Source organism: Micromonospora sp. NPDC049679, assembly GCF_040659735.1.
Lineage (GTDB): Bacteria > Actinomycetota > Actinomycetes > Mycobacteriales > Micromonosporaceae > Micromonospora_I.
In genome coordinates this window covers 1-56,039 of the sequence record NZ_JBFANZ010000019.1, presented here as the reverse complement: position 1 = coordinate 56,039, position 56,039 = coordinate 1, and the positions used below count along the sequence as shown (strand labels likewise).

Annotated in this window: 54 protein-coding genes, 1 tRNA gene and 1 pseudogene (1 of these 56 running past the window's edge); 29 read left to right on the top strand and 27 right to left on the bottom strand. The window is 70.2% G+C overall.

Annotated features, from left to right (window positions below):
* The 3 genes from AB0J06_RS14795 to AB0J06_RS14785 form a co-directional block, all read right to left on the bottom strand.
* Positions 1-595, bottom strand: partial view of a DUF4178 domain-containing protein gene (locus AB0J06_RS14795; protein ID WP_357428564.1) — the 5' portion only. Its footprint begins 62 nt before the window's first position; the window shows 595 of its 657 coding nt (coding positions 1-595); it begins with the start codon at positions 593-595; its stop codon lies beyond the left edge, outside the window.
* 201 nt (positions 596-796) lie between these two features.
* Entirely contained in the window at positions 797-3,388 is a 2,592-nt protein-coding gene (clpB, locus tag AB0J06_RS14790; protein WP_357428562.1) for an ATP-dependent chaperone ClpB, read from the bottom strand.
* Positions 3,389-3,471: 83 nt separating this feature from the next.
* Positions 3,472-4,572, bottom strand: coding sequence for a hypothetical protein (locus tag AB0J06_RS14785; RefSeq protein WP_357428560.1), 1,101 nt, complete (start codon positions 4,570-4,572; stop codon positions 3,472-3,474).
* A gap of 65 nt (positions 4,573-4,637) precedes the next feature.
* Between AB0J06_RS14785 and AB0J06_RS14780 the strand changes: the two genes are divergently transcribed.
* The 3 genes from AB0J06_RS14780 (at position 4,638) to AB0J06_RS14770 (ending at position 6,973) form a co-directional block, all read left to right on the top strand.
* Complete coding sequence (locus AB0J06_RS14780; protein WP_357428558.1) at positions 4,638-5,138, top strand: cation:proton antiporter regulatory subunit; 501 nt, start codon at positions 4,638-4,640, stop codon at positions 5,136-5,138.
* Positions 5,139-5,142: 4 nt separating this feature from the next.
* Positions 5,143-6,375 carry a cation:proton antiporter gene (locus AB0J06_RS14775; protein ID WP_357428556.1) on the top strand — a complete coding sequence of 411 codons (1,233 nt, stop codon included), beginning with the start codon at positions 5,143-5,145 and terminating at the stop codon, positions 6,373-6,375.
* A 166-nt stretch (positions 6,376-6,541) separates the two neighbouring features.
* Positions 6,542-6,973: a hypothetical protein gene (locus tag AB0J06_RS14770; protein WP_357428554.1), complete on the top strand. Its 432-nt coding sequence runs from the start codon at positions 6,542-6,544 to the stop codon at positions 6,971-6,973.
* Positions 6,974-7,060: 87 nt separating this feature from the next.
* Here AB0J06_RS14770 and AB0J06_RS14765 read toward each other — a convergent pair whose 3' ends face one another.
* The 5 genes from AB0J06_RS14765 to dnaK all read right to left on the bottom strand — a co-directional run bounded on the left by AB0J06_RS14765 (position 7,061) and on the right by dnaK (position 11,800).
* The gene (locus tag AB0J06_RS14765) at positions 7,061-7,264 is read right to left on the bottom strand and encodes a hypothetical protein (RefSeq protein ID WP_357428552.1); all 204 of its coding nucleotides are present in this window, start codon (positions 7,262-7,264) and stop codon (positions 7,061-7,063) included.
* A 137-nt stretch (positions 7,265-7,401) separates the two neighbouring features.
* A complete protein-coding gene (locus AB0J06_RS14760; RefSeq protein WP_357428550.1) occupies positions 7,402-7,833 on the bottom strand; it encodes a helix-turn-helix transcriptional regulator in 432 nt (143 codons plus the stop codon).
* Positions 7,834-7,838: 5 nt separating this feature from the next.
* A complete protein-coding gene (gene dnaJ / locus AB0J06_RS14755; RefSeq protein ID WP_357428548.1) occupies positions 7,839-9,053 on the bottom strand; it encodes a molecular chaperone DnaJ in 1,215 nt (404 codons plus the stop codon).
* Positions 9,054-9,159: 106 nt separating this feature from the next.
* Positions 9,160-9,888, bottom strand: a complete 729-nt coding sequence (gene grpE / locus AB0J06_RS14750) for a nucleotide exchange factor GrpE (RefSeq protein ID WP_357428546.1) — start codon at positions 9,886-9,888, stop codon at positions 9,160-9,162.
* 37 nt (positions 9,889-9,925) lie between these two features.
* A complete protein-coding gene (gene dnaK / locus AB0J06_RS14745) occupies positions 9,926-11,800 on the bottom strand; it encodes a molecular chaperone DnaK (protein ID WP_357428544.1) in 1,875 nt (624 codons plus the stop codon).
* Positions 11,801-12,346: 546 nt separating this feature from the next.
* Between dnaK and AB0J06_RS14740 the strand changes: the two genes are divergently transcribed.
* The 4 genes from AB0J06_RS14740 to AB0J06_RS14725 are packed head-to-tail and all read left to right on the top strand — an operon-like array spanning position 12,347 to position 17,227.
* Positions 12,347-14,110, top strand: coding sequence for a GTPase domain-containing protein (locus tag AB0J06_RS14740; RefSeq protein WP_357428695.1), 1,764 nt, complete (start codon positions 12,347-12,349; stop codon positions 14,108-14,110).
* A gap of 37 nt (positions 14,111-14,147) precedes the next feature.
* Positions 14,148-15,839, top strand: a complete 1,692-nt coding sequence (locus tag AB0J06_RS14735) for a GTPase (protein ID WP_357428542.1) — start codon at positions 14,148-14,150, stop codon at positions 15,837-15,839.
* Positions 15,836-15,991, top strand: a complete 156-nt coding sequence (locus tag AB0J06_RS14730; RefSeq protein WP_357428540.1) for a hypothetical protein — start codon at positions 15,836-15,838, stop codon at positions 15,989-15,991. Before AB0J06_RS14735 ends, AB0J06_RS14730 begins: the two co-directional genes overlap by 4 nt.
* 9 nt (positions 15,992-16,000) lie before the next feature.
* Positions 16,001-17,227, top strand: a complete 1,227-nt coding sequence (locus tag AB0J06_RS14725) for a hypothetical protein (RefSeq protein WP_357428538.1) — start codon at positions 16,001-16,003, stop codon at positions 17,225-17,227.
* 40 nt (positions 17,228-17,267) lie between these two features.
* On the opposite strand, the gene AB0J06_RS14720 is transcribed toward AB0J06_RS14725, so the two are convergent.
* Entirely contained in the window at positions 17,268-17,717 is a 450-nt protein-coding gene (locus tag AB0J06_RS14720; RefSeq protein WP_357428536.1) for a VOC family protein, read from the bottom strand.
* Between the two features lie 84 nt (positions 17,718-17,801).
* Positions 17,802-19,292 carry a M28 family metallopeptidase gene (locus tag AB0J06_RS14715; RefSeq protein WP_357428534.1) on the bottom strand — a complete coding sequence of 497 codons (1,491 nt, stop codon included), beginning with the start codon at positions 19,290-19,292 and terminating at the stop codon, positions 17,802-17,804.
* 347 nt (positions 19,293-19,639) lie between these two features.
* On the opposite strand from AB0J06_RS14715, the gene AB0J06_RS14710 reads away from it, so the two are divergent.
* The 7 genes from AB0J06_RS14710 to AB0J06_RS14680 all read left to right on the top strand — a co-directional run bounded on the left by AB0J06_RS14710 (position 19,640) and on the right by AB0J06_RS14680 (position 29,836).
* Positions 19,640-20,425: a hypothetical protein gene (locus tag AB0J06_RS14710; protein WP_357428532.1), complete on the top strand. Its 786-nt coding sequence runs from the start codon at positions 19,640-19,642 to the stop codon at positions 20,423-20,425.
* A gap of 621 nt (positions 20,426-21,046) precedes the next feature.
* Positions 21,047-22,231, top strand: a complete 1,185-nt coding sequence (pdhA, locus tag AB0J06_RS14705) for a pyruvate dehydrogenase (acetyl-transferring) E1 component subunit alpha (protein WP_357428530.1) — start codon at positions 21,047-21,049, stop codon at positions 22,229-22,231.
* Entirely contained in the window at positions 22,231-23,220 is a 990-nt protein-coding gene (locus AB0J06_RS14700; protein ID WP_357428528.1) for an alpha-ketoacid dehydrogenase subunit beta, read from the top strand. Before pdhA ends, AB0J06_RS14700 begins: the two co-directional genes overlap by 1 nt.
* Before the next feature lie 5 nt (positions 23,221-23,225).
* The gene (locus tag AB0J06_RS14695) at positions 23,226-24,668 is read left to right on the top strand and encodes a dihydrolipoamide acetyltransferase family protein (protein WP_357428526.1); all 1,443 of its coding nucleotides are present in this window, start codon (positions 23,226-23,228) and stop codon (positions 24,666-24,668) included.
* A gap of 249 nt (positions 24,669-24,917) precedes the next feature.
* A complete protein-coding gene (locus AB0J06_RS14690) occupies positions 24,918-25,058 on the top strand; it encodes a hypothetical protein (RefSeq protein WP_357428524.1) in 141 nt (46 codons plus the stop codon).
* Between the two features lie 390 nt (positions 25,059-25,448).
* Positions 25,449-27,953, top strand: a complete 2,505-nt coding sequence (locus tag AB0J06_RS14685) for a hypothetical protein (protein ID WP_357428522.1) — start codon at positions 25,449-25,451, stop codon at positions 27,951-27,953.
* 47 nt (positions 27,954-28,000) lie between these two features.
* Positions 28,001-29,836, top strand: coding sequence for an NHL domain-containing thioredoxin family protein (locus tag AB0J06_RS14680; RefSeq protein WP_357428693.1), 1,836 nt, complete (start codon positions 28,001-28,003; stop codon positions 29,834-29,836).
* Positions 29,837-30,000: 164 nt separating this feature from the next.
* On the opposite strand, the gene AB0J06_RS14675 is transcribed toward AB0J06_RS14680, so the two are convergent.
* Positions 30,001-30,750, bottom strand: coding sequence for a 5-oxoprolinase subunit PxpA (locus AB0J06_RS14675; protein ID WP_357428520.1), 750 nt, complete (start codon positions 30,748-30,750; stop codon positions 30,001-30,003).
* Between the two features lie 124 nt (positions 30,751-30,874).
* Between AB0J06_RS14675 and AB0J06_RS14670 the strand changes: the two genes are divergently transcribed.
* On the top strand, positions 30,875-31,552 hold the full coding sequence (locus AB0J06_RS14670; protein ID WP_357428518.1) for a hemolysin III family protein: 678 nt from the start codon (positions 30,875-30,877) through the stop codon (positions 31,550-31,552).
* Positions 31,553-31,640: 88 nt separating this feature from the next.
* Here AB0J06_RS14670 and AB0J06_RS14665 read toward each other — a convergent pair whose 3' ends face one another.
* On the bottom strand, positions 31,641-31,919 hold the full coding sequence (locus tag AB0J06_RS14665) for a DUF6458 family protein (RefSeq protein WP_357428516.1): 279 nt from the start codon (positions 31,917-31,919) through the stop codon (positions 31,641-31,643).
* 115 nt (positions 31,920-32,034) lie between these two features.
* On the opposite strand from AB0J06_RS14665, the gene AB0J06_RS14660 reads away from it, so the two are divergent.
* Positions 32,035-32,619, top strand: a complete 585-nt coding sequence (locus tag AB0J06_RS14660; RefSeq protein ID WP_357428514.1) for a histidine phosphatase family protein — start codon at positions 32,035-32,037, stop codon at positions 32,617-32,619.
* A 146-nt stretch (positions 32,620-32,765) separates the two neighbouring features.
* Here the strand turns inward: AB0J06_RS14660 and AB0J06_RS14655 are convergent, their stop codons facing one another.
* The 4 genes from AB0J06_RS14655 to AB0J06_RS14640 all read right to left on the bottom strand — a co-directional run bounded on the left by AB0J06_RS14655 (position 32,766) and on the right by AB0J06_RS14640 (position 37,331).
* Positions 32,766-33,026 (bottom strand): DUF6458 family protein, encoded by a 261-nt coding sequence (locus AB0J06_RS14655; protein ID WP_357428512.1) that lies wholly within the window; start codon positions 33,024-33,026, stop codon positions 32,766-32,768.
* Positions 33,027-33,191: 165 nt separating this feature from the next.
* Entirely contained in the window at positions 33,192-35,048 is a 1,857-nt protein-coding gene (locus tag AB0J06_RS14650) for an acyl-CoA dehydrogenase (protein WP_357428510.1), read from the bottom strand.
* Positions 35,049-35,396: 348 nt separating this feature from the next.
* A complete protein-coding gene (locus tag AB0J06_RS14645; RefSeq protein WP_357428508.1) occupies positions 35,397-36,524 on the bottom strand; it encodes a PP2C family protein-serine/threonine phosphatase in 1,128 nt (375 codons plus the stop codon).
* A 150-nt stretch (positions 36,525-36,674) separates the two neighbouring features.
* The gene (locus tag AB0J06_RS14640) at positions 36,675-37,331 is read right to left on the bottom strand and encodes a septal ring lytic transglycosylase RlpA family protein (RefSeq protein WP_357428506.1); all 657 of its coding nucleotides are present in this window, start codon (positions 37,329-37,331) and stop codon (positions 36,675-36,677) included.
* 141 nt (positions 37,332-37,472) lie between these two features.
* On the opposite strand from AB0J06_RS14640, the gene AB0J06_RS14635 reads away from it, so the two are divergent.
* Positions 37,473-38,063: a phosphoribosyltransferase family protein gene (locus tag AB0J06_RS14635; RefSeq protein ID WP_357428504.1), complete on the top strand. Its 591-nt coding sequence runs from the start codon at positions 37,473-37,475 to the stop codon at positions 38,061-38,063.
* An 85-nt stretch (positions 38,064-38,148) separates the two neighbouring features.
* On the opposite strand, the gene AB0J06_RS14630 is transcribed toward AB0J06_RS14635, so the two are convergent.
* Positions 38,149-38,688: an alpha/beta hydrolase gene (locus AB0J06_RS14630; RefSeq protein WP_357428502.1), complete on the bottom strand. Its 540-nt coding sequence runs from the start codon at positions 38,686-38,688 to the stop codon at positions 38,149-38,151.
* Between the two features lie 153 nt (positions 38,689-38,841).
* Positions 38,842-39,081 carry a winged helix-turn-helix domain-containing protein gene (locus AB0J06_RS14625; protein ID WP_357428500.1) on the bottom strand — a complete coding sequence of 80 codons (240 nt, stop codon included), beginning with the start codon at positions 39,079-39,081 and terminating at the stop codon, positions 38,842-38,844.
* Between the two features lie 318 nt (positions 39,082-39,399).
* On the opposite strand from AB0J06_RS14625, the gene AB0J06_RS14620 reads away from it, so the two are divergent.
* Both AB0J06_RS14620 and AB0J06_RS14615 read left to right on the top strand, forming a co-directional pair.
* Positions 39,400-39,843: a DivIVA domain-containing protein gene (locus tag AB0J06_RS14620; protein ID WP_357428498.1), complete on the top strand. Its 444-nt coding sequence runs from the start codon at positions 39,400-39,402 to the stop codon at positions 39,841-39,843.
* Complete coding sequence (locus tag AB0J06_RS14615) at positions 39,836-40,075, top strand: hypothetical protein (RefSeq protein ID WP_357428496.1); 240 nt, start codon at positions 39,836-39,838, stop codon at positions 40,073-40,075. Before AB0J06_RS14620 ends, AB0J06_RS14615 begins: the two co-directional genes overlap by 8 nt.
* A gap of 43 nt (positions 40,076-40,118) precedes the next feature.
* Here AB0J06_RS14615 and AB0J06_RS14610 read toward each other — a convergent pair whose 3' ends face one another.
* A complete protein-coding gene (locus AB0J06_RS14610) occupies positions 40,119-40,730 on the bottom strand; it encodes a DUF402 domain-containing protein (protein WP_357428494.1) in 612 nt (203 codons plus the stop codon).
* Positions 40,731-40,780: 50 nt separating this feature from the next.
* On the opposite strand from AB0J06_RS14610, the gene AB0J06_RS14605 reads away from it, so the two are divergent.
* Complete coding sequence (locus AB0J06_RS14605) at positions 40,781-41,638, top strand: methyltransferase domain-containing protein (RefSeq protein ID WP_357428492.1); 858 nt, start codon at positions 40,781-40,783, stop codon at positions 41,636-41,638.
* Positions 41,639-42,157: 519 nt separating this feature from the next.
* Positions 42,158-42,889: an alpha/beta hydrolase gene (locus tag AB0J06_RS14600; RefSeq protein ID WP_357428490.1), complete on the top strand. Its 732-nt coding sequence runs from the start codon at positions 42,158-42,160 to the stop codon at positions 42,887-42,889.
* A gap of 435 nt (positions 42,890-43,324) precedes the next feature.
* Here AB0J06_RS14600 and AB0J06_RS14595 read toward each other — a convergent pair whose 3' ends face one another.
* The gene (locus AB0J06_RS14595) at positions 43,325-43,900 is read right to left on the bottom strand and encodes a TetR/AcrR family transcriptional regulator (protein WP_357428488.1); all 576 of its coding nucleotides are present in this window, start codon (positions 43,898-43,900) and stop codon (positions 43,325-43,327) included.
* A 16-nt stretch (positions 43,901-43,916) separates the two neighbouring features.
* On the opposite strand from AB0J06_RS14595, the gene AB0J06_RS14590 reads away from it, so the two are divergent.
* The gene (locus tag AB0J06_RS14590; RefSeq protein ID WP_357428486.1) at positions 43,917-45,389 is read left to right on the top strand and encodes a hypothetical protein; all 1,473 of its coding nucleotides are present in this window, start codon (positions 43,917-43,919) and stop codon (positions 45,387-45,389) included.
* Positions 45,390-45,631: 242 nt separating this feature from the next.
* Positions 45,632-46,255, top strand: a complete 624-nt coding sequence (locus AB0J06_RS14585; protein ID WP_357428484.1) for a poly-gamma-glutamate hydrolase family protein — start codon at positions 45,632-45,634, stop codon at positions 46,253-46,255.
* A gap of 625 nt (positions 46,256-46,880) precedes the next feature.
* On the opposite strand, the gene AB0J06_RS14580 is transcribed toward AB0J06_RS14585, so the two are convergent.
* Positions 46,881-47,291, bottom strand: coding sequence for a hypothetical protein (locus tag AB0J06_RS14580; RefSeq protein WP_357428482.1), 411 nt, complete (start codon positions 47,289-47,291; stop codon positions 46,881-46,883).
* Positions 47,292-47,434: 143 nt separating this feature from the next.
* Between AB0J06_RS14580 and AB0J06_RS14575 the strand changes: the two genes are divergently transcribed.
* The 3 genes from AB0J06_RS14575 to AB0J06_RS14565 all read left to right on the top strand — a co-directional run bounded on the left by AB0J06_RS14575 (position 47,435) and on the right by AB0J06_RS14565 (position 49,132).
* On the top strand, positions 47,435-48,076 hold the full coding sequence (locus AB0J06_RS14575) for a DUF4291 domain-containing protein (RefSeq protein WP_357428480.1): 642 nt from the start codon (positions 47,435-47,437) through the stop codon (positions 48,074-48,076).
* Positions 48,077-48,238: 162 nt separating this feature from the next.
* Positions 48,239-48,715, top strand: coding sequence for a barstar family protein (locus AB0J06_RS14570; RefSeq protein WP_357428478.1), 477 nt, complete (start codon positions 48,239-48,241; stop codon positions 48,713-48,715).
* Positions 48,716-48,820: 105 nt separating this feature from the next.
* Positions 48,821-49,132: a hypothetical protein gene (locus tag AB0J06_RS14565; RefSeq protein WP_357428476.1), complete on the top strand. Its 312-nt coding sequence runs from the start codon at positions 48,821-48,823 to the stop codon at positions 49,130-49,132.
* A 28-nt stretch (positions 49,133-49,160) separates the two neighbouring features.
* Here AB0J06_RS14565 and AB0J06_RS14560 read toward each other — a convergent pair whose 3' ends face one another.
* Together AB0J06_RS14560 and AB0J06_RS14555 are read right to left on the bottom strand one after the other, a co-directional pair.
* Positions 49,161-49,649, bottom strand: a complete 489-nt coding sequence (locus tag AB0J06_RS14560; protein ID WP_357428691.1) for a nucleoside deaminase — start codon at positions 49,647-49,649, stop codon at positions 49,161-49,163.
* Between the two features lie 678 nt (positions 49,650-50,327).
* Positions 50,328-51,503: an acyltransferase gene (locus AB0J06_RS14555; protein ID WP_357428689.1), complete on the bottom strand. Its 1,176-nt coding sequence runs from the start codon at positions 51,501-51,503 to the stop codon at positions 50,328-50,330.
* Between the two features lie 485 nt (positions 51,504-51,988).
* Between AB0J06_RS14555 and AB0J06_RS14550 the strand changes: the two are divergent.
* Positions 51,989-52,036: pseudogene (locus AB0J06_RS14550) on the top strand (hypothetical protein); the annotation flags it as partial.
* A 267-nt stretch (positions 52,037-52,303) separates the two neighbouring features.
* Here the strand turns inward: AB0J06_RS14550 and AB0J06_RS14545 are convergent.
* Together AB0J06_RS14545 and AB0J06_RS14540 are read right to left on the bottom strand one after the other, a co-directional pair.
* On the bottom strand, positions 52,304-52,528 hold the full coding sequence (locus tag AB0J06_RS14545) for a hypothetical protein (RefSeq protein ID WP_357428474.1): 225 nt from the start codon (positions 52,526-52,528) through the stop codon (positions 52,304-52,306).
* Between the two features lie 160 nt (positions 52,529-52,688).
* Positions 52,689-52,762, bottom strand: a tRNA-Gly gene (locus AB0J06_RS14540).
* Positions 52,763-53,064: 302 nt separating this feature from the next.
* On the opposite strand from AB0J06_RS14540, the gene AB0J06_RS14535 reads away from it, so the two are divergent.
* Positions 53,065-54,045 (top strand): zinc metalloprotease, encoded by a 981-nt coding sequence (locus tag AB0J06_RS14535; protein ID WP_357428472.1) that lies wholly within the window; start codon positions 53,065-53,067, stop codon positions 54,043-54,045.
* Here the strand turns inward: AB0J06_RS14535 and AB0J06_RS14530 are convergent.
* Complete coding sequence (locus AB0J06_RS14530) at positions 54,030-54,638, bottom strand: pyridoxamine 5'-phosphate oxidase family protein (RefSeq protein ID WP_357428470.1); 609 nt, start codon at positions 54,636-54,638, stop codon at positions 54,030-54,032. The genes AB0J06_RS14535 and AB0J06_RS14530 overlap by 16 nt on opposite strands.
* A gap of 95 nt (positions 54,639-54,733) precedes the next feature.
* On the opposite strand from AB0J06_RS14530, the gene dcd reads away from it, so the two are divergent.
* Complete coding sequence (gene dcd / locus AB0J06_RS14525; RefSeq protein ID WP_357428468.1) at positions 54,734-55,312, top strand: dCTP deaminase; 579 nt, start codon at positions 54,734-54,736, stop codon at positions 55,310-55,312.
* A gap of 118 nt (positions 55,313-55,430) precedes the next feature.
* Here the strand turns inward: dcd and AB0J06_RS14520 are convergent.
* The coding region (locus tag AB0J06_RS14520) for a C40 family peptidase (RefSeq protein WP_357428466.1) at positions 55,431-56,039 on the bottom strand (609 nt) is incomplete at its 5' end.

The window sequence follows — 56,039 nt, the reverse complement described above, 5'->3', positions numbered from 1 at the left end:
GCAGAGGGTCACCGCGACCGACCTCCCAGCGCGCGTCCTTGCCGTAGGACTCGAACGACAGCAGGGCCCCGTCCGGGGACGTGTAGTCGTGGTAGCGCACCGTGCCGGTCGGGTTGAGGCCGGTGGTGCCGGTCGAGGTGTAGCGGGCCCGCCCCGACTCGTCGCTGTTGTAGCGCCGGCCGTCGAAGTCGACCGTCGCCGGCCCGGGCGTCACCGTCGCGCTCGGCACCTCGGTCCAGAGCGCCAATTCCAGATCCGGGTCCTCCTCGACGGAGAGCCACACCTTCCGACCCTGCGCGTCGTCGAGCAGGTGCTCCGCCCAACCCCAGTCGCCCTCGCTGAACCGCAGGGTGCCACGCACCCCGTACGAGGTACCCCGGATCTCCACGATGTCGCCGGGCGCGATCCGGCGCGGGTCTCCGCGGAGCGCGTCGGCGTCGTCGTCGGCGGCGCGGAACGGGTCGACGTGGGTGGGCGGCGCGGCGGGTGCGGTCCTGCGGCGCGCGGTCCGGACCGCGATGATCGCGACCACCACGCCGACGACCGCGACGAGGCACCCGACGCCCGTGATCAGGAACGCGATGGTTCCGTTCATTGGCCCAACCCTCCCCAGCAGCGGTTTCGTTGGCGACGGTAACAACCGCCGGCACATCGTGAACCGCAAGGTCAACTGGGTGACGGGCCGCTCACACCGGGCGACGGGCCGCCGGGCTGCGGGGCGTCGGGACGCCGTGATGTCTGAAGAAAATGGGGACGTACCGGGAGTCGCACCTCGCGACCCCCGGCCACGAAACCGTCAGGCCGCCGTCACCGTCAGCCCGTCCTTGCTGTCCGCGAGGTCCACCAGCACGGTGTCCCCGTCGCGCACCTCCCCGGCGAGAAGCGCCTTCGCCAGCCGATCACCGATCGCCGACTGCACCAGCCGGCGCAACGGCCGCGCGCCGTAGATCGGGTCGTACCCGTGCTCGCCCAGCCAGCTCCGCGCCGCCTCGGTGACCTCCAGGGTGAGCCGCCGCTCCGCGAGCCGGCGCCGCATCCGATCCAGCTGGATGTCCACGATCGCGCGCAACTCCTCACCGGTCAGCATCGCGAAGACCACGATGTCGTCGAGGCGGTTGAGGAACTCCGGCTTGAAATGCGACCGGACCACGGCGAGCACCGCGTCGCGCCGCTGCTCCTCCGAGAGCGTGAGATCGGAGATCACCGGCGACCCGAGATTCGAGGTGAGGATCAGGATCGCGTTGCGGAAGTCCACCGTGCGGCCCTGGCCGTCGGTGAGCCGGCCGTCGTCGAGCACCTGCAGCAGCACGTCGAAGACGTCCGGGTGCGCCTTCTCGACCTCGTCGAGAAGCACCACGGAGTACGGCCGGCGGCGCACCGCCTCGGTGAGCTGACCGCCCTCCTCGTACCCGACGTAGCCGGGCGGAGCGCCGAGTAGCCGGGCCACCGAGTGCTTTTCGCCGTACTCGCTCATGTCGATGCGGACCATGGCCCGCTCGTCGTCGAAGAGGAACTCGGCGAGCGCCTTGCCCAGCTCGGTCTTGCCGACGCCGGTCGGGCCGAGGAAGAGGAAGCTGCCGGTCGGGCGGTCCGGGTCGGCGATGCCGGTGCGGGCCCGCCGTACCGCGTCGGAGACGGCGCCGACCGCCTCGGCCTGCCCGATCACCCGCGACGCCAGCGAGGACTCCATCCGCAGCAGCTTGGCGGTCTCCCCCTCCATCAGCCGGCCGGCGGGGATGCCGGTCCAGGAGGCGACAACCGCCGCGATGTCGTCGGCCCCGACCTCCTCCTTCAGCATCGCCCCGTCGGCCTGCAGGCCGGCGAGCTCCTCCTCGGCCCGCGCCAGATCGCTCTTCAGCTGCGGGATCCGTCCGTAGCGCAGCTCGGCGGCGCGTTCCAGCTCTCCGTCGCGCTCGGCCCGCTCCGCCTCGCCGCCGAGGCGTTCCAGCTCCTCCTTGGCGGTCGAGATCCTGGTGATGTGGCCCTTCTCCAGCCGCCACCGGTCGGAGAGCGCGGCGAGCTGCTCGCGCTTGTCGGCCAGCTCCCGGCGCAGCCGCGTCAGCCGCTCGGCCGAAGCCGGGTCCGGCTCCTTGGCCAGCGCCATCTCCTCGATCTCCAGGCGGCGCACCGCCCGCTCGATCTCGTCTACCTCGACCGGACGCGAGTCGATCTCCATCCGCAGCCGCGACGCCGACTCGTCGACGAGGTCGATGGCCTTGTCCGGCAGGAAGCGGTCGGTGATGTAGCGATCGGAGAGGCCGGCGGCGGCGACCAGCGCGGCGTCGGTGATCCGTACGCCGTGGTGCACCTCGTAGCGCTCCTTGAGGCCACGGAGGATGCCGATGGTGTCCTCGACGGTCGGCTCGCCGACCAGCACCGGCTGGAAGCGCCGCTCCAGCGCCGGGTCCTTCTCGATGTGCGCCCGGTATTCGTCCAGCGTGGTCGCGCCGACCATGCGCAGCTCACCGCGGGCCAGCATCGGCTTGAGCATGTTGCCGGCGTCCATCGACCCCTCGCCCTTGCCGGCGCCGACGACGGTGTGCAACTCGTCGAGGAACGTGATGACCTGCCCGTCGGAGTTCTTGATCTCCTCCAGGACCGACTTGAGCCGCTCCTCGAACTGGCCGCGGAACTGCGCCCCGGCGACCATCGCGCCGAGGTCGAGCGAGACCAGCTTCTTGTCGCGCAGCGACTCCGGCACGTCACCGGCCACGATGCGCTGGGCCAGCCCCTCGACGATCGCGGTCTTGCCGACACCGGGCTCACCGATCAGGACCGGGTTGTTCTTCGTGCGCCGGGAGAGCACCTGGATGACGCGGCGGATCTCGGAATCCCGGCCGATCACCGGGTCGATCTTGCCGGCGCGGGCGCTCGCGGTCAGGTCGACGCCGTACTTCTCCAGCGCCTGGTAGGTCTGTTCGGGATCGGCGGTGGTGACCCGCCGGTCGCCGCCGCGTACGGCGGGGAAGGCGGCGACCAGGTTCTCCTCCGTCGCGCCCGCGCTCTTCAGCGCCTGCGCCACCGCGCCACCGACCTGCGCGAGACCGGCGAGCAGGTGCTCGGTGGAGGTGTACTCGTCGCCGAGCGGGCGGGCGATCTGCTCGGCCGCCCCGATCGCGTTGGCGAACTCGCGGGACAGACTCGGCTCGGCCACGCTCGACCCGCGTGCGCTCGGCAGCCCCTCGACGGCGTGGACGGCGCTGCGCCGGATATCGGCCGGGTTGGCGCCGACCGCGCGCAGCAGCCCGGCGGCGGTGGAACCGCCGGTGTCCAGTAGCGAGAGCAGCAGGTGCCAGGCCTCGACGGTGGCGTGCCCGCGCTGTTTCGCCATGGCGACGGCACCGGTGATGACTTCACGACTCTTGGTTGTCAAACGTTCCGCGTTCATGGGCTCCCCTGATCGGCGTGTCCACTGGTGACGACACAACCAGACTTGAGCGTATTCCACTCAACTCTACGAGGTGACGGGCGTCACGTCCGATCCAACACGAGCTTGATCCACCGCCAGTCGCCGAAGAGGCCCGAACCGAGCCACGCCGTCCCGTCCGAGCCCCCGGCCAAGAGCGTCCCGTCCGGCAGGAGCCGCAGGTTGGTGTCGCGTATCGGCCAGTTCACGTCGTTGTAGACACCAGCGCCGTCGCCGACCGACACCATCCCGCTCCCACTCGGGCCGGTCACCGCCAACAGCCCTGCGCCCAGGGGGACCACCGAAGTGAGCCGTCGCGGATGGCGCCGCACGTCCACCTTCTCCCAGCGGTCCTCCCGCGCCCGCCACAGCTGCGGGAACACCGTCGGATCATCCGGGCCGTAACCGATCAGCCAGGCGTCGCCGCGCCCGACCGCCAGCTGCACCCTGGACAGCTCACCCTCCGGCTCCGACACCACCGTGGCCCGCCAGGTTCTGCCCTCGTCGTGCGACCACGACGCCTCCACCCGGCCCTTCGCGACTCCAGCCACGTACAGCCGGCCCTGGTCATACGCCACCGACGTGGGGTTGACCAGCCGCCGCTGCGCCGGAACCGGGCGGAAGCGGTCCCCGACCCACTCACCTATCTGCGGGGGACTGTCGCCGTCGCAGCAGAGCTGGAACCGGCCGTTGAGCGCACGCACCGCCGCCGGCTGCTGCTGCGCCCGTACCGGCTCGTGCCGGAACGTCCGGCCCGCGTCCGCGGAGACGTACCAGCCATGCGGCTCGGCCAACAACGCGAGAGTCCCCGCACCGGCGTACAGCTGGTGGTCCTTCGCGAGCGGTTCGGGATGCCGCAGTCGCTGCCAGGAGCGCCCACCGTCGGCCGTGGTGAGCAGGATCGCGCTGCAGTCCAGCGCCGGCACGGACACCGCATCGGGGTTGCCGCAGTGGATGAACTGGGCGTAACCCCGTACGGCGTCGGTGAACTCCACGATCGACCGCTCATAGTGCCGTGGCACGGGCACGCGGACCTGCCGTACCTCGGCCGGGGTGGGACGGGCCGACGGCGACGGCGGCGCGGCGCTCGGCGGCGGACGCCGAACGTCACCGATGGAGCATCCGGCGGCGAGCATCACCGCCAACGCGGGTACGAAGGGTCGCATTCGCATCAGGCACCCCCGGACGCGCTTCACTCCATCGACGATGGTGGACACGGTAGCGTGATCACGTGCGAGTACGCGTGGAACAGACGACTCTGCCGGGGATCGGCGTCCGCCACGACCTGATCACCGAGTCGGGGCGTCGGCTCGGGGTCGTATCTCATCGGAACGGCCGCCGCGACCTCGTGCTCTATGACGACGACGACCCGGACGCGTGCACGGCGGACATCCCGCTCACGGACGACGAGGCCGAGGCGCTCGCCGACATCCTCGGCGCGTCGTTGATGCTGGGGCAGCTCGCGGGTCTGCGTCAGCAGGCGGCCGGCCTCCTCACCGAGCAGGTGCCGATCTCGGCCGGCTCCCCCTTCGTCGGCCGCTCGCTCGGCGACACGAAGGCGCGCACCCGCACCAGCGCCTCCATCGTCGCGGTGCTGCGCGACCGTGAGGTCATCGCATCCCCCGGCCCGGCGTTCCGTTTCGAAACGGGTGACGTGGTGGTGGTGGTCGGCACCCGGCGCGGTCTCGACGGCGTGACGGCGATCTTCGCCGACGGCGATCCGGACAGCTGAGCGGATGCACCACCCGACAGAGCTGCTCATCGAGGTCGGCGCGCTTCTCCTGCTGCTCGGGCTGCTCGGCCGCCTCAGCCGGCGGGTCGGGCTGTCACCGATCCCGCTCTACCTGCTCGCCGGTCTCGCGTTCGGACACGGCGGGCTGCTGCCCCTGCCGGCCAGCGAGGAGTTCTTCGCGGTCGGCGCCGAGATCGGCGTGGTCCTGCTCCTGGTCATGCTCGGCCTCGAATACTCCGCGAGCGAGCTGGTCGGCAATCTCCGGTCGGCCGCGCCGGCGGGGTTGATCGACGGACTGCTCAACGCACTGCCCGGGGCGGCGTTCGCGCTGATTCTCGGCTGGGGCTGGCTGACCGCCGTCGTCCTCGGCGGCATCACCTGGGTCTCCTCTTCCGGAGTGATCGCCAAGGTCCTCGCCGACCTCGGTCGGCTCGGTAACCGGGAGACTCCGGTCATCCTCTCCGTGCTGGTGATCGAGGACCTGGCGATGGCCCTCTACCTGCCATTGGTCACCGCGTTGCTCGCCGGCACGGGGCTGATCGGCGGCGGCGTCGCGCTGGTGGTCGCGGTCTGCGCCGTGATGCTGGTGCTCGTGGTCGCGATCCGATACGGGCACGCGATCTCCGCGATGATCTCGGTCCGCGACCCGGAGGCGCTCCTTCTCGCCGTGCTCGGGCTGACCCTGCTGGTGGCCGGCGTCGCCGCCCACCTGAAGGTGTCGGCGGCGGTCGGCGCCTTCCTGGTCGGCATCGCGCTCTCCGGTCCGGTCGCGCACCACGCCACCGAGCTGCTCTCCCCGCTGCGGGACCTGTTCGCGGCGGCCTTCTTCGTCTTCTTCGGGCTCGCCACCGATCCGCGCGACATCCCGCCGGTGCTGCTGCCGGCGCTGGGGCTGGCCATCGTCACGATGGCCACCAAGGTGCTCACCGGCTACGTCGCGGCGCGCCGGGTGGGGATCGCCCTCCCGGGACGACTCCGGGCCGGGCTCGGTCTGATGCCCCGGGGCGAGTTCTCCATCGTCATCGCGGGGCTCGCGGCGGGCACCTCCGGCATCGCGCCCCAGCTGGCCCCGCTCGCGACCGCGTACGTGCTGATCACCGTGGTGACCGGTCCGGCGCTGGCGCGCCTCCCCGACTTCCCCTGGTTCAAGCGGCTGTTGAAGCGTCGGGCGGCGGCCCGACGCACGCCGGCGGCGCAGACGGCGCAGACGGCGCAGACGGCGCAGACGGCGGACTAGGCACGGATATACCGACCGTTGGGATCGGGACACCTGCGGCGTTGATGAATAAGACGGTTGGCTCTTTCGCGTTTCGGTCACGGCGCGCTACCGTGTCGCGGCAGCAGCTAGTGGGGGTGCCCGGGCCGTCCCAGGTCCGACAGGCACGAGCGGAAGGTCGTTCCGGGTGAGCTTGCAGCAATCGGCGTTCCGCGGTTTCGCCAATCCCGTGGATCCGACCGCGGACGAACTGCGGGCATGGGCGTTCCAGCCCGACTCGGTGCCCCTGCAGTCGATGCCGAAGGACTGGGATCTGCTGGTCTCGGGTGACCGGCTGATCGGGACGCTCTTCGATCTGGCGATGGACCGGTCCTGTCCGGCGCGCCGGTTCGCGCTGCACTGTCTCTACATCTACGCGGCGGACGGCATCCGCACCAACTTCAAGGCCCACCCGCGCCGTCGGCTGCGCAAGCTGGTCGAGCAGGCGCAGGAGCTGGGCGACGAGCTGATGGTCACCTGGGCGCACAACACGCTCGCTCTGATGGCCAAGCCGCAACTCTTCGACTATCACGACTGGTGCGAGGGGGGCCTGGTGCGCAAGGCGCGCCGCCTCTCCTGAACGGTCGCGCTGTCGCGCACACGAAGAACGGGCCGGGACCCCCCGTGGGTCCCGGCCCGTCGCCTCGATCGTCGCCGTGAACCGGCGTCACGTGGCCGGCGGCTCGCGGCGTCTCTTGTCGAGCTGTCCCCGGCCGACGTCCAGCCCTCTGTCGAGGTGGTCGGGGTAGGTGCCGACGTCGGTCTCGTCGACATCGTCGCCTGCGGCGTCGCTGTCGCCCTTCGTCCGATCGGCACCGACCTTGTCGGCCGCCTTGTTCGCCATGTTCTTGATCGATTCAGCGATACCCATCGGGTCTCCCCTCAGCGCCGCTCGACGTCCGGAATGTTCCGTCCGAACCACAGGTGACGTTAGCCCACCTTTGCGGTTCCTGATCGCGAAACGACCGACAAGATTTCCGCAGGTCGGCACGCGCGCCGAACCACCCCCTACGGACGGGTCGGCCGCCAGACCACGAGCGCGTTCGAGACCCGTCCGGTCGGGACAAGATCACGGCGGGGGAAGGGCGCCATCGCCTCAAGCTCGGCCATCCGCTGGTAGGCCGCGGCCAACTCGGTCTCCAGCTGGACCATCCGCTGCTGGAGCTCGACCACCGCCTGCTCCAGGTCGATGATCCGCTTGATGCCGGCCAGGTTGACCCCGTCGTCCTGACTGAGCCGCTGCACCTCGCGCAGCAGCGCGACGTCGCGCACGCTGTAGCGGCGCCCGCCACCGGTCGCCCGGCCGGCCTGGACCAGGCCCATCCGGTCGTACTGGCGCAGCGTCTGCGGGTGCATGCCCGCCATCCGCGCAGCCACCGAGATGATCAGGACCTTGGCGTCGGAGGCGGCTTCAATCGAGATCGTGACTTCCCCGTCCACCAGGCTCACCTCCTCGCCGGGTCGTCGAAGCGGCGCACCCGGGCATCCAGTTTCTCCCGAGGAGCCGGTGGGGTCTCAAGGGCCAGCTTCTCCAACGCCGCCCGCGCCTCGTCGGAGAGGTTCTCGGGGACCGTCACCTCGACGGTGACCAGCAGGTCGCCCGCCTGCCCGTCGCGCCGCGTGACGCCCTTGCCGCGGGCCCGCAGCGTGCGGCCGCTCGGCGTGCCCGGCGGCACCCGCAGGGTCACCGCGCCGTCCATGGTGGGGACCCGCAGATCGGTGCCGAACACCGCCTCGGCGAACGTGATCGGCACGGTCAGCGTCAGGTCGTCGCCGGACCGGCCGAAGAGGTCGTCGTTGCGCACCTTCACCAGCACGTACAGGTCGCCGGCCGGACCGCCGCGCTCCCCCGGCTCGCCCCGCCCGCTCAGCCGGATCCGTTGGCCGTCCGCGACCCCCGCGGGGAAGCGGACGTTGAGCGTACGGTTCTTCGTCACCCCGCCGGTGCCGAGGCACTCGGGGCACTTCTCCTCGACGACCGTCCCCACGCCCTGGCATTCGCGGCACGGCTCCGAGAAGCTGAACGACCCCTGGTTGCGGGTGACCAGGCCGGAGCCGCGGCATTGCGGGCAGGTGCGCGGTTGCGTCCCCGGCTTGGCCCCGTTGCCGTGACAGGTGTCGCAGACGCCCGGCGCGCGCAGGGTCAGCGGGATCGTGGTGCCGCGTACGGCGTCGGCGAAGTCGAGCACGACCTCCGCCTCCACGTCGCGTCCCCGCGCCGCGCCACGCGCGCGGGGGCCTGCCCCGCCGCCCGAGAAAATGGAGCTGAACAGGTCGGAGAAGCCCGCGCCGCCGAACCGCCGATCCCCCGCGCCACCGGCGCCCCCCGCGCCGGCGCCCTGGAAACCGCCGAACAGGTCGGTCGGGTCGAAGCCGCCTCCTCCCGCACCTCCAGTGCGCGCGCCGCGGCGGAAGGCGCCGGAGCCGAAGAGCGTGCGCATCTCGTCGTATTCTTTGCGCTTCCGCTCGTCCGCGAGGACGTTGTATGCCTCGGAGACCGCCTTGAACCGCTCCTCCGACGCCGGGTTGTCGGGATTGTGGTCGGGATGCAACTCGCGGGCGAGCTTGCGGTAGGCCTTTTTGATCTCATCGGCGGAGGCGGACTTGGCCACCCCGAGCACGGCGTAGAAGTCCTTTTCCAGCCAATCCTTGGAACTCACCGGGTCCACCTCCTCTGGTGTGCGACATCGATGAACAGATCGTCCTGCCGATCAGGGAGTTGACGGGGCAGGCCCGTCAACTCCCCGATCGGCGTGGCGCGTTGGGTCACTCCGGGTCGGCGACGGCGACCAGTGCCGGTCGCAGCAGCCGGTCGCCCAGTTGGTAGCCGCGGCGCATCACATCGATGCACGTCGGCTCGCTCACCTCACCCGAGGTGAGGTGGGCGACGGCCTCGTGCCGGGTCGGATCGAACGGGTCGCCCTTCTCACCGAACGCGCTCAACCCGAACTTGCCGAGCGCCGCGGTGAGCTGCTCGGCCACCGTGCCGAACGGCCCGACCAGGTCGCCGTGCTCCCGCGCCCGGTCCAGGTCGTCCAGGATCGGCAGCAGGGCGCCGAGCACCGTGGCGGTGGTCTGTTCGGCCGCCACCCCCCGGTCCCGGTCCACCCGCTTGCGGTAGTTGGCGTATTCGGCCGACACCCGCTGCAGGTCCCGGGTGCGCTCGTCGAGCTCACCGCGGAGCGCCTCCAACTCGGCGCCGAGCGGCCCCGTACCCCCGCCGGACGGCGCGGCTTCGGCCGCCTCCGTCTGCTGGCCGGTGCCGTTCCGCTCCGCCTCGGCGGCGACGCTCCCCTCGGTGGCCGATCCCGTTTCCGGAGCCGGCTCCTTGGCGTGTTTGCCCGCCCGGCCCGTGCCGCCCGACGGGTCGATCTTTCGCTTGTCGCGGATGACGACGCGCTCGGCGTCCTGGCCGTGGCCCGGACCGTCCGGCGCGGAGCCACCCGACGTCGAACCGGTGGTCTCCGGGTCGGCGCTTTGTGGCTTTTGCGTCATGCGGCTACCTCGCTCCGTTCAACGTTGGGACGACGGGTCACTTCTTGTCGTCCTCGTCGACGATCTCGGCGTCCACCACGTCGTCGGCGCCACCGCGACCCGCACCGCCGGGCGCACCCGCACCCGCACCCGCACCGGCACCCGCGCCGGCGTCGGCACCTGCGTCGCCCTGCTCGGCCTGCTGCGCGTAGAGCAGCGAACCGGCCTGCTGCGAGACCTGTGCCAGCTTCTCGTGCGCCGACTTGATCGCCTCGATGTCGGTGCCCCCGAGCGCGCCGCGCAGCTCGCCGAGCGCGTCGTTGATCTGGTCACGCGACTCCGCCGGAAGCTTGTCGCCGCTCTCGGCCAGGAACTTCTCGGTCTGCCACTGCAGCTGCTCGGCGAGGTTGCGGGTCTCCGCGTCCTCGCGCCGACGCTTGTCCTCGTCGGCGTGGTCCTGCGCGTCGCGCATCATCCGCTCGATGTCGTCCTTCGGCAGCGCGGAGCCACCGGTGATCGTCATCGACTGCTCCTTGCCCGTGCCGAGGTCCTTCGCGCCGACGTGCACGATGCCGTTGGCGTCGATGTCGAAGGTGACCTCGATCTGCGGCACGCCACGCGGCGCCGGCGGCAGCCCGGTCAGCTCGAAGGTGCCGAGCTTCTTGTTGTACGACGCGATCTCGCGCTCACCCTGGAAGACCTGGATCAGCACCGACGGCTGGTTGTCGTCCGCCGTGGTGAAGACCTCGGAGCGCTTGGTCGGGATCGTGGTGTTGCGCTCGATCAGCTTCGTGAAGATGCCACCCTTGGTCTCGATGCCCAGGCTCAGCGGGGTCACGTCGAGCAGCAGGACGTCCTTGACCTCGCCCTTGAGCACACCGGCCTGCAGGGCGGCGCCGACCGCGACGACCTCGTCCGGGTTGACGCCCTTGTTGGCCTCCCGCCCGGTCAACTGCTTGACCAGGTCCGACACCGCCGGCATCCGGGTCGATCCGCCGACCAGGATGACGTGGTCGACGTCGGCGACCTTGATCCCGGCGTCCTTGATCGCCTGCTCGAACGGGCCCTTGCAGCGGTCGAGCAGGTCCTGCGACATCCGCTGGAACTCGGCCCGCGTCAGGGTCATGTCGAGGTGCAGCGGGCCCGCCGCGCCGGCCGTGATGTACGGCAGGTTGATGCTGGTGGTGGTGGCCGCCGACAGCTCGATCTTCGCCTTCTCGGCCGCCTCGCGGAGGCGCTGCATGGCCATCTTGTCCTGCGCCAGGTCGATGCCGTGCTCGCCACGGAACGTCTTGACCAGGTGGTCCATGATCCGCTGGTCCCAGTCGTCGCCACCGAGGTGGTTGTCGCCACTGGTGGACTTGACCTCGATAACGCCCTCGGCCAGCTCCAGCAGCGAAACGTCGAACGTGCCGCCACCCAGGTCGAAGACGAGAACCGTCTGCTCCTTGGAGCCCTTGTCCAGCCCGTACGCGAGCGCGGCCGCGGTCGGCTCGTTGACGATGCGGAGCACGTTGAAGCCGGCGATCTCACCGGCCTCCTTCGTGGCCTGCCGCTGCGAGTCGTTGAAGTACGCCGGCACGGTGATCACGGCGTCGGTGATCGGCTCGCCCAGGTAGGCCTCGGAGTCACGCTTGAGCTTCATCAGCACCCGCGCGGAGATCTCCTGCGGGGTGTACTTCTTGCCGTCGATGTCGATCGACCAGTTGGTGCCGACCTCCCGCTTGACCGACCGGATGGTCCGGTCCGGGTTGGTCACCGCCTGCCGCTTGGCGACCTCGCCGACGAGCACCTCGCCATTGCGGGCGAACGCGACGATCGAAGGCGTCGTCCGCGAGCCCTCCGCGTTTGCGATGACGGTGGGCTCACCGCCTTCGAGAACGCTGACGCAGGAGTTCGTCGTGCCGAGGTCGATGCCGACCGCACGTGCCATGTTCGCTTCCTCGCTTCGTTCAAGAGCAGGTGCCGGGCACCGCCCGCAGCACACCCACCACAAGTTGAGTGGACCGGGCTCAATAGTGCCACGATGATCCGTGACGTCAAGTCAGGTTGAGTCGAGTACGCGCAACTTCGACCGGATGGCGGGTCGGCACGAGCCGCTGTTCCGGTTGTCGGCGTGGCATAGATCGGGCACGCTTTAGCAGTGACCACGCACGGCGAGCCCGCCGCAGACCCCGGCCGGGCCGCCGTCGTCCCGGATCCCCCCGACGACGGCGGCGCACCCGCTCCGGCCGCTCCGGCCACCGACGGCGACGGCGGCGCGCCCGCTCCGGCCGGCGACGGCGGCGCCGCTCCGCGCAGCGGCGGGGACGGAGACGGGCCCGTCCACGAGCCGGAGAGCAGCGACACCGACCCGACACCGGCCGCGCGGGCCGGGTCGGACGCGCGGACGGCCACGCCCACACCGACCGAGCGCCCGTCGACGCGGCAGCCCGAGGAGACAACCCCCACGGAGCCGCCCCAGCCCGGCCCCGACGACGTGCTGTCCGGGCTGCCGGCCGCGCTCACCCGACTGCGTACGACGGTGGCCGCCACGGCGTACCCGTTGGTCCTGCCCTCCGCCGACGACGCGCGGCGGGTCGCGCACGGCCTCGTCGCGCAACTCGACGACTATCTGCTCCCACGCCTCGACCGGCTCGACGCCCCCCTGCTCGTGGTGGTCGGTGGCTCGACCGGGGCAGGCAAGTCAACGCTGGTCAACAGCCTGGTACGGGCGCGGGTGAGCGCCGCGGGCGTGCTCCGCCCCACCACCCGCTCACCCGTCCTGGTGTGCAACCCCGCCGACTCCGGATGGTTCCGGCAGGGCGAACTCCTGCCCGGCCTGACCCGCGCCGCCGATCCCACCGACGAGCCCGACACCCTGCAACTCGTCTCGGCCCCCGCACTCACCGAAGGGCTGGCCTTCCTCGACGCGCCCGACATCGACTCGGTGGTCGACGCCAACCGGGCGCTCGCCGCGCAGCTTCTCGCCGCCGCCGACCTGTGGCTCTTCGTCACCACGGCGGCGCGGTACGCCGACGCCGTGCCCTGGGAGCTGCTGCGCACCGCGCGCGACCGGGGCACCGTGATCGCCCTCGTGCTCGACCGGGTCCCGCCGGACGCCGCCGACGAGATCTCCACGCACCTGTCCGAGATGCTCGCCGCGCACGACCTGGCGGCCGCACCGCTCTTCGTGCTGCCGGAGACCGAGGTCGACGGTCAGGGCCTGCTCCCGGAGCCGGTCACGGCGGAGCTGCGCGACTGGTTCGACCGGCTCGCCGCGGACGCGGGCGCCCGCGCCGCCGTGGTCCGGCAGACCCTCGACGGTGCGCTCGCCGCGCTCGCGCCGGCGGTCGCGGGGCTGGCGACCGCCGCCGACGACCAGGCCGCGGCGGCGACGACCCTGACCGACCGGGTACGCGGCGCGTACCGCGGCGCCCGACGCGGCGTCGAGCAGGCGATGCAGGACGGCCGGCTGCTGCGTGGCGAGGTGCTCGCGCGGTGGCAGGAGTTCGTCGGCACCGGCGAGCTGTTCCGGACGCTGGAGGCACGGATCGGCCGACTGCGTGATCGCGTCGTCGCCGCGGTGACCGGCCGGCCGGCACCCGAGCGGCAGCTCCAGTCCGCCATCGAGTCGCAGCTGGTGACGCTGCTGCGAGAGGCGGCGGCCGAGGCGGCCGAGAACGCGCACACGGGTTGGCAGGCCCACCCCGCGGGCGCCGCACTACTCGACCCGAGCCTGGCCCGGCCGAGCGACGACCTGCCGGAACGGGCCGAGCGGCTGGTCCGCGACTGGCAGCGTGACGTGCTCGAACTGGTCCGCGCCGAGGGCGGTGACCGGCGGTTCGTCGCGCGCTCCGCCGCGTACGCGGTCAACGCGACCGGTCTCGCGGTCATGATCGCCGTGTTCACCTCGACCGCGTTCATCCCGACCGGGCTCGAGGTGGCGGCGGCCGGAGGCACCACGGTCGCGGCGCAGAAGGTGCTTGAGGCGATCTTCGGCGACCAGGCGATCCGCAATCTGGCCAACAAGTCCCGCGAAGGGCTGATCACGCGCGTCAACGCGCTGCTCGACGAGGAGGCGGCGCGCTACACGGCGCGGATCGAGGCGGTGGGCGTCGCGCCCGCCGACGACGGGGACACGGCGGTGCAGGCCGGTCCCGGCGACGGTCTGCGGGTGGCGGCGGCCGAGGTCGAAGCGGCCCGGGCGGAGGCGCACCTCACCGACGGCACGCGCCTGGCGCTGCCGGGAGCATCGTCGTGACCGCGCGGGTCATCCGGGACACCGGCAGGGTCGCGTCATGACGGGGATCGTCGGAAGGGTGCGTGACGCCCTGCGCGGAGAGCGACCGGTCAGCCCCGACACGCTGATATCGCGCCTGGAGGCGGTGGAGCGGTTCCTGCGGGTGGTCGACGGGCACCTGCCGGAGGAGCGGCTCGTGCCGGCGCGCACCCTCGTCGAGCGGGCCGCGGCACGGCTGGCGCTCTCCCGCGACCACACCGTGGTCGCGCTCGCCGGCAGCACCGGCAGCGGCAAGTCGAGCCTGTTCAACGCGCTGGCCCGGCTGGAACTCTCCCCGGTCGGGGTTCGGCGACCCACCACCGGTGTGGCACATGCCTGCGTGTGGGGCCCCCTGGAGGGAGCCAACAAGCTGCTCGACTGGGTCGGCGTGCTTCCCCGGCAGCGGTACGTACGCGAGAGCGCGCTCGACGGAGACGACGAGGCCGCGCTGCACGGACTGGTCCTGCTCGACCTCCCCGACTTCGATTCCGTGGAGCGCGCCCATCGGCTGGAGGTCGACCGGCTCCTCGGCCTGGTGGACCTGGTCGTCTGGGTGGTCGACCCGCAGAAGTACGCCGACCGGGTGATCCACACCAGTTATCTCCGTGCGTTCCACCGGCACCGTGACGTGACCGTCGTCGTGCTCAACCAGGCCGACCGGCTGCCCCCGGCCGAGCTTCCCCGCGTCCTCGACGATCTGCGTCGACTGCTCACCGGCGATCAACTCGACGGGGTCCCGGTGCTGGCCACCTCGGCGGTCGATCAGACGGCGACCACCAACCTGCGCGCGTTGCTCGAACGCACCGTCACCGAGCGGCAGGCCGCGCTGCGCCGGCTCGCCGGCGACGTCGACGCCGTCGTCGCGGGCGTCGCCGACCTGGTCGGGCCGCCCGTTGCGGAGGACGGCGTGGACCGGGGCGCGGCGCAGCAGCTCAGCGATGCCCTCGCGGCGGCCGCCGGCGTACCGGTCGTCGCCGAGGCCACGGAACGCGCGTACCGGCACCGCGCCGGCGCGTCGACCGGCTGGCCGCTGGTGCGCGGGTGGCGGCGACTGCGGCCGGACCCGCTGCGCCGGCTGCACCTGCCCGAGCTCAACCGGGCCGGGGACGACACCGACCCGGCGCGGCCGATCGCCGCGACGTCCGTGCCGGGTCCGACGGCGGCACAGCGCTCCGCCGTCGCTCTCGCCGTACGGGGCGTCGCCGAGCAGGCCAGCGCCGGACTCCCCGCGTCCTGGCCGAACGCGGTCGCCGGGGCTGCCCGGTCCCGCCTCGACGACCTGCCCGACGCGCTCGACGGGGCGGTGGCGGCCACGGATCTCGGCGTCGATCGGAAACCCGTCTGGTGGCGGCTGGTCGGCGGGCTGCAGTGGCTCGTCACCCTCGCCGCGTTCGCGGGCCTCGGCTGGCTTCTGGTCGGCTACGGCGTACGGGTGCTGGGGCTGCCCTCGCTGGAGTACCCGATGGTGGGGCAGGTGCCGATGCCGACGCTGCTGCTGATCGGCGGACTGCTGCTCGGCCTCCTGATCGCCGGGCTCGTCCGGCCGGTGATCGGCTGGGCCGCGCGCCGGGCCCGACGCCGCGCCGAAACACGGCTCCGGGCAGCGGTGACCGAGATCGCCCGGAACTGCGTCGTCGCCCCGGTCCGGGCGGTGCTGCGCTCGTACGCCGAGGCGCGCGACGCCCTGACCGCCGCGACGTCGCAGCGGTGAGCGTTCGTCACCTCGCCGGACATCTGATCTTCCATTCGGGCGATCACGGCGGGTTGACCGGCATCGACCTCGTGGCGGCCCTCACCAGCCTGTCGCTCGGGGTGCTCCCCCCTGGCGCGCTGTTGATGCTCAACCGACGCCGATCGGCGTAGGGTCAATCCATGGCGACGCCTCAGACCCCCTATGACGCGGTGCTCCAGGCCGCCCGCGACGTCACCAAGCTCGACTGCGCGCTCGACGCCGAGATGCTCGGAGCGGCACTGTTGGGCAGCGTCTACGCGATCGCGGAGCAGGACCGCGCCGGCGCCATCCGGGACTTCGTCGGAGGGTTCCTCGCGGCGACCGGACGACGGCGCACCGCGGCGGCCACGACGATCCGCAACGTCTTCGCCACCCTCGTGCCCGATGCCGAGGGCGCCGCGGCGGTGAAGCCGGGCGCGCAGGCGCCGTCCTGGTCCGGACAGCTCGGCAAGGTGCGGTTGACCGGCAGCTACGCCTACGGCGATGTTTACGGCGACCAGACCTCCTACCTGGCCACCTTCGCGTACGACGACAGCGAGGCGGGCGGTCCCGAACACGCCGTCGTCGCCCTGATCGATCACAACATCGGCATCGCCAAGGACGTCTTCGTGGGCGGGTCGGCCGAGCGGATCCTCGGGCAGGTGCGCGAGATGTGCGCCACCGACGAGCTGACCTGGTTCCGGGAGGAGGACCCGGGGCGGCTGCGCGCCGAGGTCGCCCGCCACCTCAGCATCACCGACGAGCTCGGCGATCTGCCGGGAGAGGGCTCGCTCGCCACCGACCGTGCGCTGGCCGGCGTCCGCCTCGCGCTGCTGCCGGCGCCCGCCCCGATCGTCCTGGAGGGCGAGCCGGAGCCGCTGTCGGACCAGGAGCGGACGACGCTCGTACGCGCGTTCCTCGCCTCTCCGTCGGCGGCCCGCTTCGGGCTCCACGACGTCGGCGAGGCCGACCTGCCGTCGTTGCACTTCTGCCTCAGTCTGGTGCTCGACCACTCGGCGAGCCTGCCCGACCCGGATCCGATGCGCTGGAGCCCGGCCGTGGCGGGGCTCTTCCTGCTCGACTGGGTGCACCGGCGCGCGGTCCTCGACATGGACGATGCCGCGATGCTGCCCCGCGTGGTGCGTGGGTGGGCCGCCTACGCGAGCCAGCGGCGTGGCCTGCCGGAGCAGGCGGCCGAGCAGACAGACACCGCGATCGAGGAGATGGTCCCCGAGTTCGTCCGGCTCTACACGACCGGTGAGCGGCGCAGCCCCGCCACCGCCGCGGTGGCGCAACTCATCGCCGACGGGGTGGACCCGAACGACCCGGCGGCGTTGGACGCCTGGATCGAGGCCAACCGCCAGCGCCTCTCGGACGAGCCGACCTGACCGGGCGCAGCTGACCGGGGCGAGTGACCGGGGACGGGCGTCAGGCCACGCAGAACTCGTTGCCCTCCGGGTCGGCCATCGTCACCCACGTCCGGGGACCGAGCCGGCCGTCCCAGAGGGTGCGTGCGCCGAGCCGGCTCAGTCGCTCGATCACCTCGGCCCGCTGCTCCTCGCCGACGTGGAGGTCGAGGTGGACGCGGTTCTTCGCCGTCTTCGCCTCGGTCACCGCCTGGAAGAGCACCCGCCCCTCCTGCCCCATCCCCGAGTATTCGTCGACGGGGGCGGCGGGGTCGCGGATGGCTGATGCGGCTCGCCACCTCAGTCGCCCGTCCATCGTGGTGACGTCGGCGTCGCCGACCACACCGCCGTCGAGCAGGTCGCGGATCATCGTGGAGTGGTCCTCGACCACGTAGCCGAGCGCCTCGGCCCAGAACGCGGCGAGCCGGTGCGGATCCTCGGCGTCGAACGCGAGCTTGTACTTCACAGCCATACCGGCACGCTAACCGTGCCCTGCGACAGTTTTCCGAGTACCGGGAGGCGACGCACGCGCCGCCTCCCGGTACCGGACTGCTGGTCAGCTCTCCAGTTCGTGGCTGTGGTCGTGCAGACCGCCGCCGCCCTGGGCGGGCGCGGTGGAGCCGCTGGCCGGACCGTTGGTCGGGGTCGTCACGCTGCGGGTGTCGAAGGCGTACGTGATGACGGCGTGCGCGACCGCGTCCGACATCTCCTCGATGGCCTGCCTGCTGATGTTGTCGATGGTGTCGCACGCCTGGTGGTAACAGGGGTCGTAGGCCACCCCGGCGGTGCCGCCGTAGGCAGCCGCCTCCTCGGCGGTCTTGACGCCCTCGGCCCCCGTGAAGAGGCCACCGGACGGGATGTCGACGCCGGCCGCGATGAAGGGTCCGTAGTCGCTGCGACCCGAGAACGGCGTCTCGGCGGACTTCAGCCCCTGCGAGGCGAAGTAGTTGTGGAAGAGCGCCTCGATCGCGCCCGAGCCCGCCGGACCGGGAGCGGAACCGGTGCCGGGCGGGAAGGCCGAGTTGTCACCGTCGTAGACGAAGCGCACGTAGTTGGGCGAGCCGACCATGTCGAAGTTGAGGTAGAGCGCGATCTTGTCGCGCTCCGCCTGCGGCAGGTTGGCGATGTAGTACGTGGAGCCGACGAGGCTGGCCTCCTCCGCGCCCCACAGCACGAAGCGGACCTTGTTCTTCGGCAGCGTCCAGCGCATCTTCTCGGCGATCTCCAGCAGTGCCCCACTGCCGCTGCCGTTGTCGTTGATGCCCGGCCCCTCGGCGACGGAGTCGAGGTGCGCACCGGCCATCACGACGTTGTTGGGGTTGCCCCACCGTGATTCGGCGAAGATGTTCTCGGTCCTGGCCATCCCGCGGAAGGTGTCGGCCTGCACCCGCAGGCTCAGACCGCCCGCCACCTGTGCGACCAGTTCCTGGCCGAGCGCCTGCGTGACGCCGACCGCGGCGATGTCGCGGGTGAAGGTGTTGCCGAGCGTGCCGTTGAGGTCCCCCGTGGTGTTGTTGTAGATCACGACGGCGGCGGCGCCCGCGTCCGCGGCGTTGCCGGCCTTCTGCCCGAAGGGACAGGAACCGCGGCTGATGACGACGACCGTGCCGGCGTTCGCCGCACCGAAGTCCGTCGGCGCGCATCCCAGGCCGTCACCGGTCGGCACGGTCGCCCGGGCGGTGACATCACCGCTGCCCGAGTAGCTCATGACCCGGTTGGGCAGGTCGGCGGCGGGTGCCGGGGAGACCCGCTGCAGCACCGACGGCGCCTTGGGGATGAAGGTCTGGAACTCGAACGGTTGCCGGGTCACGCGGTAGCCGGCACGGCGGAACACCTTTTCGGCGTAGTCCACCGACTGGTCGTATCCCGGGCTGCCGGAAACCCGCGTTCCCCCGTTCCGGTCGGCGATCTTCTGCAGTTCCTTCAGATGTCCGATAACGCCGTTGGCGGTCACCGCCTTGCGCAGCGCCCGGGAGCCGATGTCCCGGGGATGTGCCTGCGCGGGCGGCTGTGCCACCACGACCGCCACGGTTACCGCGGTCGCCATGGCCAGTAGACCTCGGCCCGACGTGCCAATGGATAGAGCCACGCTGCCCTCCCGTTCAAGTCGTCCGGGGTCTCCGGACCTTGATCGACGTCGGTCAGCATAGTCACCGGTCGCTGCCGCGTGAACGGGGAAAACGGCGGTCATGCCGGGGGCCGAACGCATCGAAGGACCCGCCCGTGGGGCTCTTGCCGGGCAGGCACCGTCCACGTCGGACGTCACGGCTCGGGCGGCGGCGGGACGCCGGGCGTCAGCGCCGGGCGTCAGCGCCGGGCGTCAGCGCCGGGCGTCAGCGCCGGGCGTGGCGGTGGCCGCCGTGGCGGCGGTGTTCGTACTGACGGTGCGTCGACTTGCGCTTCGCCGCCGGGTGCCGCTTGGCGGTCACCTGCGGCTTACGCGACGCGTTCACCTGGGCCTTGCGCGACGCGTTCACCTGGGCCTTACGCGACGCGTTCACCTGGGCCTTGCGCGACGCGTTCACCTGGGCCTTACGCGACGCGTTCACCTGCGGCTTACGCGACTTCGCCGGCGCCGGTGCGGTCCGCGTTGAACGCGCCGGCTTGGCCCGCTGCGGCGCCTTCTCGGAGCGACCGGAGGCGCCGCTCGGAGAAGCCGACCGGCTCGGCCGCCAGGGCGCGGACGGCACGGCGGGCGGACGTGAGAGCGACGGTGACGAACACGGCGGCGGTATGGTCGGCCGGCAGCGCCCGGAACCTCGACCGCACCCGTGGTCCGACTCGTCGGACGACGCGCCGGAGGGCCGCGGGCCCGGCCGGCCCGACTCCTGCGGTCGCTCCGCCGACCGCGCGCCGGCCCCGTCCGTCCACTGCTGCGCCGTCCCGACGGATGTCGCCTCGCCGGGGCGCTGCGCCGACAAGGGCGGTCGGGGTGCGGACGCCGTACGCCAGCGGCTCGAAGCCAGGGCGGCGATCGGGTCTCCGCCCCGCCCGCCGAACGGGGGCGGGAGCACCGACGGCGGCAGCGGTACGACGACCGGGCCGTCCGACGGCTGCGGAATGAACGGTGTCGCGCCGCCGGGCAGGGCGGTGTCGCTGATGGTCGACGATCCGGCGCTGATCGCGGCCAGCACCGGCAGAGAGGTCATGACCACGAGCACGGAGACGATGAACGCGTAGCGACGGGTCGGGCCGGCCAGGCCATCGTCGGCGCGGTGCGCGCCGGCCGTCTGCCAGTAAGACCCGTGGCCGCCGTCGGATTCCCGGTGACGGGCCGATGTCGAGGCTAAGGGATCGTCCCCGTGGTCCGGCACGGTTGGAACTCCTCGTCGTCACGCAACATCCACCGGAAGGGCGCGAGCAAGTCGGCCCATCCGACTGTTGCAGGTCCGACCAACAGAGTGACGTAGTAACGCACAGTTGGCTAGTCATAAACAGCGTGTCATCGCGACAAGTTTCTGTCGCCCTCTGATCATACCAACTCAAATAGGTACATGTGCCGCAAAGACGGCAACGATTCCGACGGTGATCGAGGCCGCACTGTGGGCGGGCTCACCTCCTCTGCGAATATGGACCTGACGGCAACGCAGCCGTGGCCTCCCGCTTCACCAGCGGAAGCCGCGGGGCGGGGTCGGTGCTCCCGGACCGGATTCCGCCAGAACCCGGTCCACGCCGCGCGGCAACCCCCACCCGGGCTAGGCGTGGCAGAAGAGAGCCCGGTCCGGCACAAGCCGGCGGGCGCGGAGAGTTGCGTGGTCGGGACACCCCCGGGGCCGACGCACACATGACAGGGAGAGACGGATGGCGAAGGGCGACCGCGGGACCACCACCCGCGGCAGGCAGACCACAGCCCGGCCACGGCGGTCGGGAGCGGCGGGCGCCGCCGAGCCGGAACTGGTTCAGTTACTCACCCCGGACGGCGAGCGGGTCGAGAAGGTGACCGGCCCCGACGGGACCGAATACACCGTCGACTTCACGGACGAGGAATACCGCGGCCTCTACCGTGACCTCGTCATGGTGCGGAAACTGGACGCCGAGGCGACCGCGCTGCAGCGCCAGGGAGAACTGGGCATCTGGGCCAGCCTGCTCGGGCAGGAGGCCGCCCAGGTCGGTTCCGGCCGCGCCCTGCGCACGCAGGACATGGCGTTCCCCACCTACCGCGAGCACGGCGTGCTCTACTGCCGTGGCATCGACCCGATCATGCCGTTGGGTCTCTTCCGCGGGGTCGACCAGGGTGGCTGGGACCCCAACGAGTTCAAGTTCGGCACCTACACGATCGTGATCGGTGCCCAGACGCTGCACGCGACCGGCTACGCCATGGGCATCACGATGGACGGCAAGACCGGCGGCGACGACGGCGAGGCGGTCATCGCCTACTTCGGCGACGGCGCCACCTCACAGGGCGATGTCAACGAGGCCTTCGTCTGGGCCGGCGTCTTCAACGCCCCGATGGTTTTCTTCTGCCAGAACAACCAGTACGCCATCTCCGAGCCGCTGGAGCGGCAGACCCGCATCCCGCTCTACCGGCGCGCGGACGGGTTCGGCTTCCCGGGGATCCGGGTCGACGGCAACGACGTCCTCGCCACGTACGCGGTCACCCGCGCCGCGCTCGACAACGCGCGGCACGGTCAGGGCCCGACCCTGATCGAGGCCTACACCTACCGGATGGGCGCACACACCACATCGGACGACCCGACCCGCTACCGCATCGCCAGCGAGGTGGAGGCGTGGCAGGCCAAGGACCCGATCGCCCGAGTGCGGGCATTCGTGGAGAAGCAGCAGATCGCGGACGCGGACTTCTTCGCCGAGATCGACGAGGAGGCCCGGCGGGAGGCGGTGCGCCTGCGCGAACGCGTGCTGGCCATGCCCGACCCGGAGCCGGTGACGCTCTTCGACCACGTGTACGCCAACGGGTCGCCGCTGCTCGACTCGCAGCGCGAGCAGTTCAGCCGTTACATGGAGTCGTTCGAGGGGAGCGCCCACTGATGGCCACCGAGACTCTCACCCTGGGCAAGGCCCTCAACACCGGCCTGCGCCGCGCGCTCGAGAACGACCCCAAGGTCATCATCATGGGCGAGGACGTCGGCAAGCTCGGCGGCGTCTTCCGGATCACCGACGGACTGCAGAAGGACTTCGGCGACAACCGGATCATCGACACCCCGCTGGCGGAGTCCGGCATCATCGGCACGGCGGTCGGCCTCGCCATCCGCGGCTACCGGCCGATCTGCGAGATCCAGTTCGACGGCTTCGTCTACCCCGCGTACGACCAGATCGTGTCGCAGGTGGCGAAGATGCACTACCGCTCGCAGGGCAAGGTGAAGCTGCCGATCGTCATCCGGATCCCGTTCGGCGGCGGTATCGGCGCGGTCGAGCACCACTCCGAATCCCCTGAGGCCTACTTCGCGCACACCGCGGGGCTGAAGGTCGTTTCCTGCGCCTCGCCGCAGGACGCCTACACGATGATCCAGCAGGCGGTCGCGTCCGACGATCCGATCGTGTTCATGGAGCCGAAGCGGCGCTACTGGGAAAAGGGCGAAGTCGATCTCGACGCCCCGCTCACGTCGGCGTACCCCCTGCACAGCTCCCGGGTGGTCCGGCCCGGCCGGGACGTGACCGTGCTGGCGTACGGGCCGATGGTGCGCACCACGCTCGACGCCGCGACCGCCGCGGCCGAGGACGGACGCGAGCTGGAGGTCATCGACCTGCGCTCGCTCTCCCCGCTCGACCTCGGTGTGGTCTACGAGTCGGTGCGCCGCACCGGGCGCTGCGTCGTGGTGCACGAGGCGCCGTCCAATCTGGGCATGGGCTCGGAGGTGGCTGCCCGGGTGACCGAGGAGTGCTTCTACTCCCTCGAGTCCCCCGTGCTGCGGGTGACCGGCTTCGACACCCCGTACCCGGCGGCGCGCGTCGAGGAGGAGTACCTGCCGGACCTGGACCGGGTGCTGGACGCCGTCGACCGTTCGTTCGGGTGGTGACCGCGATGTCGCGGATCAAGGAGTTCAACCTGCCCGACCTCGGGGAGGGGCTCACCGAGGGCGAGATTCTCGCCTGGCTGGTGAAGGTGGGCGACACGATCGAGCTCAATCAGCCGATCGTCGAGGTCGAGACCGCGAAGGCGGCGGTGGAGATCCCGGCGAAGTGGGCCGGCCAGGTGCACGCGATCTTCCATCAGGCGGGCACCACGGTCGAGGTGGGCAGCGCCATCATCGCGATCGACACGCAGCCGGGCGCGGGCCCGGTTGAGCCGCAGGCCGACCTGCCGGCGCCGTCGGCGGCGTCGCTCGCCGCGGTGGAGGTGGCGCCGGCCGAGGGCGCCGTCGAGCCCGGTCTGATCGGTGGACCGGCGCCGGGTGGCCGCACCGCGGTGCTGGTCGGGTACGGCCCGCGGACGACTGCGGCCAAGCGCCGGCCCCGCAAGACCGACGCAACGCCGGCGGCTCCCGTCGATCGTGCGGTTGTGGCGCCTCCCAAGCCCGCAGATATGCCCACAGTCACGGCACCACGACTGCACGATCGCGGGACCCGCGCGGGCGGAGTGGTGCTGGCGAAGCCGCCGGTACGCAAGCTCGCCAAGGACCTGGGCGTCGACCTCACCGCGCTGACCGGGACGGGTCCGCTCGGCTCGATCACGCGGGACGACGTACAGCTGGCGGCGGCGGGCGCGGTCACGGCGCCCGAGCCGGCCCGCGCGACGGTGACCACGACGGCACCGTCCTTCGGTGCCGATCGTGAGCAGCGCATCCCGGTCAAGGGGGTACGCAAGCTCACCGCGGCGAACATGGTGGCCTCGGCGTTCAGCGCGCCGCATGTCACCGAGTTCCTCACGGTCGACGTGACCCGGTCCATGAAGGCGCTCGACCGGCTCCGGGCTCTGCCGGAGTGGCGGGAGGTGCGGGTCTCCCCGCTGCTGCTCGTCGCGAAGGCCGTGCTGCTCGCCGTCCGCCGGCACCCGATGGTCAACTCGACCTGGGCGGGCGACGAGATCGTCGTCAAGGAGTACGTGAACCTCGGCATCGCGGCGGCCACGGAGCGGGGGCTGATCGTGCCGAACATCAAGGACGCGGGTCGGTTGTCGCTGCGCGAGCTGGCCGACGCGATGACGGGCCTGGTGCAGACGGCGAAGACGGGACGGACCGCGCCGGCGGACATGTCGGGCGGCACGCTGACGATCACCAACGTCGGGGTCTTCGGCGTCGACACCGGCACGCCGATCCTGCCGCCGGGCGAGTCGGCGATCCTGGCCTTCGGGGCCGTACGCGAGATGCCGTGGGTGCACAAGGGCAAGATCCGGGTACGGCGGGTGACGACGCTGGGTCTGTCGTTCGACCACCGGATCATCGACGGCGAGCTGGGCTCGAAGTTCCTGCGCGATGTCGGCGCGTTCCTGGCCGATCCGGAGGCGACGCTGCTCGCCTGGACCTGATCACCGCTACTGGCAACGCCTGGCCGGCGTGCCCCGGACACCTCCGGGACACGCCGGCCTTGTCGTTTCCACCCACTGGAGTCACCCGGTAGAGCGACAGAAACGTCGGCTCAACCCCAGGCGCGGCTTTAAATTATTCAGTTCGTGGCTCAGCTCACCTAATAATCGATGGCACGGTGCGGTCCCGCTGCGGTCTAATGGATACAGACGACGACGGACCAACAACCGAATAAGCCCAAGGAGCACGCCATGAGCACCATGATCGACCGATTCCGCACCCGCCGGGACGCCACCCGCCGCGCACGGGCCATCGAGCGCGCGCTGCGTTCCGCCACCTCGCCGGCCGTGCGCAACGAGATCCTCGTGATCGCGCAGCGCTACTACGGCTGACGCCGGCACCGCCGCCAGGGCCGGGGACACCACCCCGCCGCGACCTGGCGGCACTCAGACAACTACTCCTCCTCCAGATCGATGACCCGTCCGGGCTGCCACCCGGGCGGGTCATCGGCATTTCGTGACGGCTGACACCGGGATTCCTCCCCGCAGGCGCGACCGGTACGGTTGGCGTCGGTCGCCATCCGGTCTCCCCCCCGACCAGAGTGGATCGAGCTTCCTCGACGGCACAGGGGCGTCCGGACGGTGACCCGCTGCCCGGACGGATCGGTCGTCGACCGGATACGTTCGGGGAGCGCGCACGGCCGATTCGCCGGCGTCGCTGGCAACCAGGCCAGGTACGCCGAGCGAAGCGGCACGGCTACACATGTCATGGAGGAGGCGCACATGACGTCCGAGGGCCTGCAGCACCCGGGTCAGGAGCCGGACGAGACCGCGCCGGGCAACGGCGGAGCGCCGCACGGCGGCCCGGCCACCCGCGCCGCGGAGCAGGTACGTCCGCAGGGCGACGAAGGCCCGGCGACGACCTCCGGCGGTTGGGCGACGACCCCGGCGCCGACCGGCTGGGAACCTGCGCCACCCGCGGTCGTCCGATCGGCCCCGGTCACGCCGTGGCCGGCACCCACGGGCGGGTTCACCCCGGCCGATGGCGAGTCGTCGCCGGTCGCACCCACCAGCCCCGGCTTCCCGCCCGACTGGGCCGCCTCACCGGTGCCCTACCCGCCCGCGCCCGCGTCTGCGGCGCCGTCGACCCCGACGCAGCCGACCTCCGCGCAGCCGGCCACCCCGCCCTCGGCCGCCGAGCCTCCGTACGGCACCCCCACCGACACCGAACGCCCGTCGTACGGCACCGCCACGGACAGTTCCGCTGGCGAGGGCGCGTCGTCTGCCGGATCGAGCGGCACGTCCGGACGGCAGAACCCGTGGGCAGCCGTCGCCGCCGATCAGGAGCCCTGGTCGGCCAGCGAGGCGTGGGGCACCGCGCAGTCCACGCCGCGGTCACGACCGGACGACTCCGCGTTCCCGCCCCCCATCGACGAGGCGACCACCGTCCCCGCGTCCCACGAGGGAATGGGCACGCAACCGCCCCCGCGGGACACCGGATCGGAGCTACCGCAGCGGAAGCGCGCTCAGTTCGAGCGTCCCGCGCAAGAGCCGAGCAGCGCCACTTGGCCCGAGGCGGCGCGCCCCGAGCCGGGCGGGCCGGAGGCCGTGCGTTCGGAATACGTGCGACCGGAGCCCGTGCGATCGGAGCCGGTACGCCCCGAGCCCGTGCGTTCGGAGCCCGTGCGTCCCCAACCGACAGCGGCCGATGCCGCGCAGGAAGGGTCGGGCGGCTACCAGGCGGCGCAGTCCGACGGCTCACGTTTCGACGCTCCGCGCGGGGACGCGGCAGGCACCGCGCCGACGTGGGATGAGCCCGCCGCCGCGCCCGGCTGGGACGAGCCGGCCGCCGCAGCCCCCACCTGGAATGAAGCGGCACGCCCCGAGCCGCGGCAGGAGGCCTCACGGCCCGAGCCGACCGGATATGAGGCATCACGGCCCGAGCCGAGCGGATATGAGGCATCACGGCCCGAGCCGAGCGGATATGAGGCATCACGGCCCGAGCCGAGCGGATATGAGCCGCCTCCGGCGGTACCGTTCGCGGGGACCCCGCTGCCCCTGCCACCCCAGGAGGTACGCGTCCCCGGCGCCGCCCTCGCCGCGTCTCCGCCCGACGATTTCGAGCCGGCCTACTCGCCTCGCCCGGCCACCGAAGCCCCCTACCGGGCCACAGCCGCCCCGCAGACCTTCAGGTCGGCCGCCCCGGAACCGCAGGACCAGGGCATGGCCGCGGAGCAGGCATGGGCTCCGCAGTCCCCCGCCGCCGAGCGTCCCGGATTCGATCCGGCGCACAGCAGCGCGTCCGTCGGTCAGCCCGTGCCGCATCCGCGCGACGCGGTCGAGCCGCAGGCGGCGGTTCCGGTGTCGCCGGCCGCAGAGCCCGCCCGGCCCGCCTCGGCATCCCGTGCGGTCTCCGCCAGCGCGTCCGTCCCCGTCGCGAGTCGCGTCACGCCCCCCGGCGACGAATCGGCCCTGCCGACCGCCATGCCGAGCCCGCAACCGCGGGTCTACGGCCGGCCAGCGGTGTCGGAGCGCTCCGAGGAGGAGTCGCAGTCCGGCTATGCGCCGCCGAGCACACCGCCGGCCTTCGGCAATCCCGGTCAGCGGCCGGTGTCGGGATCGGCTCGCGTCGCGCCTCCCCCGGCTGCTGTGCCCGCCCCGGCGGCGCCGGCGTTCGATCCGGTGGTGCACGGGCCGCGTTCGTACGATCCGCCGTACGCCGATCTGATCGACTCGGTCAGGCCGACCAGTCCCCCGGCCGGGTTCACCCGGCCCGGCGCTTCCGGCGACCGGGACCCCTCCGGACGCGGCGGCTACGACGCGCCGTTCCAGACCGCGCCGGCCGGCCCGATCCACCCGTCCCGCCCGACGGGGTCCGAGGCGCCCTCGTGGCCGGCGGAGGACCAGGACCAGGGCCGGTTCGATTCCTTCAAGCAGGAGGCCGAGCCGAAGGAGGAACCCAAGGCGGAGCCGGTGCCGCAGGTGCGCAATGGTCGGGTTCTGCTCGCCGTGCTCGCCGTGGCGGTGCTGCTGCTGGTCGTCCCGCTGGGCATCGTCTGGCTGGTCACGCAGCCCGCCGACGGGGGGTTCAACCCGAAGGTCGGAGACTGCGTCCAGCAGGCCGGCCAGAATGCCAAGCCCGTCGACTGTGCCTCGCAGGGCGCGTACAGCATCGTCTCGAAGGTGGACACCAAGGAGCAGTGCCCGGATCCGGGACAGCCCCACGTCATCGTGGAGGGCAACGGTAAGGACCAGGTGCTCTGCCTGAAGGACGCGGCCGCCGGGTAACCGACGGCGGCGCAACCGTGTCAGGCAGGATTACCGACATGACGGATATCCGCACCGCCCGCGTTCGGGCGCCCGAGCTTCGTGGCCGAGGCTGGCTGAACACGGGCGGACGCGAGCTGCACCTCGCCGACCTGCGCGGCAAGATCGTTCTGTTGGACTTCTGGACCTTCTGCTGCGTGAACTGCCTCCACGTGCTCGACGAGTTGCGGCCGTTGGAGGAGGAGTTCGGCGACGTGCTCGTCGTGATCGGCGTGCACTCGCCGAAGTTCGAGCACGAGCGGGATCCGGCCGCCGTGGCGGCGGCGGTCGAGCGCTACGGCGTGGCGCATCCGGTGCTGGACGACCCGGAACTGCAGATGTGGCAGCAGTACGCGGCGAAGGCGTGGCCCACGCTGTCGGTGGTCGACCCGGAGGGCTACGTGGTCGCCTCGATGGCGGGCGAGGGCCACGCCGACGGCCTCGCGCGGCTCATCACGGAGTTGATCGCGGCGCACGAGGCGAAGGGGACCCTGCACCGGGGCGAGGGGCCCTACGTCCCGCCGGCCGGGGCGGAGACCGCGCTGCGCTTCCCCGGCAAGGCCGTGCGACTCGACAACGGCGGCTTCCTGGTCACCGACTCGGCCCGGCACTCCCTGGTCGAGCTGGGTTCGGACGGCGAGACGGTGGTGCGCCGGATCGGCTCCGGCGCGCGGGGTCGGGCGGACGGTCCACCGCACCAGGCGGGCTTCTCCGAGCCGCAGGGACTCTGCCTGCTGCCGCGGCAGACCGCCGAGATCGCCGGTTACGACGTGATCGTCGCCGACACCGTCAACCACCTGCTGCGGGGCGTACGCCTCGCAACCGGCGACGTGATCACGGTCGCCGGTACGGGCCGGCAGTGGCGCTCCACGGTCGACAACCACCCGCACGACGCGGTCTCGATCGACCTCTCCTCCCCCTGGGATGTCGCGTGGTACGACGACCGGGTCATCGTCGCCATGGCCGGCATCCATCAGCTCTGGTGGTTTGATCCGGTGAAGCGCACCACCGGCGTGTACGCGGGCACGACGGTTGAGGCGCTGCGCGACGGACCGTTGCCGGACGTGTGGATGGCGCAGCCCTCGGGGCTTTCGGCATCGGCGGACGGTCGGCGGCTCTGGGTCGCGGACAGCGAGACCAGCGCGCTGCGGTTCGTCGAGGAAGGCGCGCTCCACACCGCGGTCGGTCAGGGCCTGTTCGACTTCGGCCACGTGGACGGTCCGGCGGCGGAGGCGCTGTTGCAGCACCCGTTGGGGGTCTGCGCGCTGCCGGACGGATCGGTGCTGGTCGCCGACACCTACAACGGGGCGGTACGCCGGTTCGACCCGGTGACCAATGCGGTCTCCACCGTTGCGGACGGGTTGGCCGAGCCGAGTGACCTGGTGCTCAGTCAGGAGGGCGACGTGCTCGTGGTCGAGTCGGCCGCGCACCGGCTGACCCGGCTCGCGCCGGGCGCGCTCTCGGCGGCGGGCGCGACCACGGTGGCCGGGGAGCGGCACCGCACGGAGCGTCCACCGACGGAGCTCACCGCCGGCGAGGTGGCATTGCAGATCATCTTCACGCCGGCCCCCGGGCAGAAGCTGGACGACTCGTTCGGCCCCTCGACGCGGTTGGAGGTGTCGGCCTCGCCGCCGGAGCTTCTGAGCGAGGGAGCGGGGTCGACGACCGACCTGGTGCGTCGGCTCGTCATCAACCCGGCGGTGCCCGAGGGAGTGCTGCAGGTGGTGGCTCAGGCCGCGACGTGTGACGCCGACATCGAGCACGCGGCCTGCCACCTGACCCGTCAGGACTGGGGTGTCCCGGTCCGCGTCACCGAAGCGGGCACCGCGCGCCTACCCCTGATCCTGCGCGGCCTGGACACCTGACACCCCGCACCCCACCGCACCGCTTGCGCCGCCCGCCCCGCCCACGCCGCCCGCCTCCGGAAGATCGCGCTACTGCGCGGATGTGGTGGCCTCGCGCGACGAGGAAGGCAGTACATACCGGAAGCAGCGCGGTCTTGCCGCAGGTTCGGGGACGCGCGGGTCGCTCAGCTGAACGGTGCGGGATCCAGACCAGCGTCGGCGAGCGCCGCGCGGACCTGCCGGGCAAGGGTGACCGCGTCGGGGGTGTCGCCGTGCACGCAGATCGACTCGACGCGGCAGGGGATCACCCCACCGTCGACTGGGACGACCTCGCCGTCGACCGCCATGCGTACCGCGCGCCGGGCGACCTCGTCGGGGTCGGCGACCAGCGCGCCCGGCGTCGAGCGGGGCACCAGCCGGCCGTCGGGCAGGTAGCCACGGTCGGCGAAGCCCTCGCCGACGGCGCGCAGTCCTGCGCCGACGGTGAGCCGCGCGAGGACCGAGCCGGGCTGAGAGAGCACCGGCAGGGAACGGTCGTAGTCGGCGACCGCGGCCACCACGGCGGACGCCTGGAGCTCGTCGGTGGCGGCGGTGTTGTAGAGGGCGCCGTGCGGCTTGACGTACCGCACGCGGGTGCCGGCCACGCGGCAGAAGCCGTCCAACGCCGCGAGTTGATAGAGCACGTCGTCGCGGAGCACGTCGAAGGCGTACTCGATGTGACGCCGGCCGAATCCGGCCAGGTCGCGGTAGCCGACCTGGGCGCCGACGGCGACGCCGCGCTCGGCGGCGTCGGCGCAGATCCGTCGCATCGTGGTCGGGTCGCCGGCGTGGAAGCCGCAGGCGACGTTCGCCGAGGTGATGACGTCGAGTAGCGCGGCGTCGTCGCCGAGCTGCCAGATGCCGAAGCCTTCGCCGAGGTCAGCGTTGAGGTCCATGTAATCGCACGGTAGTCCCCGCGACGGCGGCGGACCGCCGGGCGGAGCGGCGGCGCAGCTACCGGGGTCGGTCGTGAGCCGGCTCACTACCCACGGGTAACCTACGGTGCCGTAACCTAGGGGGGTGACGACTGAAGCCCCCCTTCGACTGAAGCCTGTCGACATCGGCAAGCCCCGAATGCGCGGCTGGCTGCACACGTACGCGTTCTTCGTCGCCCTGGTGAGCGGCATCGTGCTCTGCTCCCTGGCGGCCACCCGACCCGGCCTCGCGCCATTGATCAGCTGTCTCGTCTACAGCCTCACGGTCTGCGGCCTCTTCGGCACGAGCGCGCTCTATCACCGTCGCGTGTGGTCGGAGCGCGGCTATCAGATCATGCGCCGGCTCGACCACTCCATGATCTTCGTGTTCATCGCCGGCACCTACACACCCTTCTGCCTGCTGCTCCTCCCCGAGGACAACGCCACCATCCTGCTGACGCTGGTCTGGTTCGGTGCGCTCGGCGGGGTGGCGATGAAGCTGATCTGGCCGCATCTGCCCCGATGGGCGAGCGCTCCGCTCTACATCGCGCTGGGCTGGGTCGCGGTCGCCGTACTGCCGGACATCCTGCATCGCGGCGGGGTCACCGCGCTGGTCCTGCTCATCGTCGGCGGTCTCGCCTACAGCGTCGGCGCCGTCTTCTACGCGCTGCGCCGCCCCAACCCGTGGCCCACCGTCTTCGGGCACCACGAGTTCTTCCACGCCTGCACGCTCGTGGCGGCGCTCTGCCACCACATCGTCGTCTATTTCGCCCTCTACGCCTGACCCCGTCGCTCCGCGGAGCAACGGGGCGGGGACGGCGACCGGCGCGAACCGCTGAAAGCGGTCCGCGCCGGGACGACGGTTGGTCGGGTCAGACGGGGTTACCCGGGCGCCGGACCTCCCGGTACTCCTCGACCACCCGGTCCGTCTCAACCGGGGTGGCCACGCGGTGTTCCTCCACGGGCGCCCGGGTGACGACGGTGCGGCGCCGGCTCTGCCAGAACCACACGGTCAGGATCAGACCGAAGAGGCCGGCGAGCATGAGCACCCAGCCGACCACATGTACGTCGATGAAGCCCAGGTTCGCATCGACCGCGAAGGCCAGGATCGCGCCCAGGGCGAGCAGGAAAATGCTCCCACCGATGCCCATTTTGTCCCTCCTTGGCTATCGGCTGGCGTCTTCTGCCAGCCCTGGCCGCTCACGAGGTTGCGGCGGGTTTTGAGTTACCCACGTGCTTCGACTCTCAATCAGGCAAGCTGGGCGTATGTCGGATCGCACCATCGTGCTGTTACGGCACGCGAAGGCCGAGAATCCCGACGGCCTCGCCGATGTGGACCGCCCGCTCACCGCGCGGGGGCACGCGGACGCCGCCGCGGCGGGCGCCTGGCTCGCGCACAGCGGCCACCTGCCGGACCTGGTGATCTGCTCACCCGCGAAGCGGACTCGGCAGACCTGGCACGGGGTCGCGTTGGCCCTGGCCGAGGCGACGGCTCCGGCGGCACGCCTGGATCGCGCCGAGTCCTCGGTCGCCGCCGGGGCCTCGCCGGAGACCACGCGGTCCACGTCGGCACCCGTGGTCCGGTACGAGGACACGGTCTACACGGGCGGCGCCGAGGAGTTGCTGGCTCTTGTGCGCGAAGCGGATGAGCCCGTCTCCGCGATCCTGCTCATCGGTCACAACCCGGCGATCTCCGAGCTCTCCGCGCTGCTCGATCCGGCGCTGACGGAAGACTCCGACGGATTGCGCACGAGCAGTGTGGCCGTTCACCGTTTAACCGGCTCGTGGCGGGAATGCGCTCCTGGTGCCGCATCACTCCTCGCCGCGCACACCGCCCGCGCGCCGCACTGACGCCGCTGAGCGGCCGGACCGGACCGACACCTCGGGCCGGACCGACACCTCGGGCCGGTGCGTCGCGCCACGGATGCGACACCGGGGGTGCGACACGAAAAGGCCCCGGCGGGCCGTAACGGCCGACCGGGGCGGGAGGTGCCCGTCTAGCAGGGCGGTGATGGAGGCTCGGCCGGAGGTGGACAGACCTGAGCCGGGTGGGACAACTTGTTCTCCTCCACGATCACGGTGCGGGCCCGGCGGCGCCGGTCGTTCCAGAACCAGAGCACGGAGAGGACAATGGTGGCGCCGGCCAAGATCAACACCCAACCGACCGCGTGCACATCGAGCCACCAGACATCCGCGCGGACGGCAAACGCCAGGATCGCGCCCAGGGCGATAAGAAAAATTCCACTACCGATGCCCATCTCGTTGCACTCCTTGTCGCAGTCGCTCCAAGTTGTGCGTTCCCTATAACGCCTACCCTCGGCCTATGGGGTCAAACGGCGGGCGGCGCCGGGCAGACAGCGGGGCGGCCGGCGAGCAGATGCTCGCCGGCCGCCCCGTAAACCCACCGCGGCAGTTCGGTGGGATCAGAACGCGTCTTCGGAAAGCTCCATCAGGTCCAGGTTGGTGGACTCGATGATCCGGCGGTCGGAGCCGATACGCGGCAGCACCTCGTGGGCGAAGAACCGCGCGGCCGCGATCTTGCCCTCGTAGAACCTGCGGTCGGTGGCCGAGACCTCGCCGCCCAGCGCCCGCAACGCCACGTCCGCCTGCCGCTGGAGCAGCCAGGCGACGACCAGGTCGCCGACGGCGAGCAGCAGCCGACGGCTGCTGAGACCGACCTTGTAGAGCGAGCGCTGCTCGCCGGCCTGCGCCTCGCCGAGCCACCCGGTCATGATGCCGAGGATGTTCTGGACCTCGGCGAGCGCCTTGCCGAGCGCCGCCCGCTCTACCTTGAGCTGTCCGTTTCCACCCTCGGACTCGATGAACGCCTGGATCTCTCCGGCGATGTTCATCAGTGCCTTTCCGCCGTCCTTCACGACCTTCCGGAAGAACAGGTCGAGGCTCTGGATCGCGGTGGTGCCCTCATACAGGGTGTCGATCTTGGCGTCGCGGACGTACTGCTCGAGCGGGTAGTCCTGCAGGAAGCCGGAGCCGCCGAAGGTCTGCAGCGACTCGGCGCCGAGCAGTTCGTACGCCCGCTCGGAGCCGACGCCCTTGACCAGCGGGAGAAGCAGATCGTTCACCCGCTTGGCCAGCTTGGTGCCCTTCTCGTCACCCGCGGCCTCGGCGATGGCGACCTTGTCCTGCCAGCTCGCCGTGTAGCAGACCAGCGCGCGTAGACCCTCGGAGTACGCCTTCTGCAGCATCAGCGAGCGGCGCACGTCCGGGTGGTCGGTGATCGTGACCCGCGGCGCGGTCTTGTCGGTCGACCGCAGCAGGTCGGCGCCCTGGACGCGGTTCTTGGCGTACTCCAGCGCGTTCAGGTAGCCGGTGGAGAGGGTCGCGATCGCCTTGGTGCCGACCATCATCCGGGCGTACTCAATGATCATGAACATCTGCCGGATGCCGTCGTGTACGTCGCCCAGCAGCCAGCCCTTGGCCGGCACGCCGTGCTCGCCGAACGTCACCTCGCAGGTGTTCGAGACCTTGATGCCCATCTTGTGCTCGACGTTGGTGACGAACGCGCCGTTGCGCTCGCCCAGCTCGCCGGTCTCCTCGTCGAAGTGGAACTTCGGCACGACGAAGAGCGAGAGCCCCTTGGTGCCCGGGCCGCCGGCGCCCTCGACGCCGACCGGACGGGCCAGCACATAGTGGACGATGTTGTCCGAGAGGTCGTGCTCACCCGAGGTGATGAAGCGCTTCACGCCCTCGATGTGGTACGAGCCGTCCGGCTGCGGGATCGCGCGCGTCCGACCGGCGCCCACGTCCGAGCCCGCGTCGGGCTCGGTGAGGACCATGGTCGAGCCCCACTGCTTGTCGATGAAGAGCTTCGCCCACTTCTTCTGCTGCTCGGTGCCCTCGACGTGCAGCACGTGCGCGAAGGACGGGCCGGAGGCGTACATCCAGATCGGCGCGTTCGAGCCGAGAACCAGCTCGGCGAGGGACCACCACAGCGCGCGCGGGGCGTTCGTGCCACCGAGCTCCTCCGGCAGGTCCATCCGCCAGAACTCGGCGTCCATGAACGCCTTGTACGACTTCTTGAACGACTCCGGCAGCGGTGCGGTGTGCGTCGCCGGGTCGAAGACCGGCGGGTTGCGGTCGCTGTCGACGTAGCTGGCGGCGAGGTCCTCGCGCGCGAGCCGATCGACTTCGGCCAGGATGTCCCGCGCCGTGTCGACGTCGAGATCGGAGTACGGCCCGTGGCCGAACGCCTGGTCGGCACCGAAGACCTCGAAGAGGTTGAACTCAAGGTCACGGAGATTGCTCTTGTAGTGGCTCATGCGCTGCGCCCCCGCTTCCGGGCAAGTGTTACCGGTCAGTAACGTCACTATATTACTGGCGGGTAGGTGCGACAAGTCGCCTCTTGGAAGTGACCACAACCACAACCCGCGCGTCGTTCACTCTTCGGCATGGCCTCGCCGGTTTAGCAGGGAATCAGACTGGATATTGGCGTCCCACCAACGCACTACTGCGAATAACCGCAGGTCAAAGGGGAGGCCACCATGGTTGCGAAGATTCTGGACGCGCTCTTCGAGCCGACACGCCGCTACATCGGCCGCCACCGCGCGCCCGAATCGTCCCGTCCGGCCGCGCCTGCCGCCGCCACCCGAGTCGCCTGAGCCCTCGGCTCAGCTCTCTACGGCGCCGACTTCCCAGCTCGGGACGGCACCGGTCGTGACCGGGCGGGGCCCGGAGTATTCCATCAGCACGAGAGCGATGTCGTCGTCCAGCCGGCCGTAGACCCACTCGACCAACGCCGTCTCCAGTGAGGCGAGCCCATCACCGACGGTGCCGTGCCCCAGCAGGCGCCAGGCGCGATCGGCGGTCGGGAAGAACTCGCCCTCCCGGCGGGCCTCGCCGAGCCCATCCGTGAAGAGCAGCAGGCGGTCGCCCGGCTCGAGCCGCTCCACTCGGGGGCGGACCACGGGCATGAAGCCCAGCGGCGGGGCCGGGGCCGGAGGTTCCAGGGGAATCACCTGACCCCGTCGGAGCAGCAGCGGCGCGGGATGACCGCAGTTGACGATGGTCAGGGTGCCGCCCCGCTCCTCCACCAACGCGGCGGTGACGAAGTCCTCGTCGCCGACGCTGCGGGCCACCGCCCGGTCGAGGTCGGCCACGATGGCGCGCAGATCGGCCCGCTCGTAGGCGACGTGCCGGTACGAACCGAGCACGATGCTCGCCAGCCGCACCGCGTCCAACCCCTTGCCGCGCACGTCACCGATAATCATCCGCACGCCGTACGGGGTGTCCAGCGCCTCGTAGAGATCGCCGCCGATGTCGGCCGCGGCGGTCGCCGAGATGTAGCGGCCGGCGACCGCGAGGGTGCCGACCTGCGGGCCGAGCGGACGCAGCACCGCCTGTTGGGCGACCGAGGCGAGTTTGGAGAGTTCGGCGATCCGCTCGGCCTGCCGCTGCCGTATCGCGGCTACCGCGCCGGCGAGCCCGGTGGCCAACCCGATGCCGATGACGTTGATCGCGGTGGCGATGGAGACCATCTGCCCGGTCAACGCGAACGCCCCACCGACAATCGTGGCCACGGCCCCGACGCCGAGCACCACCCGCCAGCTGGCGAACGCCGCGGCGAGGAACGGCGCGGCGGCGACCAGCCCCACATAGTTGGTGCCGGACCCGTCCGCGAGTTCAACGGCGGAGACGAGCGCGAGCAGCACGAGGGCCGCGCCGATGCCGGCGCGGGATCCTGAGCTCATCGGGCGGCGGCCCGTCGGGATTATGTGCATGGCTACGCGGAACAGCATGCCTGATCCAAGGGCGGGACTGAACGAAGTTGACCCGTCGGCCGATCCCGATTTGGCCACCCGGTGCCTCGCAAAAGATCAACATCTGCGGGTGCCGGTCGGCCGGCCGAGCGCCCTGACTGATCAGTCAGTTTGATTGGTCGGTGGCAATCACTTGCCGAGCACCTCGTACTTCACCGTCAACTCGCCCATCCCCAGCGACGCGATGGCCCGGAACGCGGCCCGCGACAGGTCGATGCAGCGGCCGCTGACGAACGGGCCCCGGTCGTTGATCCGCACGACGACCGACTTGCCGTTGCCGGGGTTCGTCACCCGTACCCGGGTGTTGAACGCCAGGGTCTTGTGCGCGGCGGTCAGCGCTTCCGGGTCGAACTGCTCGCCGTTGGCGGTGGCCTGCCCTTCGTCGTAATAGGAGGCGCCGCAGGTGCCGCTCGTGACGGCGCCGGCCGCGGGCTTGGGGGCCGCCGGCGCGGGGGCCGCGCTACGGGTGTTGTTCCGCGACGCCCGGGCGGGAGTCCGGCTGGGGCGGGGGCTCGCGGTCGCGGCGGCGGCGTCCGCCCGGGTCGGGCTGGGGCTCGCGGCGGTCGGGCTCGCGGCGGTCGGACTCGGCGACGCCGGGGCAGGCGTACTGCTCGGCGAAGACTCGGCGGTCGTGGTCGTCACCGCGGGGGCCGGCTCGCTCGCGTCCGTCCATTGCGGTGCGAAGTGGGCCGCCCCGGCGCCGCCGACCAGGACCGCGGCGACGACTGCCGCAGAGGCGATAGGGCCCAGGTGGGACCGAGGGGTCTTGACGTGCCTTCCAGCCACCGGGCTCGTCCCTCCGGTTGATAACAGAACCGCATCGGACCGTAGCGAGCGAAGCACTTCCGATGTCAACGTGATGGCACCCTTTTGCCCTATCTTGCGGTGAAATGTTTGGCCTTTCGGCCCACCGCGAGCAGCGCCGTCGTGGCCGTGCCGCAGGATGGTGCGGTGCACGACGAGTTGAGGGCACGGCTGATCGACACGTTCCGGTGGGTCGATCCCGGGCCGCAGAGCACCCACCTGGTCAGCGACGTCTCCGGCTGGTGGCGCGATCCGCTGGTGCTGGCCGGGCTCGGACCCGCACTCGCGTCGCTCTACACCGCGCAGCGGCCGACGGTCGTCATCGCTCCCGAGGTCACGGGCCTCCTGCTCGGCCCACTGGTGGCGACCGCGCTCGGCGTCGGTTTCCTGCCGGCCTACAAGCACGCCGGGGAGACCGACGGCGGAGGCCGACGGATCGCCGAGCCGATGACATGGGCGCGGACCGGCGCCGACTACCGCGGCCGTTCGCTCGCGCTCGGCGTACGCGATCGGCATCTGCACCCCGGCGACCGGGTGCTCCTCGTGGACGACTGGGTGGCGACCGGCGCGCAGCTCCGGGCCCTGCACCACGTGGTCGCCGCGCGCGGCGCGGTCGTCGTCGGAACCGCCGCGATCGTGGCGGACTGCCCGCCCGCGCTCAGCGCCGAACTCGGCCTGCGCAGCCTGCTCCGCGGCGCCGACCTCGCGCCCTGACCGCTCCCCCGCGCTGCCGCGGCGCCGCCCCGCCGCAGGATCGCGCTACGTCAGGGATGTTGTTGCTCGCGCGACGGGGAGGCACCTATATCCGGGAAATAGCGCGATCTTCGAGGAACTGTTCGATCGCGGTGCAGACCTGACCGAGCGCGTCCGCGGAGCGGGCCATCGGCCCGGGTACGAGCAGACCGTGGTCGCCGTGCGGGATCTCCAGGACGTGCGGGGTCAGCCGACGGGCGGTCGCGGCATCCCACGAGGGGTCTGCGGTTCCGCCCACAAGCAGGAACGGCGCCTCGGACCGCTCGAACGCCTCGGCGAGTCCCGGATAGCGGAGCAACGGCGTCAGCCAGACCGCCGGCAGCCGACGCTCGGTGGCGACGGGTGCGGCCAGGGTGCCCAACGACTTGCCGACCAGGAGCGCCGTCCGCTCGTCGATCGCCGCGGCGGCCTGCCGCTGCACCCACGGACCGCGCTCCGCCTCGGCCAGGTCCTGCGGCACCTCCCACTCGATGCCGTGCGCGTGCAGACGACGCCGGCGGAGAAGCTCGGCCACGTACGCGAAAAGCGGCTCGCGGACCGTGTATCCCCGTCCCGGGATCAGCACCGCCTGACGGACGTCGGTCACCGCAGGTCACTCCTTCAGGTCGTGGTCGTATGACCGGTGTACAGCAAATCCCATGTGAACACTGCGGAGATGCTGGGCGCTCGGAAACTAACCGTCGAAGTCGCGTTGGACCATCGTGATGAGGAGCGAGCGCGTGGCCGGGAACATCGTCCGCTACGACGGCAACTTGGCTGGACGATCCAGGACGAAGACACCCACGCCGCTGACCGACTCCACGAGGCCTCGATCGCGCAGGATGGTGACGGCCGTGCGGACGACCATCGCCGATACCTCGTACTTTTCTCTCAACTCGCGGCCAGAGGGCAGCTTGTCACCCGGCTTCAGCCGACCGGCTTCGATGTCGGCGACGACATCATCGACGATTCGCTGGTACGCGTGGCGGTAAGGCGGCACGTTCTCTCCTTGGCAGGCAATCTCATGCCACCACGCGTGAACTTGGGAAGTCAAGATTCGCAGAGATCAGAGCCCATCACTGGGTTGACCTATGATGCGCGCGCATCATAGGTTCTACCCGAGGCCGAACTCCTTGGCAGGCGTTCACCTCACCCCCTCGTCGGGGCAGGACCTCCGGCGCATCTCGGAAACGAAAACCTGCCCCGACTCCTACTCCCCATCGCTGGATGCCGTAGACGCTGCGGCGGTGGGTGTGAGAGGGGAAGGCCGCCGAGCCCTCGCGGCGGCCTTCCCTACCAACCTCGGAGGAGGCGACGGATGTCCCGCTTCACGCGATTACTCACGCAGATCTTCAGCAACATCGTCGTTGCGGCCAACGCGGACAGGCACGTCATGGTGAGGCCGCTCATCGACGGAACCGTTGGCAGCGTCTACCGCGCCAGGCGCGCGAGCCGGGTTCTGCCGGGCGAGGTGCGGCGCAAGCAGTTCGGCGCGACAAAGCTCGGTCGCCGTGGTCTCGACCCGGAGGAGGTGCACCACTTCCTCAACCGCGTGGCGGAAGAGATGAACGCGCTCTACCGCGACCTGGCGGCGTCGGAAGAGCAGGCCTCACGGATCAGGAACGCGCTACGCGAATGGCAGACGCAGCACCCCGCGCGTCCCGGCGACGACTACGGGCGGCCGCAACAGCCGCGCCCAGCGCGACACCCCGGATGGCAACTCTCCCCACCGCATCCGAACACGAGGTTCACCGTTGGCTGAGTATCCGCCGATCCATGCGCCGCTGCGGCCAAGCTGGCTGTGCACGGCATGCGGTGAGGAGTGGCCGTGCATCACGCGCAAGCGCCAGTTGAAGGAGTTACTGCGCTGCGACGTCCAGCGGCTGAGGCGGTACATGCACCCGTACGTTCCGATTGCGCTCGTGGAACTCGACGAACTCGACGAAGCCCGGGTGCACGAACGCTTCGTCTCCTGGTGCGGCAAGCCGCTGTGAGCCGAAACGCGACGTCCGGAGGAGCGCGAACCCCGCGTACGACTCAGAGAAACGGACGGGTGAGTTCGGGCCACTCGGGGTCAGGCCGGAAGTCACACCACGTCCCGTCGAACGGAAACTTCCCGGCCTCCGCCTCTCGCGCCACCTGCTCGCCGCACGCCCGGATCTTCTGGGCTTCCTCGGCTGTCCAGTACCCCGGATGACCGACCTTGGCTGCGAAGGACTCCTCGTCCTTCCACGTCCACGACCGGTCCGCTGCCACGATGAGGTCGAGTTCCAGATCGCCTACCTTGATGTCGTCGCCCGACATGCTGCGCCGCTCAAGATTCACGTACCAGCTGCGGAACCTGCCGCTACCCGAGAAAAGCCACCAGATCGAGTGGGTATCCGTCTCCTCCGGCTGGTAGATCAGCGCACCCTTGCGCCGCCAGTAGTCCGGCTGCATCGCAAATCCGCTCGGTGGCCACATGTCGCGCGGAACATCTCTCGGATGCTTGCCGGCCGGCACGTCCGCGCGCCACATGGGCGCACCGGTCGGGAGCCACAAGAGCAGACCGTCATCGGCGTGGTCGACAACCCGCACCGGGTAGACCTGCAGAAGCGCCCCGCCGAACCGGAACCGGCGACGCAGTACGTGGCCTTGACCGAAGCGCATCGGCATACCTTGCCACAGCTTACGACGGGTCCGGATCGATCACATTGCACGTGATCGCCGCAACCGGAACGTACAAGCCCGGCCAGGAACAGATCATCTGCACGCGCTCCGCAAGCCATCGGTTATCTGCCCCGTTATTGGCGATCGAATTGGGGAAGCAGGAGTGGTCAGGCGACCGGGTGACAGCGAAGGGGACACGGATGGCTTCGCGGACCAAGGTGCGCTTGTCTCGCGCGCTGGGCATCCCGCAAACGCCCAAATCCGGTCGCTACCTCGCACGCCCGCCCGCCGAGGCAGACCGTGGCGATCGCACTGCCGACGACACCAGCGCCTTCATGCACGCCATCTGGCGCAGCCCCGGCCAGTTGGGCGCAATCGCACCTAGCTCCAGGAGATTGGGCGCCCTGGCTGCGTCGTTGGTGCCTGGCGTGGACCAGCCGGTAGTGGTCGAACTGGGACCAGGTGGGGGTGTCATCACCGACGCGATCCATAACCGTCTACCGAGCGGCGGGAAGCTCGTCGCGATCGAGGTGAATCGGGACATGGTGCACCACCTGGAGCGCAGCCGCCCGTGGCTGCAGGTGATCCACGGCGACGCCAGGCAGCTATCCGACCTGATGGACGAGGCGAGGCTACCCCGGGCGGACGCCATCATTTCCGCCCTGCCCTGGACGCTATTCAGCGACCAGCAGCAGAAACGCATTCTGGCTGAGATCAGCAAGAGACTGACTCCGCAGGGGATCTTCGCCACCGTGACGACGCTGACCGCGCTGCCGTTTCCCGCCGCGCGTCGCTTTCGCCGCCACCTCTCTGAGACCTTCGAGCAGGTCAAGATCAGCCGTCCTGTCTGGCGCAACATTCCGCCGGCGTTGCTGTACACCTGCCGCCACCCGATCACCCGTCGCTGATCGGCACCGGCCACTGCGTCGACCGCCGGCCACGGAACGGGCACGTCGCCGAGTCTGGTTGATCTGCGCGTCGCGTCGTCCTCCGTCGACCTAGGTCGACGTCCGTCGGCCGGCTTGGCTGCACGGATGGCTGTACAGCCAATCGCAAGCGGGGATGAGGTCTCCCTCTCTGGATTCCGCCCGGACGTGACGAGTGTTCGGGATAGTTGGCCCAGTGCCGAGGTGGTCGCCGACACCGAAGTAGTGGCGGAAGTTGTAGATCAGTGGGTTCCCCATGATCGCCGACGCTCGCCTTGCAAGGATCAAGACGACTGCCCGCCGGTGCCCGGCCACGGAGCCTCCGCAAAAACCCGTTGGCGGACCACGGCGACCACCGCTACCTTTGCGGCGGCCGTGCGAGAGATCGAGGAGGTGGTACCCGTGAACGCAGTATCGACATGGGTGCTCCCCTCTGGGGTCACGGTCGGACGATAGGTCGTCCGGGAGCGCCGGTTAAGAGCACTCCCGAAAGGCACGACCATGCGATTCACTTCCGAACAGCGCCTCGACGACGGCGTCCTCGAGCGCGAATTCACCCTCGGCGAGATCCCTGGCATCCTGTGGACACCCGGATCCGCGTCCGCACCGGCGCCGCTGATCCTGGTTGGCCACCCCGGCGGACTGCACATGATGTACCCCCGCCTGGTGGCCCGGGCCCGGCACTCCGCGGCGGAGGGCTTCGCCGCGGCCACCATCGAGCTCCCCGGGAGCGGTGACCGACCCCGTTCCGCCGCCGCCGAGGAGGCCCGCGCCGACCTGCGCCGGGCGCTGGAGGCCGGCGAGCCGGTCGACGACGAGATCGTCGACCGGCTCGTCCTCCCGCTGGTCGAAAAGGCGGTCCCGGAATGGCGGGCCGCCTTGGACGCCCTCCTTTCGCTGCCCGAGATCGGCGGCCCGGTCGGGTACGCGGGAGGCGTGATCGCCATCGGCCTCCGGCTGGCGGTGGTCGAGCCGCGCATCTCGGCCGCCCTTCTGTTCGCCGGGAGTTTCGTGCCCCGCACCATGTTCGAGGAGGCCCGGCAGGTCACCATTCCGCTGCAGGTCCTGCTGCAGTGGGACGACGAAGGAAACGACCGGCAGCTGGCCCTGGACCTGTTCGACGCCTTCGGCTCCAAGGAGAAGACGCTGCACGCCAATATGGGCGGGCACACTGGCGTCCCGCAGTTCGAGGGGGACGACGGGAACCGGTTCTTCGCCCGGCACCTGAAGTGAGGCCGGACCGTCAGGCAGGCGGCAGACGATAGGAGCTGTCGGCCAGGATGCTGCTCATCGAGGACAGGTCCCGGCCCTCCTCGATGGCGGTGGCCAGCAGATGCACAACCGCCCCGGCCGCGGCGGTACCGGCCGGTCGGGGCGGCGCGTCTCCGCGCTTGACGTCGGTGAAGATCGCCGCTTTGGCTTGAAGGACCGGTCCGGGTTCGGAGCGCGAAGCTTCACTCCGTCAGTGCTCGCCGCGGTGTGTCCCAGTATGCGCCCAGTCCACAGGCGTGATCATCACCCCTGAGTCACCGGACATCCGCACATCGGCACGTCCGGCCGGCAACCGGGCCAGCTCGGCGTGACGCTGCGTAGCGCGCGGATCGCGGCAGATGCGTGCACCTTTCGGGAGGCGTTGCTTGGTGCCAGCCACAGGTGTGGGCTTGGGCATCAACGCGGCAGCGCGCGATCGAGATGCGCGTCCACGACGGCGATAGCGTCCTCGAGTGAGCAGTACGGGTCGGCGAGCAGCAACGGCTGGCAGAGCCCGAGTAGACCGACGGCGGCGATCGCTTCGCGGCGGGGCTCGGCCGTGCCGGCGAGGCGGAATAGCTCCTCGAAGGCTGCGTAGAGCTCCGCGTTGGAGCGACGGGCCTGCTCGGCGAGCCTGGGCGAGTGTAGTGCTGCGGTTTCGAAGGCGATGAACACCTGAAGGTCGCGGCGGGAAGGCTCGTCGTTTGGAAGCACGGAGAGGAGGATCGTGCGGAGGGCATCGCGCGGAGTCGTCGCAGCGGCGGCCGCCGCTTCGGCGCGCGCACCCACCTTTGCGTTGGCGCGTTCGTGCGCTGCGAGCAACATCGCTTCCTTGGTCCGGAAGTAGTGCTGGACCGCGCCGATCGAAACACCGGCGGCCGATGCCACGGCGCGCACGCTGACCGCCTCCAAACCGCCGTCGGCTACAACATCGCAGACGATGTCAGCAAGGCGGGCACGGCCGGCTTCATGATCTACGTTGACTGCTACCATACGACCGTATGGTAGCATGACCGTTGTGAGTGTCCTGCGCGACGGATTGGCACGCGGAACGCTGGTTGCCGGACTGGTGCTCGGCGCGCTCGGCCTCGGAGCCGCTTGGCTGGCAACCCAACCCCGACCTGCATTCCCGGTCGGGATTCCCATCCTGTTGGCCGGGTCGGCGATCGCGACCTTCGCGGGCCGACGCATCGGCAGTCTTGTCGGGCTCGCCGCCGCCGGCCTGGTCGCCGGGCGGCTGGTGACGAGCGACCGGATCGGCGGATTGTGGTTCGCCGACGGCGCGGCTCTCGGTGCGGCGCGGTGGCTTCAAGCGCTCGGCTTACTGGTCGCCACCGTGTCGGCCGTGGCACTCCTCCTTCGCCGTTCTGCGCGCGGGGTCACCGTCGAGCGCCGGCCACAAGACCCGGTCGCAAAGTGCGACCGCCGCGCACGGGCCGCCCAGGTCGCGGCCCTGCTGATGCTGTCGGCGGTCGGCGCCGAGCTGCTGGCCGCCTACGACGACAGCACCGGCCGCCCCGGACGCCTGCTGTTCGCCGTCGTCTTCTTTGCCGCGCTGTACGGCGCACCGGCGCTGTTGATCCGTGAGGTCGCGCGACGCAATGGATGGGGCTGGCCGTCCATCATCATGCTCGCGTTCGCGCTCGGGATCATCCAACCAGGGGTGATCGACCAGGCGTTGTTCAGCACGGACTACCGCGACATCGAAACCTGGAACCAGTCCCTGCGGGGCACCTTCATCGACCCGCTCGGGTTCAGCGCGACCAACGCACTGAACTTCGTCCTGGGACACGTCATCTACAGCTTCTGCGCACCCATCGCGGTCGCCGAGGCATGGCGACCGAAGACCGCGCACACGCCGTGGGTGGGCCTCCCCGGCGCCGCCGCCGCAGCGAGCGGGTACGTACTGGCGGCAGCGGTCATCCTCACCGACCCTGAGTCGCACAGCGCATCAGCCGCCCAGGTCACGGCATCAGTCGTGGCTGCCGGGCTGTGCGTCGGTGCCGCCGTCATCCTGGGACGCCGACGGCCGAGACGGCCACGCACCCGGCGCGCCCCTCGCCTGCTGGTGACCGTCGCAGCTTCGTTCCTGCTGCTGGCCGCGGCCACCGCGGTACCTGAAAACTGGACAGGCGTCGCCATCACGACGTCCGTGCTCGCCGCCGGCGCCGCCTTGCTCGGTCACGTTTCGCGCGGCCACGGCTGGAGCGTGCGCCACGCGGCCGCGGTTGCGACCGGAGCGCTGGTGAGCCGCGGCATCCTCGCGTTCCTCTACTACCCGCTGATCGGCGAAACCTCCCCGGCACGCAAGTACACGCACAACGCGGTGATGCTCACCGTTGTCGGCGTGGCCGGATGGCTCGCCTTGCGCGAGCGGAGGTCGCACCTGGGAACGCGCCGGAGCGATCCGGTCGAACACAGCCCCGCTCCGAGCGGACTGCGGCCGGCCGCTCCGACGTCAACGGATCCCTCGCTGCGCTAGTCACATCCATCATCGCCGCACCGCGACGCCAGAGGCCTTGGACCTGCATCGCATCAAGGTCGACTGCCGAGCGCGCTCGGACGAAATGGGGCGTTGTCGAGGCCGGACTGGTTGGCCTCCGATTAGGCTGCGAACTGTGAGCGGACAGTTGTGAGCGCCACGGTCAGCAGCTCCGGCCCGACGCTAATCTGATCGGGCGGCAGTGTCGCGACGTCGGCCGGCATCTTGAACGGGAGGTAGTGGTGGGCGACCGGTACGACACCTACGCCGAGCTCGCCGCCGTTGAAGAGGAGGGCGTTGACTACACCCGGACGGTGCTAAACGTGCCGACGACGTCGTGGGCAGCCATCGCAATCCACGGCGGCGGCATTGAACAGGGCAGCGGAGAGTTGGCGCTGGCCGTAGGCGACGGACTCATGGACACCTACGTGTTCGCCGGCATCAAATCCCACCACAACTCCGATCTGCACATCACCTCCGTCGATTTCGACGAGCCGCAATGCCTAGCCGTGGTAGGCGGAGCGGACAGAACCATTTCTTTCCACGGCTACACGGGCCCGACTGGCGAAGCCGAAACCGCCCTTGGCGGAGTGGACAGCGACCTTGAACGAAAAATCTCGACCGCGCTGACCAACAGCGGGTTCAGGCTCACGTCCGGTTCGATGGAGATAGCCGGAACGGACCCCCGCAACATCTGCAACAAAAACCGGCGAGGCGTCGGGGTGCAGCTAGAGCTATCTCATGCCCTGCGCAAGTCGTTCTTCCCGAAGGGGGATTTATCCCAAGCGATGAGAGAGTCGGGGCAACGGACGCAGCGCTTCTACGACTACGTCGAGGCCATCAGATCGGTGGTTGGAACACGCTAGCCCGACGTGCGGCAACACCCCTCGACCCGCCATCCTGTCTGCCGTCGACCCGCCCTTCCGGGGAGCGGGCCCGCGCTCGGCCCGCCACGTCAAGCGGACCTTGACGGCTCGTACGGACGCTGGCGGGCTGGGCGGGGGTCTGCTCGGCTTGCCCGGGTCGATGGCGGGCGGGATGGCCTACAACCACCCACGGACGGTGACCCGCCGGTGGTGCCCCGGCCATCCTGGAGCCGGAGCGCCCCCGCCGGAGGCGCAGTGACCGCACCCCGGCGACCGCCGAAGCCCTGTCCGAGACCATCCATCGGGCACGCAACGGGCACGGAGGCAATCAGTAGGGCCGGCAGAGCGAAAGACCCTGGCTGGGACCGCCGCCCGGCCGATGCCGGCCGGAGGTCGCCAGCAGGCCGGGGCCGGGCCGGCGCGGCCCGCTTGCGGGCCGCCTTGATCTGATAGAGCGGAATTCGGCAACGCAATGCCGTGGGCTGTTGTCCCGTCACGGAACATGCTTGACCATCCGCGTCCCACCAGATGCTTGACATGATCCTAAAGACGCGTCGCGGAGGCCCTCACGGTCCGCGACAGGGGCGCGCATCGCGGCATATAGGTATGAATGGCCCGGGACCTGTCACCTCTTCAACGGCCACGGTGACGGGTTGCGCGAGATCCACCAGTAGCCTGCATAGCGCGGGTTGTGATGCCAGCGGGATCGGCGCACCTCGTCCGTCCGAGGCGTCCAGTCCCGGTACGGCAGCAACGCCATTCGCGAAGCGATCCGACCCGCCATGTGTGGCCACGCGATCACGGTGATCAGGATGTCCCGACGGCGGTAGGACACCCGAGGCGCGAGCCATGGCGTCACCACGACGGGCAGCACCGACCCCGCCAGATACCCGAGCCAGTAGCTGTCGGTCGCATCCCAAACGACAAATTGGAGCCCGACCGCTGGCAGCCCGATAGGGGTCCAGATGAGCGCCGCGCGCAGGCTCCGGGCCAGCCCCTCGCGCGGCTTGCCTGAATCCAACGGATCATCTGGCATTCGCGCGACGGTAGCCTCGCCGGTTGCAAATCTCAAGGGCAAACGCAGATGCGGACGCAGGCGCAGGTTCATTTCAGCCTGGCGCTGGCGTGGGTGCGGAATCTCGGTGGAGCAGTCGAGTCCCGATCGGTGAGGATTACGTTGTGTCCGTTCCCGCCCGTCAGATCCGCGCCCGCTACTCGGCCGACACCGTCACCGTGTACCAGGCGTATCCCCCGGAGGTTGCGCTGCCGGCGGTGGCAGCCGGCCGTTTCGTGACCCCCTTCAAGCGGGACCGGATGACGTGGATCAAGCCGTCTTTCCTGTGGATGATGTACCGCTGCGGCTGGGCTACCAAGCCGGGGCAGGAGCGCGTGCTGTCCATCGACATCACGCGGGAGGGATTTGAGTGGGCGCTGGCGCGAGCCTGCCTGAGTCACTATGACCGAGACGTGCACGGCGACAAGGCGACGTGGTCGCGGAAACTGAAGATCAGCCCGGTGCGAGTGCAGTGGGATCCGGAACGGTCGTTGCATCTTAAGGCGCTGCCGTACCGGTCGCTGCAGGTTGGGTTGTCCGGCGAGGCTGTCGACCGGTACGTCGACGACTGGGTACTTGCCATCACGGACATCACCCCCACCGTTCACCGCGTGAGGGACCTTCTGCGCGAGGGCGACGAACAGTCGGCGGCAGCTCACCTGCCTGTCGAACCTGTCTACCCGCTGCCGGCTCAGATCGCCGCCGACCTCAACGCCAGCCCGGACGTCACCGCCGAAGAAGTGCGCGAGCAACAGTACGGACATTGACGGCCGCTCGGCACGCCAGCGCGCCCGCTCTGCGGCCGATCCGGTCATTCGGTCGAGGCCTGTCCGTCGTACTGTGCTGCCTCCCGGGCACACTGACACCATGGGAGACACGGCGTGTGTGAAGGTCGCTAGGAACTATGTGGACCGTGATGGGGTTGAATGATGAAAGACTGGTGGAACGGCTCCACTGATCAGCTTGCGGTCTGCTTGCGCAGTGCCCTGGTGGAGCTGGCGGCGGTGCTACCGGCAACGGGCAGGTTCGTCGTTGCCCGGCTTGACGGAACGAGGATGACGGATGCGAACCACGCCTTCTACGAGTTCTCCGACGCGCTGCTTTTTCCCGGCTACTTCGGCTGGAACTGGGACGCGTTGTCCGACTGTCTCCGGGATCTGAACTGGTTGCCCGCGGACGGGTACGTGATCGTTGTCGAGAACGCGCCCCGGTTTCTGTCGAGGAGTGCCGAGGATCAGCACACGATGTTCCGGATTCTGTCTCGGGCCGTTCATCACTGGGCGAGCCCGCTCGGCCAGCCGGACGGCAAGGGCGTCCCGTTCAAGGTGCTGCTGCTGTGCGACCGCGACGAGGAGGCGGCGCTGTTGCGGCAGGAAATCGCCTGCGCAGTCCATAACATGCGGTGAAATCGTCGATACGCGCGACCGCCGCCTGCCATCCGCTCATCGGCACGACCCCGCGACCAGCGGCAGATCAGGACGCCGGCCAGGTAAATCCACGAAGATGGCTGCGTGAAGGCGATCTACCCAGACAACGGCGATGGCGACCGGGAGGCCCACTCGGAGGCCGTGCCCGGCCTACGCCCCGAAACTGAAGGTGCGGCCGACGTCACGTCGCTCACGCTTGAAGTCGATGGAGAGATGTTCGCCCTCCGTCCAAACGAGTTCGGCGGCACCGACTACACGTGGCTTAGCGGGCCGAACCCCGACTACGGATTCGGCGTGAGTCCGGCCCCGAACCTGTCGCTCGACGAGCACATGGAGAACATCCGCGACTTCCTGGCCATCGTTGACCCGACCATGGGATACATCGAAGACGACTAGCAGTAGGGCCGTTTGACGTTGCAGTCCACTAAGCGTGCACATCGGTATGAGCGAGTGTTCCGCCCGCACCGCTGATAGCGGTCAGAACTTGGGCTCGACCGGTACGGGCAGCTTGTCCGCCATGCTCGGAGAACGTCGACAACCTGCATACGGAGCGTGTCCTCAGCGAGGTCCTCGCGAAGCGACCGGCGTTCGATCGGCTGGGCGACGTCTCGGTAGAACGGAGGTCTTCGAAGCCGTGGGTCGCGACGTCGTGACTACTGGCTCCGAAGATCAGCCGGGGTATCCGCGCCCAGTAGCAGGCGACGAGGCACATCGGGCAGGGCTCGCTGCTGGCATACATGACACCGTCATCGAACAGGTGCCGTCCCAGCTTGGCGCCAGCGTGGCGCAGTGCCATCACTTCGGCGTGTGGTGTGGGGTCCCGCAGCTCGACGACGCTAGTGGCGCCCTCGCCAACGATGTCTCCTTCGACGACTACGATCGCGCCGAACGGAGTCTTGCCGTCGTCTTCCAGTGCGTGCCGTGATATCTCGATCGCGCGAGCGAGGAACAGGATTGGCCCAGAAGATCAGGCCGGAGACGCTACCGTCCGGGCAGACGAGGTCTCGCTCAAGTTGGTCCAGCCACCCGCCCACCTCAGCGTCGTCCGCGTAGTCGCCCCTCATGATCCGCTCCACGAGGGCGATCGCCTCGTCTCGGGTCAGCTTGGCCACCAGGTCGCCCACCTCCAAGCGGACGCTAATGGCACGGTAATGGCACGGGCAACGGTCACAGCCTGTGGAACGTCGAAGGCCCTGGCGGGACTCGCGTCCTGGCCAGGGCCTTTCGTGTGGAGCGGGTGAAGGGAATCGAACCCTCACTGTCAGCTTGGGAATCGGATTGATCTATACGTTGGGTAGCTGTGCCGGCTGGTAGAGCAGCACGGAGCGTCCGGGGTTGAGTTCATCAGGTGCACCGTTGGCCGGTGTTGACCGCTGCATCGGGCACGGATCGGGCACTCCTGGCCCCCGGCCGCCCTCGGCGTCTCCGGTGATCCACGGTCATTGGTAATCTTGGATCGGATCTCGTGCTGTGTGGTCTGGGTCCGGCGGTCTGTTCGCCACAGGCCAAGTGCTCGTAGTCGTTGGTCTTACAACCTTCATCGTTCCCCTGCTGAAGCACCTGACAGACGGCCTCAGAAGCCGGACTCGTTCTACGGGTCGACCACGCTGTGCGGGTGCGTCGGCGAGCCGTGCAAGCGCAGCGCCTTCGCCCGTGGTGCCGACGGCACGGCGCGGGCGTGCGGTGGAATCAGCCGATCACGGAGTTTGAGCGCGGGCCACTCGACCGCACGGGTGAGCACCACCGCGACGGCGACGACGCCGGCGTAGAGCACCGCCAGCCGCAGCGGGTTCTCGTTGATCCAGGGGGCGACGGCGACGACTGCGCGGTTCACGTAGCCGGCCGCGGAGACGTGCGTGAGGTAGATCGCGTACGAGTAGATGCCCAGCATGCCGACCGGGCGCAGGACGACACGGAAGCGGACCACCCACCTGGCCCGGTAGAGCAGCAGCATGAACGACGCGGAGCCGAGGTACGCGACGGAGTAGCCGAAGGTCATGCCTGCCTGGGAGTTCTTGTGGAACACCCACAGCCAGGTGAAGCCCAGCATGGTGCCGCCCAACCACAGCCATTTCCAGGTCACGAACCGGTCGAACAGGTCGGTGTAGTAGACGGACACGACGGCGAGCAGCACGCCGGCGAGCAGCGCGTCGACCCGAAAGTGGGTGAGCTGCTGAATCAGCACCGGTTTGGTGTCGAGCTGGACCGCGATCACGCGGCCGATGAGCGTGGCCACCATGATGCCGAAGATGCCCCGAACGAGGGTCTGCGGCCGCAGTCCACGGCGGAACGCGAGCGGCAGCAGCAGCGCAGCCGCAAGGTAGAAGTGTTCCTCGACCGCCAGCGACCAAAGGTGCGGGGGCCGAGTCTGCGTGTAGTTCTGCACGTGAACGGTCAACGGCAGAAACTGCCACGGATCCCAGCTATTGGTGACCATGAGGAACGCGATGAACAGGTAGTAGACCGGCCACAACTTGAACGCCCTGCGTAGCAGGAACCGGCCCGCGTCGAAGGCGCCGGTGCGTACCTGCTCGCGGAAGACCAGGCGGCCGACGAGGAACCCGGACAGCACGAAGAACAGGTCGACGCCAGCCCAGCCGAACGTCCGCGCGGGGAACAGCAGTACATCGCTGACCAGGTTTCCGGTCGGTTTTCCGGCCAGGTGCCATCCGATCGCGAGGAGAATGGCAACACCGCGCACGACGTCGAGGTCGAGCTCGCGCGCGCCCAGCGGCGAGGAGAGGTGTGCGCGAGCGGCGCCGAGCATCTTGATCACCGGCGCATTCTGGCACACAGGCTGGGCGAGGCGGGATCACCGTTGCGCGGGTCTACCAGCGGAAATGGGTCAGCACCCGCTCGGGCTCAGGCTCCCGCCACCGCTGCGCGGGCCGCACCACCCGGTCGACGATTGACCGTAGTGTCCGGTTCCGGCCCGCATGCGTCGCCTCCGGGGATGTGCCACAACGCCAGCAGCGCGTCCACCCCGCGGGCGGCGACCTCCGGTTCCGGTGACGGCTCGACGTTGCCGAGGCGAGCAGCGGCCGGCCGACGCCGGGGCAATCGCCCGCCTCCCACCAACCCAGGGCTTACCACAACCCAACCTTGATCAGGTTGCTGTCCACAGGCGGCGTCGCTGTCCACAGGTGGGCGGTCGGGGGTCGCGGCGGCGTAGCCCGGCGGCCAGGCTCGGGGGCGAGTCGACTCGCGAAGGCAGAGTGGATCCGCCATAGGACGAACCTGCGGCCCCGCACCGTGGACCTCTACCGCTGGCTGTATCGCAAGTACATCGAACCGACCCTAGGCACCCGCCTGCTTACCGAGATCACCCCCGGCTCTGTCCGGGCCTGGCACGCTGAACTCCTCGCCGGAGGCAACGCCACGACGATGGTCGCCAAGGCGTACCGGCTTCTGAGGGCCGTGCTCAACACCGCCGTAGACGACGAACTCATCCGCCGGAAACCCTGCCGCATCAAGGGAGCCGGGATAGAACGCGCCGCAGAGCGACCAACCGCCACCGTGGGCCAGGTCTTCGACCTCGCCGCCCGCATCCCGGACCGTTTCCGCGCCCTAGTCCTGCTCGCCGCGTTCACCAGCCTTCGCTACGGCGAACTCGCGGCCCTCCGCCGTCGCGACGTCGGCGCTCATTGCGCAACGTTGACCGTGCGCGCTGCCCTCGTCGAGCGTCAGAGCGGCCAGCTCATATTCGGCCCGCCCAAGTCCGACGCGGGCGAGCAGCGGAGTCAGCCTGGCCGACCTGATGGCACGGATGGGCCACGCGTCGACCAGGGCCACGATGATCTACCAACACGCGAGCCGCGAACGCGACCAGGCCATCGCCGAAGCCCTGTCCGAGGCCATCGATCGGGCACGCAGCGGGCACGGCGGCAATCAGTAGCGCCCGGCATAGCGAAAGGCCCTGGCAGGACTCACGTCCTGGCCAGGGCCTTTGTGCTGGAGCGGGTGAAGGGAATCGAACCCTCACTGTCAGCTTGGGAAGCTGATGTTCTGCCATTGAACTACACCCGCGGGCGGACCCCACTGTACCTGGTCGTCACGGGACGTGCATCCGCGTCCCCCTGCCCTGTTGCGAGCGGTCCATCCGACCACATCAGCGGCGACCCGCAGGTCGCCCGCTCGCCGGTGGCGCGACACGAGCGGGCGACAGCCATGCCATAGATGCGCACGTCACGGCATAACCGTCACTGAAAGTGTTGATACAGATACATAAGACTCTTTCGTCATCCTCCGAACGGCTGTATGGTCCGTCACACCTTTGCACAGGCGGCCCGGCACTTTCGGTCGGGCCATGGGGAGGAAGAAGGACGGCAATGCGGCAACATCGATCGCGGTGGTCGTGGCGCTCCGCGGGCGTGACAACGACATCCCTCGCGCTACTTCTCACCACCGCCACGGTCGGGGTGGCCCCGACCATGGCGATGGCCGCCGGCGATTCACACACCGGGTGCGCCGAGCGCGCCGACTCCCACTCCGATGCTCGGATGAAGCCCGGCGCACCGGGGAAGAAGGACCCGAACGAGCTGACCGCGGCTCAGGTCGCGCAGCGTGAGGCCGATCTGGCGAGCGCCCTGAAGGCGAAGGCGAGCCAGGCTCCGGGCGGGCCGTCGGTGCTGGCCTCCGTGACCATCCCGGTCGTCGTGCATGTCATCCAGCGCGACAACACCCGGGGCGGCGGCAACATCCCCGACTCGATGATCAACTCGCAGATCAACGTGCTGAACCAGGCGTACGCCGGCTCGACGGGCGGCGCGGCGACGGCGTTCGCGTTCCAGCTCACGAAGATCAACCACGTCGTGAACCCGTCGTGGTACCCCATCGTCAGCGGCTCGTCGGCGGAGCGGTCGATGAAGACGTCGCTGCGGGTGGGCGGTAAGAACACCCTCAACCTCTACACCGGCGAGTTGAGCGACAGCCTGCTCGGCTGGGCGACGTTCCCGAAGCGGACGCTCGACGCGATGGACGGCGTCGTCGTGCTGGCCGAGTCGCTGCCGGGTGGCACCGCCACCAACTACAACGCCGGCGACACCGGCACGCACGAGGTCGGCCACTGGTTGAACCTCTACCACACCTTCCAGGGCGGCTGCTCCGGCCAGGGCGACCAGGTCTCCGACACCCCGGCCGAAGCCTCCCCGGCGAGCGGCTGCCCCACCGGCCGGGACACCTGCACCGCGCCCGGCGCGGACCCGATCCACAACTTCATGGACTACTCGCACGACTCGTGCATGTACCAGTTCACGGGCGGCCAGGCCACTCGCATGATCAACGCGTGGAACGCCTACCGCGCCGCGTAACGCAGACTGCCCTCGTCGGTGCCGGCTCCCCCCGTGGGACCGGCACCGCCGTGTCTGCGCCCTCGGCGCCCGCGGGGCGTGCCGGCGGCCTGACGCCCGACGCCCGGGGCGCTCGCGCCGGCGGGGTCGAACCACACCTGTACAGCGGGAGAACGCCCCGACCCGGTCGCGACCGGCGCCGTCCCGCCGACGCCGTGTCGTGTCACCATCGCCACGTCCACAGTGAACTCGAAGAGCCGCCAGTCGACCTGCGGTGCCGCCCGCGACGCCATGGCGAGCCGCGCTACCCGGGCCGCGTTGGTGACCCGACGGGCGCGCCCCGCGACGTAAGCCTCATCGTCGCTGTTTTCCGGTGGGAAGGAATGCAACGCGTAGCGCCCGTCGCGTTCGAGGTCACGGCGCTTGGGCGAGTCGATCACGAAGCAGAACAAGCCCTCCTCGGTGATGACCGGAGAGACCGGATGCACCCGTGGCCCCCCGTCGGCGCGCACGGTTGCCAGGTAGCCCAGACCCGGCCCGTATTGCTGCATGAGGGAGCTGATCGCGTCGGCGAGCCGCGGCTCGTCGGCGGCAAATTCGGACCAGGAAGCCATGGGGACATTCTATCGAACATATGTTCGAGATCGGTACCCCGATACGGGGTTCACCCAGCCGAGTCGGTTCCCCACCACCTCGATAAGGTGTGACGATGCTGCTCTCCGACCGGGACCTGGTCTCCGCGATCAAGATGGGCGACCTGGCCCTGGAGCCGTTCGAGCCGTCGCTGGTGCAGCCCTCGAGCATCGACGTACGGCTGGACCGACACTTCCGCGTCTTCAACAACCACCTCTACACGCACATCGACCCGGCGGAGCAGCAGGACGACCTCACCTCGCCGGTTGAGGTCCCCGACGGCGAGCCGTTCGTGCTGCATCCCGGCGAGTTCGTGCTCGCCTCGACGCTCGAGGTCATCTCCCTCGGTGACCAGCTCGCCGGCCGGCTCGAAGGCAAGTCGAGCCTGGGCCGGCTCGGGCTGCTCACCCACTCCACGGCGGGCTTCATCGACCCCGGCTTCTCCGGCCATGTGACGCTGGAGCTCTCCAACGTGGCGAACCTGCCGATCACGCTCTGGCCCGGCATGAAGATCGGCCAACTCTGCATCTTCCGGCTCTCGTCGCCGGCCGAGCACCCGTACGGCTCGGAGGTCTACGGATCCCGTTACCAGGGCCAGCGGGGGCCGACCCCGAGTCGGTCGTGGCAGAACTGGCGGACCTGGCCGATCCGGTAGCGCACGCGCAGAAAGATGCCCTCCCAGGCCGGTGGCCTGGGAGGGCATCTTTTCTTTGCGGCCAGCGGCTCACGCGCCGGGGGAAACGCGCGAGCGCCGGGCCGCGGGGGGAGTGAAGTTATCCGGGTCGGCCGAAGCTGTGAACAGGACTCCCGTCGACCTTGGCCATCTTGATGGGTACGCCGGTCTGCGAGGCGTGCACGATCCAGCCGTTGCCGACGTACATGCCGACGTGGTGCAGGTCGCCGTAGTAGAAGACGAGATCGCCGGGGCGCAGGTCCGCCCGGCTGACGGTGGCGGTGGCCTGCCGCTGGGCGGCCGCGTTGTGCGGAAGCAGGACGCCGGCCTCGCGCCAGGCGGCCAGGGTCAGCCCCGAGCAGTCGTAGCCGCCGGGCCCTTCGGCGGCCCAGATGTATGGCTTGCCGATCTGCGCGCAGGCGAATCGCACCACCTTGCCGGCGGCCCCACCGGGATAGGTCGCCGGACACGGCGCGGGTCGCAGCGAGCCGAAGCCGGGGTTCGCGCTGCCGTACGCCTTCAGACGCAGGTCCTGCAGGCGCTTGATTTCGGCGTCGATCTCGGTCTTCTTCGCCGCGAGGTCGGCCTCGGCGCGGCTCAGTTGGGTCACGAGCGCGTCCAGCGGCGCCTTCACGCCGGTGTAGCGCGCCTTGAGTTCCACCACCGCGTGCACGTCCCGGGCCTGTTTGCGGGCGAACTGGTCGAGCAG

Excerpts from the sequence above, each read along its gene's own strand:
- clpB (WP_357428562.1), bottom strand. The coding sequence starts at position 3,388 with ATGAACGCGGAACGTTTGACAACCAAGAGTCGTGAAGTCATCACCGGT.
- AB0J06_RS14785 (WP_357428560.1), bottom strand. The coding sequence starts at position 4,572 with ATGCGACCCTTCGTACCCGCGTTGGCGGTGATGCTCGCCGCCGGATGC.
- AB0J06_RS14775 (WP_357428556.1), top strand. The coding sequence starts at position 5,143 with ATGCACCACCCGACAGAGCTGCTCATCGAGGTCGGCGCGCTTCTCCTG.
- AB0J06_RS14765 (WP_357428552.1), bottom strand. The coding sequence starts at position 7,264 with ATGGGTATCGCTGAATCGATCAAGAACATGGCGAACAAGGCGGCCGAC.
- grpE (WP_357428546.1), bottom strand. The coding sequence starts at position 9,888 with ATGACGCAAAAGCCACAAAGCGCCGACCCGGAGACCACCGGTTCGACG.
- dnaK (WP_357428544.1), bottom strand. The coding sequence starts at position 11,800 with ATGGCACGTGCGGTCGGCATCGACCTCGGCACGACGAACTCCTGCGTC.
- AB0J06_RS14735 (WP_357428542.1), top strand. The coding sequence starts at position 14,148 with ATGACGGGGATCGTCGGAAGGGTGCGTGACGCCCTGCGCGGAGAGCGA.
- AB0J06_RS14725 (WP_357428538.1), top strand. The coding sequence starts at position 16,001 with ATGGCGACGCCTCAGACCCCCTATGACGCGGTGCTCCAGGCCGCCCGC.
- AB0J06_RS14720 (WP_357428536.1), bottom strand. The coding sequence starts at position 17,717 with ATGGCTGTGAAGTACAAGCTCGCGTTCGACGCCGAGGATCCGCACCGG.
- AB0J06_RS14715 (WP_357428534.1), bottom strand. The coding sequence starts at position 19,292 with ATGGCGACCGCGGTAACCGTGGCGGTCGTGGTGGCACAGCCGCCCGCG.
- pdhA (WP_357428530.1), top strand. The coding sequence starts at position 21,047 with ATGGCGAAGGGCGACCGCGGGACCACCACCCGCGGCAGGCAGACCACA.
- AB0J06_RS14700 (WP_357428528.1), top strand. The coding sequence starts at position 22,231 with ATGGCCACCGAGACTCTCACCCTGGGCAAGGCCCTCAACACCGGCCTG.
- AB0J06_RS14695 (WP_357428526.1), top strand. The coding sequence starts at position 23,226 with ATGTCGCGGATCAAGGAGTTCAACCTGCCCGACCTCGGGGAGGGGCTC.
- AB0J06_RS14690 (WP_357428524.1), top strand. The coding sequence starts at position 24,918 with ATGAGCACCATGATCGACCGATTCCGCACCCGCCGGGACGCCACCCGC.
- AB0J06_RS14685 (WP_357428522.1), top strand. The coding sequence starts at position 25,449 with ATGACGTCCGAGGGCCTGCAGCACCCGGGTCAGGAGCCGGACGAGACC.
- AB0J06_RS14675 (WP_357428520.1), bottom strand. The coding sequence starts at position 30,750 with ATGGACCTCAACGCTGACCTCGGCGAAGGCTTCGGCATCTGGCAGCTC.
- AB0J06_RS14665 (WP_357428516.1), bottom strand. The coding sequence starts at position 31,919 with ATGGGCATCGGTGGGAGCATTTTCCTGCTCGCCCTGGGCGCGATCCTG.
- AB0J06_RS14660 (WP_357428514.1), top strand. The coding sequence starts at position 32,035 with ATGTCGGATCGCACCATCGTGCTGTTACGGCACGCGAAGGCCGAGAAT.
- AB0J06_RS14655 (WP_357428512.1), bottom strand. The coding sequence starts at position 33,026 with ATGGGCATCGGTAGTGGAATTTTTCTTATCGCCCTGGGCGCGATCCTG.
- AB0J06_RS14650 (WP_357428510.1), bottom strand. The coding sequence starts at position 35,048 with ATGAGCCACTACAAGAGCAATCTCCGTGACCTTGAGTTCAACCTCTTC.
- AB0J06_RS14645 (WP_357428508.1), bottom strand. The coding sequence starts at position 36,524 with ATGCTGTTCCGCGTAGCCATGCACATAATCCCGACGGGCCGCCGCCCG.
- AB0J06_RS14620 (WP_357428498.1), top strand. The coding sequence starts at position 39,400 with ATGTCCCGCTTCACGCGATTACTCACGCAGATCTTCAGCAACATCGTC.
- AB0J06_RS14610 (WP_357428494.1), bottom strand. The coding sequence starts at position 40,730 with ATGCGCTTCGGTCAAGGCCACGTACTGCGTCGCCGGTTCCGGTTCGGC.
- AB0J06_RS14600 (WP_357428490.1), top strand. The coding sequence starts at position 42,158 with ATGCGATTCACTTCCGAACAGCGCCTCGACGACGGCGTCCTCGAGCGC.
- AB0J06_RS14595 (WP_357428488.1), bottom strand. The coding sequence starts at position 43,900 with ATGGTAGCAGTCAACGTAGATCATGAAGCCGGCCGTGCCCGCCTTGCT.
- AB0J06_RS14590 (WP_357428486.1), top strand. The coding sequence starts at position 43,917 with ATGACCGTTGTGAGTGTCCTGCGCGACGGATTGGCACGCGGAACGCTG.
- AB0J06_RS14580 (WP_357428482.1), bottom strand. The coding sequence starts at position 47,291 with ATGCCAGATGATCCGTTGGATTCAGGCAAGCCGCGCGAGGGGCTGGCC.
- AB0J06_RS14570 (WP_357428478.1), top strand. The coding sequence starts at position 48,239 with ATGAAAGACTGGTGGAACGGCTCCACTGATCAGCTTGCGGTCTGCTTG.
- AB0J06_RS14555 (WP_357428689.1), bottom strand. The coding sequence starts at position 51,503 with ATGCTCGGCGCCGCTCGCGCACACCTCTCCTCGCCGCTGGGCGCGCGC.
- AB0J06_RS14535 (WP_357428472.1), top strand. The coding sequence starts at position 53,065 with ATGCGGCAACATCGATCGCGGTGGTCGTGGCGCTCCGCGGGCGTGACA.
- AB0J06_RS14530 (WP_357428470.1), bottom strand. The coding sequence starts at position 54,638 with ATGGCTTCCTGGTCCGAATTTGCCGCCGACGAGCCGCGGCTCGCCGAC.
- dcd (WP_357428468.1), top strand. The coding sequence starts at position 54,734 with ATGCTGCTCTCCGACCGGGACCTGGTCTCCGCGATCAAGATGGGCGAC.